Raw genomic sequence first — 55,289 nt, 5'->3', positions numbered from 1 at the left:
AGCTGAACGAGGATAAAATTGGCATTTGACAAGTGCACGCTGTTGAGTTCTCAAGGATCGGATGCTCCCACGACCCAGCCATCACAACCAGGCCCGCAGGGCAACTTCTCTATCTTACCCACCCGATCTCGCTTGTCAAATCGGCGCGCCGTGCAGATCAGTGATCCGCAGCGCAGCTGTTGACAGCCGCAGAAGGGTGGATTCCCCATCCTAGACGCAAGCGTCAGTTCTCTCAAGAGTGAGTGGAGGGGATTCGTTCTCCGCTTGAGGGGGGTGAAGCTCTCGGCTCCTCCGCGTCCCTGTGGGGCGAACAAGTAATAAGTTACGTGGGTTCCCGGCTTCTGGCAAATCGAGGGCCACCGCCCGGGCGTGTCGGTTGCTCCCGTGTCGATGTTACGCCGGATCAGGGGCGGTTTCGGCTGTGTGAGGGGCCGCGGAGTAGCATCGCGCCATGCCCACACCTCCGGATGAGCCGCTCCTCGCTGCGGCACACGCACATGCGGACGGCGACGATCGTCCGGACTCGGGCGACTGTGGTGAACTGCTGGGGCGTGTGCTCCGTGACCTCGGGATCGCCGGGTCGTCCCGGTCGTCCCCCGCGCGCTCCGAGGTTCCGCTCCCCTCGCGGCTCGACACGGCCGCTCTCGCCTGGACCAGCGTCAGCACCGTGATGGTCGCCGCCGGTCTCTCGCCCGCTGCCCTCGACCCTGCTCGGATCGCAGTCGCGTACGGAAGCGACCGGGTGCTCACCATCGACGGCGCCGCTCCGTCGGTGTGGTCGCCGTACTCCGGATTCTGGAGAACCTCCGACGGATGGATCCGCACCCACGGGAACTACCCTCATCACGCCGCCCGTCTGCGCATCGGTCTCGGCGTGCGGGAAGAGTCCGGCGCCGACGCCGTTCGCGACGTGCTCGCGACGCAGGAGAGCGCCGCGGCCGTGACCGCCATCACGACCGCGGGAGGGTTGGCCGTTCCGGTGATGGCGGAAGTGCCTGCGGCCGACCGGATCCTCCGCGACCGCCCGCTGCTCGAGATCACGCGCGTGGAGGCGACACCTCCCTCCCGCTCGCCGCGCTCGGTGGCACGCGACTCCCGGGCATTGCACCGCCCTCTCCAGGGAATGCGCGTGCTCGACCTGACGAGGGTCATCGCCGGGCCTGTGTGCACTCGGACCCTCGCCCTGCTCGGTGCCGATGTGCTGCGGATCGACCCGCCGCAACTGCGCGAGCCGGAATGGCAACATCTCGACACGGGACACGGCAAGCGCTCGGCACGGCTGGATGCCCGCACCCCGCAGTTGCAGGAGCTGCTCGATCGCGCCGACGCCGTCGTTCTCGGATACCGGCCAGCCGCTCTCGATCGTCTGGGGTTGAATCCGGAGGCGCTCGCCCGTCGCCACCCCGGGCTGGTGGTCGCGCAGCTCAGCGCCTGGGGCACGGAGTATCCGGACCGGGCCGGATTCGACAGCCTCGTTCAAGCTGAATCCGGCATCGCGCTCATCGAATCGCCCGACGGTGAGCGTCCAGGTGCACTCCCGGTGCAGGCCCTCGATCACAGTGCCGGCTACCTCCTCGCCGCAGCGGTGACGGCGTTGCTCCGAAGGCGCCCCCGCCGTCGGGCCGACTCCTGGGTCGTTCGGACGTCGCTACGTCGAGTCGCCGCGGAACTCCTCCTGATGCCTCGACGTCAGGAGCCGCACGCGGAGCCCGACTTCGCCACGGATCCTCATGTCGCCCGCTTCGAGGTCGGCCGTAGCACCCTCACGACAGCGCGCCCGGCCTTGGCCGGATTCGAGTTCGATGCGCCCCACCTCTGGGGATCGGATCAGCCCCGCTGGTGACGACGCCCGCGGACCGCGAGCACGATGCAGAGCGCGAGGGTGATCACACCCCAGAGCGCGCACGCCGGAGGAAGGACGCGGTATGCGAGGTGCTGAACCGTGAACTCCGCATCGAGCGGACCGAAGACGGCGAGCCCCACGCCCCAGGCTCCGACCAGGATGACCGGCAGCGACACCCACCACGACAGCCGCACCCAGGACGGGATCGATTGTGCGGCGTCCGCCCGGGGCGCACGGCGACGGAGCCAGAGCAGTGCCCAGATCCCGATGATCGTGAGGCCGATCAGGCTCGATCCGTGCTGGAGCCACTTGAACCCGGGAAGTGGACCCCACATCTCGTCGAGAACAGGGAACTGCTGCACACCCCATCGGCTCTCATGCGTGAACAGATCCCACACGATGTGCGAGAGCACACCCATCAGGAGCGACACTGCGAGAAGGACAGGATACGAGCGCTTCTCCCCCACTCCGATCGCTCGCCCGGCCGCTGCGACGCCGCCGTCACTCCACGCCTGCGGAAGCCGGCGGGCCACCCAGAGCGGAGCGAGCTCGGGAACCGCAGGGCGCAGCAGCACCCGCCACGCCAGGAAGAGGACGAACGCGAGCAACGACGTCCACACCACATTCGCGAACGTGTGGGTGAAGGTGTAGTTCAGTCCGACGCCCCGGAGAAACAGCGGAAGATCCGGAGTCATCGCACCGATCGCGATCGCCGCGGGCACCAGCGGTGTCCGCACGAACGGGAGTGCGACGACCGCGTGGCTGGGAGTGAACGGCATCCGTCTGGATCAGCCCATGAAGACGCCGGCGAGGGTCTTCTTGCCGCGCCGGAGCACCGACACGCCTCCGGGAAGCGTTCCCCGGACCGTGGCTGCGTCGTCTTCCACGCGTTCGCCGTCCAGTGTCACACCACCCTGGCCGATCGCGCGCCTCGCCTCGGAGAGGCTCGCCACGAGTCCGGTTGACACCAGCGCCTCGACCACCGAGGTATCGGCGGTGACCGTGGCATTCGGGAGTTCCTCGAGCGCAGTGCGGAGAGTGTCCGCGTCGAGCGCGGTCAGGTCGCCCTGCCCGAACAACGCCTCGGAGGCCGCGATCACGGCCGCCGTCGCGTCGATGCCGTGCACGGTCGCGACCACCTCGAGCGCGAGACGCTTCTGGGCGGCGCGACGGAACGGCTCCGTCTCGACGAGCGCGGCGTACTCCTCGATCTCAGCCTTGCCGAGGAACGTGAAGACCTTGAGCCTGTCGATGACGTCGGCATCGGCCGTGCTCAGCCAGAACTGGTACATGCGGTACGGGCTGCACATCGTGGCATCGAGCCAGATCGCGTTCCCCTCGCTCTTGCCGAACTTGGTCCCATCGCTGTTCGTGATCAACGGGGTGCCGATCGCGTGCACCGCGACGCCTTCGGCGCGACGGATCAGGTCGGTGCCGCTGGTGAGGTTGCCCCACTGGTCGGATCCGCCCGTCTGCAGAACGCAGTCGTACTGGCGGTACAGCTCGAGGAAGTCCATCCCCTGGAGGATCTGGTAACTGAACTCGGTGTAGCTGATGCCTTCGTCGGAATTGAGGCGCGCGGCCACCGCATCCTTCTTCAACATCGTGCCGACCCGGAAGTACTTGCCGATCTCACGCAGGAAGTCGATCGCGCTCAGCGGAGCGGTCCAGTCGAGGTTGTTGACGATACGGGCCGCGTTGTCGCCCTCGAAGCTGAGGTAGCGCTCGACCTGGGTCCGCAGGCGCCCGACCCACTCCTCGACGGTCTCCCTCGTGTTCAGGGTGCGCTCGGCCGTGGGCCGGGGATCGCCGATGAGTCCGGTCGATCCGCCGACGAGCCCGAGCGGCTTGTGTCCGGCGAGCTGAATGCGACGCAGGGTGAGCAACTGCACCAGATTGCCCAGGTGCAGGCTGGGTGCCGTCGGGTCGAACCCGCAGTAATACGTGATCGGGTCCCCGGCGAGAAGGGCGCGCAAGGCCTCCTGGTCGGTGGACACATGGACCAGGCCACGCCACACGAGCTCGTCCCACACGTTCTCGAACGCGGGGTCGATCGCCTGGGGTGCGGTCGTCAGATCAGCAGTTGACACGCGCTCCAGGCTATCAGCGCGGGCAGGGGCGAATCGCGCCACGAGAGAGGCCGGACGGGTACCGGTCGCCGGGCTGACCCACCGTCAGCTGTGCGCTGCCCACCAGACCAGGAAGGCCGCGCCGAGGGCGATCACCCAGCTGACGAGGCTGCCGACGAGGAAGTACTCCGCCCGCGCGCCGGTCTCCCCGTCTCGGGAGATCTCCGGGAACCTGACGATGCCCTTCGCCGCCAGCATCGCCGCGAGGATCGGATACGCCGCAGCGAGGGTGAGGATCAGGACGAGGACGCGCTCCAGTGGCCCGATCAGTCGTCCGCCCTTGAATCCGCTGCGAGGGTCGCGGGGCGCTGACGCCACCTCCGCGTCCGTCTCGGTCTCCGCTTCTTTGACGGCGCGGTCGCCCGTCGTGTCCGGCCTTGCAGCCGGGTCGCCCGGGAGCCAGGTGTGCTCGCCGTCGAGCGCCGCCCGAACCACGAGATTCGCAGACTCGAGGAGGAACACCCCGGCTCCGAGCGCGAGCAGGGCGAGGTCGAACGGAACCTCCCCGAACGGTGATCGGAGGCGCCAGACCTCGCCGATCAGGCCGGCATCTGCCCTGGCGTCGAGCCAGACGACCGCGCCCACGCTCACGACCGCGAGCAGTACGGCCGGCCAGAACCCCAGAGGGGCGGGGCGGTCGGTGGGCATGCTCCACACCCAGAGCGCTCCGACGACCAACGCGAGCGCCATGGGAAGAAGCGCGTCGCTGACGCTGCCGAGCAGAAGGAGGACGACCGTGACGGCGAGGTAGCCGACCCAGCGGCGCGGGGCGAACTGACGCACCAGGTCTGCGGCGCCGACTGCCAGCAGGATGAATCCGGCGACGATCATGCGCGCTCCCCTCGGAGCGCGGCGACTCCCTCGATGAGCGCCGCCGTACCCGCGGTGCGCAGCGACTTCGAGACGCTGGGCTGCGTGATTCCTTCTTCGTCCGCGAGTTCCTGCTGCGATCGTCCGAGCAGACGTCCGTAGGCGAGTCGCCGTTCCCGCTCGCTCATCGCACCGACCAGCTCGTCGCGGACGAGGAGATAGGCGTTCGATGCGGCGATCGTGCTCTCCATGACCTCATCCTGCCCCGGGGCTCCGACAATCCAGGACCGTGTACGCGGCACGGCGCGACCCTCGCGTGCGTGCACGGTCTCGATCGCCGCACGTGCCGCATACCAGCCGGGCCCGTCGGCGAGCTCGCGATGGACGGACTCGACCTGACGCACCTCCCCCACACCGATCCCGAATCGGAAGGCGATGCCATCGGGCAGCCGCAGCTGGATCATCAAGAGCGACACCATCGCGTCACTCAGATCGAGGTAGACACCCTGTTGCTCGTCTCCTACGGTGGGCGTGAGCGGCTGCGCCGCGAGCGGGAAGTCGATCTCGACCCCGGCGATCGTGTCGTCGAGGACGCGTTGCGCGGCGGTGCGATCGTCGAGCCGGCGAGAGCCCACGATGTCGGCGAGTACCGCGATGACCATGACATAACCATAACATGAATAACTCTCGACTTATGCGCCTAGTGGTTATATTCTGCGAACATGCCTGAATCGCACATCATCCCCTGGTCCGACGGAACATGGACGAATACCCCCGTCTCCCCCACCGGTCTTCCCGACGGCTCGGCGCCCCTCGACATCACCGCCGCGGAGGGCAGTGACGCCTGGCGGCACACCGCCTACGGTTTCGTGCACGACACCGAGCACGCCCTGCTCGCACCCCTCGCGGTCGGCGAAGCGATGGAGGTGTCCTTCCGAGCGCCGTGGGACGGACAGTTCGACCAGGCAGGCGTCCTGGTGCGGATCGACGACGAGCACTGGATCAAGACCGGACTGGAATACGCCGACGGTCACCTCGGACTCGGTGCCGTGGTGACCGCCGGGGACTCCGACTGGTCGGTCGGTCACGTCGACGACTGGCACGAGAGCGAAATCTCGGTACGTGTGAGCCGGTGGGCCGACTCCGTGATCGTGCGTGCCCGCGCCGATGAGGGAGCGTGGCGTCTGGTGCGGGTCGCCCCGTTCGACGGCACGGCAGCGGCCTCCGCAGGACCGTTCCTCGCCGCCCCGACGCGCAGCGGTCTCACAGTCCGGTTCACCCGGTGGGAGAGGTCGACGGCCGACGCCGACCTCCACTGATCCGCTGCGGGCCGGCGGCTGGTCAGTCTGACGATCAGCGGAGGTGGCGACATTCCACGGACGATTCACCTCGAAACCACGGCGGACTGTCCGGTCATCCGCAAATCGTCGCTGCAACCGGGCACACCGACTCTCCCTGCACCGATCGACGATGACTCTATCCGCCCCGATGCCCTGAGGAGAGGGAGCGGCGCCAGGTGATGACAGGGGCATGGTAGGCCGATGCTCTCGGCCGCAGAAACACTCAGACACCTCGGCGGGATCGCCCGCGGAAAGCGACTCCAGTCGCTCGGATTCTCCAGACAGACGCTCGCCAGACTGGTCGAGCGCGGGGAGATTGAGCGCCTGCGCGACGGCGTCTTCGCGATCGGCCCGTTGAGTGCGCCACTGCGAGCAGCCATTGCACACGGCGGCGCCCTCACCTGTGCGAGTGCGCTCCGCGCCCGTGGCGTCTGGGTTCTTCCCACCGAGGATGGCCCACACGTCTGGCTCGGGCCGAACCAGCACGCTCTGCGGCATCCGCACTGCATGTGCGTCTCGCACTACTCGCGCGGTGCTCCCCCATTGGGGTCGGCTCCCGTGGAGACCGCGCTCCTCCATCTCCGCAGGTGCGCCGGGGACGAGGCGTTCTTCGCCGCGTATGAGTCGGCTTGGCGGTTGGGCTTGCTGTCCCGCACGGCCAGATCACGGATCCGCGCGGCGTTGCCCCGCACAGCACGATGGCTGGTCGACCTCGCGAGGTCCGACGCCGAAAGCGGCTTGGAGTCACTCCTTCGACTGCGACTCCACCTCCTGGGCCTGAGTCTGGATTGCCAGATCGTGATCGAGGGTGTGGGCAGAGTCGACTTCGTCATCGCGGGCAGGCTGATCCTGGAAGCCGACGGTGAGGGCAATCACGGTTCTTTCGCACACCGGCATCGCGACCGGGTCCGGGATGCGGCGGCATCCGCACGTGGCTATGAGACGCTCCGCTTCGACTACGCCCAGATCGTTCACGACTGGCCGGCGGTACAGACCGCCGTCCTCGCCGCGATTCGTCGCATACCGGTACACCCCTGACGGCATGTCGGACATCGACCGGGCGATGACGATTCGCCGAGCGAGCGACGATCTGCGGAAAGAACGGTGCAGATGTGTCGGCGGATCGCCCGTTGCTCGGCGGATCGTCACTAGCCTGCCGGGTCGGCTGCGGGCCGGGGGGGGGGGCGCGCCGTCGGCTAGAGGCCGAGAGCGTGGGCCGCGGCCTGCGCACGAGCGACGAGCTCGGCACGCTGCTCGGCGACCCGCACCGGAGCAGTACCGCCGGCGCCGGTCCGCGATGCGACCGACCCCTCGATCGTGAGGACCTCACGCACCTCGGGCACGAGATGCGTGGACACCGAGAGCAGAAGCTCGTCGGAGGCATCCTCCAGCCCGATCCCCTGTTCCTCGCAGGCACGCACGAGCGCACCGGAGATCTCATGGGCATCGCGGAAGGGCACGCGGCGCTTCACGAGCCACTCGGCGACATCGGTCGCGAGCGAGAAGCCCTGCGGTGCGAGCTCCGCCATCCGCTCGGTGTCGAAACGCAGCGTCGCGATCATGCCGGCGAAAGCCGGGAGCACGACCTCAAGGGTCTGCACCGAGTCGAAGACCGGCTCCTTGTCCTCCTGGAGATCCCGGTTGTAGGCGAGCGGGAGGCCCTTCAACGTGGCCAGCAATCCCGACAGGTTGCCGATGAGACGGCCCGACTTGCCACGGGCGAGCTCGGCGATGTCGGGGTTCTTCTTCTGCGGCATGATGCTGGAACCGGTCGAGTACCCGTCGTCGAGGGTGACGAAGCCGAACTCGCGGGTGTTCCAGAGGATGATCTCCTCCGAGAGGCGCGAGAGATCGACACCGGTCATCGCCGTGATGAAGGCGAACTCCGCGACGACATCGCGCGCGGCGGTACCGTCGAGCGAGTTCTCCGCCGGACGGTCGAGGCCGAGCTCGGTCGCCACGAGCACGGGATCGAGGCCGAGTGTGGACCCCGCCAGCGCTCCCCCGCCGTAAGGCGAGACACCGGCGCGGCGGCGCCAGTCCACGAGCCGTTCCAGCTCCCGCACCAGCGGCCAACCGTGCGCCTGCAGGTGATGTGCCAGCAGGACGGGCTGTGCGTGCTGCAGGTGGGTGCGCCCGGGGAGGATCGCCGTCGGGTGCGCCTCCGCCTGTGCGACCAGGGCGTCGACAACGCGCAGGAGGTCTCGCGCGATGACCCGGGCGTGATCGATCAGATACATGCGCACGAGCGTGGCGATCTGGTCGTTGCGGCTGCGACCGGCACGCAGGCGCCCGCCCAGCTCCGGTCCCAGCTCGGCGATCAGCGCCTGTTCGAGTGCACCGTGCACATCCTCATCGGTCGGCACCGGGCGGAGGGAACCGTCTGCGACACGGCCGGCCACGGCATCCAGTCCCTCGTGCATCCGGCTGGCTTCATCCGGTTCGAGATATCCGGCCGCCTCGAGGGCGGTCGCGTGGGCATGCGAGCCGGCGATGTCGTACGGGGCGAGGATCCAGTCGAAATGCGTGGAACGGCTCAGCTCGACCAGCTCTGGCGAGGGCCCGGTCGCGAAACGTGCACCCCAGAGCGCGCCCTCGTTCGTGCCTTCATGCGTCGAGTCGGTCATCACGCGGCCTTCTTCTTGCCGAGCAGCCACACCAGGAGAGCCTTCTGCGCATGCAGCCGGTTCTCGGCCTCATCCCAGACCACGCTCTGCGGACCGTCGATGACCGAGGAATCGACCTCGTAGCCCCGGTCCGCGGGGAGACAGTGGATGAAGATCGCCTCCGGATCGGCGAGCGTCATCGTCTCGGCGGTGACCTTGTAGCCACCGAGGTCACGGATGCGCGCGATCTTCTCCTCCTCCTTGCCCATGGAGACCCACGTGTCGGTCACGACCACATCGGCCCCGGCTGCGGCCTCGACCGCATCGGTGTAGAGCGTGATCGATCCGCCGGTCTCGGCTGCGCGGCGGTCGGCCGCCTCGATGACGTCGGCGCGCGGCGCATAGTCCTCGGGCGACGCGATGCGCACGTGCATCCCTGCCGTCACGCCGGCGAGGGCGTAGGAGTGCGCCATGTTGCTCTGCCCGTCCCCGAAGAACGTGAGAGTGAGGCCCTTCAACTCGCCCTTGTGCTCGCGAATCGTCAGCAGATCAGCGAGCAGCTGACAGGGGTGGAAGTCGTCGGAGAGCGCGTTGATGACCGGAACCCGAGTGCCTGCGGCCATCTCCTCGAGTCCGGACTGCGCGTAGGTGCGCCAGACGATCGCGGCGACCTGGCGCTCCAGCACCCGTGCAGTGTCGGACGGCGTCTCCTTGCCACCGAGCTGGCTGCTCGCGGTGGAGATGATCAGCGGCGAGCCCCCGAGATCGGCGATGCCCACCGCGAACGACACACGAGTGCGCGTCGAGGACTTGTCGAAGATCACCGCGACCGTCTGCGGCCCGGCGAGGCTCTTGTCCGCCCAGCGGTCCTTCTTGAGTTCCAGGGCGAGGTCGAGGATCTCGGCCTGCTCGGCGGGCGTCAGATCATCGTCACGCAGCAGGTGGCGGGTCATGCGGGTACCTTTCCGGAGAGGGACGCCTGTACGTCGGCGAGGGCGGCGGTGAACAACTCGCGGAACTCGGCGAGTTCCGCAGCACCGATCGTGAGGGCGGGCGCGATGCGGACCGTCTCCGGGTTGGCGGCGTTCACGATGAGACCGCGCTCTTGAGCCGCGGCGACCACGGCTCCGGCCACCGGCTCGGTCAGTGCCACGCCGATGAGCAGGCCCCGTCCTCGCACGCCGTCGACGAGCGGGGAATCCATACCGAGGAGGATTTCGCGCAACTCCGCTCCTCGGCGTGCGGCGTTCTCGACCAGACCCGCCTCCTCGATCTCGGCGAGCACCGCGTCGGCGACCGCGGTCGCGAGGGGATTGCCACCGAAAGTGGAACCGTGTGAACCCGGGGTGAAGAGCGCGCTGGCGGACCCGTAGGTGACCAGGGCGCCGATCGGGAAACCGCCGCCGATGCCCTTCGCGAGGGTGATCGCGTCGGGCGTGATCCCCTCATGGCTGAACCCGAACCACGCGCCCGTGCGCCCGGCACCGGTCTGGATCTCATCGACGATCAGCAGCGCACCGTGTGCGAGGGTCAGCGAGCGTGCGGCGGCGAGGTAACCGTCGGGCAGCTCCACCACACCGGCTTCGCCCTGGATCGGCTCGACGATGACGGCGGCCACCCGATCGTCCATCGCCGACTGCAGCGCCTCGATCGTGGCCGGGATGTGCTCGACACCACCCGGCATCGGCTCGAAGGGTGCGCGCATGGAGGGCTTCGCGGTCAGCGCGAGGGAACCCATGGTGCGTCCGTGGAAGCCGTTCTCGAGCGCGAGGATGCGCGGGCGCTCGAGAACGCCGTGCAGACGGGCGAGCTTGAACGCGGCCTCGTTGGCCTCGGCACCGGAGTTCGAGAAGAACACGCGCCCGTCGATACCGGCACCTGCGAGACGCTTGAGACGCGCGGCGAGGGCGAGCTGGGGCGGAGTGGCGAAGTAGTTCGACACGTGGGCGAGCGTCGCGGCCTGGGCCGACACCGCGTCCACGAAGACCGGGTGCGCATGCCCGAGGGAGGTCACCGCGATCCCTGCGAGGAAGTCGAGGTGGCGTCGTCCGTCGGCGTCCCACAGGTACGAGCCCTCGCCACGGACCAGCAGCGCGAGCCGCTCCCCTGCGTTGAGCACGAGATCGCGCGCCGCATCGTCCTGCCAGACGGTCATGCCGTCACCTCATTCCTTCCCAGGACCACTTCGGTCCCGATTCCCTTGCTGGTGAAGAGTTCGACGAGCACCGAATGAGGCACCCGTCCGTCGATGATCGCCGCGGCATCGACACCGCCCTCGACCGCGTCGAGACACGCGCGCATCTTCGGGATCATCCCCGACTCGAGTCTCGGCAGCATCTCGACGAGAGCCTCCGAGGTGAGGTGCGAGACGAGCGAGTCGCGGTTCGGCCAATCGGCGTAGAGCCCGGGCACGTCGGTGAGGATCACCAGCTTGCGGGCGTTCAGAGCCACCGCCAGCGCCGCCGCCGCCGCATCCGCGTTGACGTTCAGCGACTGACCGGGGTGGTCGAGGTCGGGCGCGATGCTCGAGACGACGGGGATGCGTCCGGCCAGGAGGTGGTCGTGCACCGGGGTCGGGTCCACTTCGACGACATCGCCGACGCGTCCGAGGTCGACTTCCTCTCCATCGATCACGACGCCGCGGCGACGTCCGCCGAAGAGACCGGCGTCCTCACCGCTGAGCCCCGTGGCGATCGGCCCGTGGGAGTTGATCTTGGACACGAGCTGGGGGTTCACCTGACCGGTGAGCACCATGCGCACGACGCTGATCGCCTCGGTGTTCGTGACACGGTAGCCGCCCTTGAACTCACTCGGGATCTCGAGTCGCTGCAGCATGTTCGAGATCTGCGGACCACCGCCGTGGACGACGACCGGAAGCACGCCGACATACCGGAGGTACGCGATGTCCTGCGCGAACGCGTCCTGCAGCTCTTCCGAGACCATCGCGTTGCCGCCGTACTTGACGACGACGATCTGATCGCGGAACTTCTTCAGCCACGGGAGCGACTCGATGAGGGTCGTGGCCTTCTGCGCGGCGACCTCGGCCGGAGTGTCCTGGATGTCGGTCATGAGGCGTACGCGCTGTTCTCGTGCACGTAGTCGTGCGTGAGGTCGTTGGTGAGCACTGTGGCTGCGGCCTCGCCCGACTTCAGATCGATCACGATGTGCGTCGCGCGCGGGGTGAGGTCGACCTCTTCCCGCGGACGGTCGGGGCCGCCCTCGGTGCACACGCGGACGCCGTTCATCCAGACGTCGACGTCGTACGGGTCGAACTGCGCGTTCGTGGTGCCGATCGCGGCCAGCACGCGCCCCCAGTTCGGGTCGTTGCCGAAGATCGCCGCCTTGAAGAGGTTGTTGCGCGCCACCGAACGGCCGACCTCGACCGCATCCTGCTCGGACGCCGCCTGCCGCACTTCGATCGTGATGTCGTGGCTCGCGCCCTCCGCGTCGCCCTGCAGCTTGACCGCGAGGTCCTGACACAGTTCGACGAGGGCGGCGGCGAAGTCGTCGAGTTCCGGCGCGACCTCCGAGGCGCCGTTGGCGAGGAGGGTGACCTGATCGTTGGTCGACATGCACCCGTCGGAGTCGAGCCGGTCGAACGTCTTCCCGGTCGCGCGGCGCAGGGCCTCGTCGGCCTGCAGAGGTTCGAGGACGGCATCGGTCGTGATCACCACGAGCATCGTGGCGAGTCCGGGCGCGAGCATCCCCGCGCCCTTGGCCATACCACCGATCGTCCAGCCGTCGCGGCTGATCACCGCCGTCTTCGCGACCGTGTCCGTGGTCATGATCGCGTGAGCGGCGTGGTCCCCGCCGTCTGCGCTGAGTTCGGCGATCGCCTGTGCGGTGCCGGCGAGCACCCTCTCCCGGAACGCCTCGTCTCCGGTGCCGATGAGACCCGTTGAGCAGATCAGCACGTCACCGGCGCTGACGCCGAGGAGCTCGGCCGCCTTCTCCGCAGTCTGGTGCGTCGTCTGGAAGCCGAACGAGCCCGTGAAGCAGTTCGCCCCGCCGGAGTTGAGCACGACAGCTTCGACGACGCGGTCAGCGACGGCCTGCTGCGACCAGATGATCGGATTCGCCTTGGCACGGTTGCTGGTGAAGACGGCGGCGCCGACCTTGCGCGGCCCCCGATTGACGACGACGGCGACGTCGGGCTTCCCGGTCGACTTGAGTCCTGCGGCGACACCGGCCGCTTCGAATCCTGCGGGGGCGGTGACGCTCACGGCGCAACTCCGTTCAGTGAGAGAGCGCGGGCCTCGGGCAGCCCCAGCGCGATGTTCATGGATTGGATGGCAGCTCCGGCGGTGCCTTTGACGAGGTTGTCCACGGCGGTGACCACCGTGACACGGTTGGCGGAACGGTCGATCGCAAGACCGATCAGCGCGGTGTTCGCGCCGATCACGTCGGCGGTCCGCGGGAATCGTCCTTCCGGGAGCACCTGCACGAAGGTCTCATCGCCGTACGCGCTCTGCCAGGCGTCCCGGATCTGCGCATCGGTGGCGCCGGACGCGATCGGTGCCGTCGATGTCGCGAGGATGCCGCGCGACATCGGGACCAGCACCGGGGTGAAGGAGATCCGGATGCCGTCGGGGTCCGTGCCGGAGGCCGCGGCGAGCGCCTGACGGATCTCGGGAATGTGCCGATGCGTTCCGCCGACCGCATAGGGGTTCGCGGACCCGAGGATCTCGCTCGCCAGGAGATTCGTCTTGAGGCTCTTCCCCGCACCGGACGGTCCGACCGCGAGCACGGACACGATGTCGGAGGCGTCTATGACCCCGGCGGCCACTCCGGGCGCGAGGCTGAGGCTCACGGTGGAGGCGTTGCAGCCGGGAGCCGCGATGCGCGTCGCCCCCCGGAGATGCTCGCGCTGCTTCACGCCGTCGACCAGGAGCTCGGGCACACCGTACGCCCACGCCTCATGGAACGCACCGCCGTAGAAGGCCTCCCAGGCCGAGGCCGACGTGAGCCGATGGTCGGCTCCCGCGTCGATCACGAGCGGGGCATCGCCCAACGCGTCGGTGTACTGGCCGGACTGCCCGTGCGGCAGCGCCAGGAAGACGATGTCGTGGCCGGACAGGATCTCCGGCGTGGTCTCCTGCAGCGTGAGGTGCGCCAGGGAGCGCAGGTGCGGCTGGTGATCGACGAGAAGTTGCCCGGCGTTCGAATGCGCCGTGACGGTACGGATCTCCATATCGGGATGGTCTGCCAGGAGGCGTAGGATCTCGCCGCCTGCGTAGCCGGATGCGCCGGAGACGGCGACGGAATACGTCATGCTTCTACCTTAACGGTCGGGTCCTTCCGTGAACGGAGGACCGAGGGGCGGGGCCGGAGGCGGCGACACCGGCACTCACCGCCGCATGTGGGCAGGCAGGAGGGCGGGGTCGCCTACAGTCGGCGGCCGCGGCGTCGGCGCACAGCGATGACGCTCGGAGCGAGCGTCGGAGATGCGGTGGCGGCCGAAGGCATGTCGCGACAGTAGCGCGGCCTCGGCGGCCACCGCAAATCCGGACCGTCATCCGACGGGCGAGAACTCCATCGGCGCGGCGAAGAAGGCCAGCTCATGCGCGCTCGAGACCTCGAAGGCACGCCGCATTCGTGCTCTGGTCGCGTCATCCGCGTTCGCGGCTGCCTCGGTGGCGTAGGCGATCGCCGTGCGCGTGGCCTCCTCGAACGCGGGATCCGCGTAGGTGGAGAGCCACGAGGCGTAGGGATGCTGCGGATCGTGCGCGTACTCCCCGAACTCCCCTGCGTGCAGCCGGCGTCCGAGGTCGGTGTAGAGCCAGAAGCAGGGAAGGACCGCAGCGAGGATCTCCGCGTAGTCGCCGCCGAACGCCACCGCGCGCAGGTGGTCGAGGTAGGCGACGGTGGCCGGCCCGGGGTCGGCGGCGAACGTCGCCGCGCTCACCCCCTGCGCCGGCGTCAGCCAGGAGGCGTGCAGCTCGAGTTCTCCGACGATCGAGCCGCGGGCGGACTCCGCCCAGAATGCCTGTTCGTCGGATGTCGGCGCACGTCGAGCCGCCTCAGCGAGGACGCGGGCGTACTCGCGCAGGTACAACGCGTCCTGCGCGAGATAAGACAGGAACGGTCCGCGCTCCAGTGTCCCGTCGGCGAGCGCGCGGATGAACGGCAGCTCGTCGATCCCGGAGCGGATCTCGGCGATGCCCTGCCACCACTCCGCCGCGACGTCGGTCGGCTCCGGTCCGGTAGCGGTTCCCGCGCGATCCCAGAGCCCGGCGAAGTGGTTGATCGGCCCGTGACCGCGCCCCACCCGGAGCCCGGCTCCCTCGCGGATCGATGCGCGCAACCAGCTTCGGGCATCGCGCACCGCCTCGCCCGGCTCTTCGCCGCGGGCGAGGAGAGTGGCGAGTGCGGACGACAGCGAGCAGCCGGTGCCGTGGGTGTTCTCCGTCGCGATGCGCGGTCCGCTGAACTCGTGGCGGAGCCCGCGACGCGCGTCGACCAAGGCGTCCGGTGCCTGGTCACCCGGGAGGTGTCCCCCCTTGACGAGGACTGCGGCGCCGACGTCGGCGGAGAGCTCTTCGGCCGCGGACAGCGCGTCGGCCCACTCGGCGATCTCACGGCCGCACAGCACCGCGAGCTCGGCCAGGTTCGGGGTGATCACGGTTGCACGTCCGAGCAGGCCCCGCAGCGCCCGCTCGGCATCGGGGTCCAGGAGCCGGTCGCCCGAGGTCGCCACCATGACCGGGTCCAGCACCACGATCGGAGGGCGTATTGCGTCGAGCCATTCCCCCACCGCGGTGATGACCTCGGCGTCGGCGAGCATCCCGATTTTCACGGCATCCACGACGATGTCGTCCGACACCGCCTCGAGCTGCGCGCGCAGGAAGTCCGCGGGCGGCACGTGCACCGCCCGGACGCCCCGCGTGTTCTGCGCGGTCAGGGCCGTCAGGGCGGCCATCCCGTAGCCGCCGTTCGCCGCGATCGCTTTGAGATCGGCCTGGATGCCTGCACCTCCGGACGGGTCGCTCCCCGCGATGCTGAGCACCCGCGGCACGGCGGCTGCGCGCCACCGGCGTCGGAAGGACTCCGCGGCCACGGCCGGCTCGTCGGCGGCGCACAGTGCCGAGACCACGGCCAGTCCGGCGGCTCCCGCTCTGTGCAGGACTTCGGTGTCGTCGAGGCGCACGCCGCCGATGGCCACGCACGGGACGGGGCTGCTCGCCACGAAAGCGGCGAAGCCGTCCTCGCCGAGCGGCGCCGGATGGTCCGGCTTGGTGGCGGTGGGCCGGATCACCCCGACACCCAGGTAGTCGACCGTGCCGCCGGGAAGTGCGCGGACCGCGTCGAGGTGCGCAGGGGTGTTCGCGGTGAGCCCGATCAGCGCATCCGGCCCGAGCGCCTCCCTGGCACGGAGCACGGACTCGTCGCCCTGGCCCAGATGCACCCCGTCGACGCGCGCACCGCGCTCGCGGGCGGCGACCGCGGCGTCCACCCGATCGTTCACGACGAGCAGCGCGCGGCCATCGATCGCCGCCGACAGCGCGATCAACTGATCCACCGTCTCCGCGTCGGTCGCGGCCTTGTCGCGCAGCTGCACGATGCGCACCCCGCCGTCCACGGCCTGGCGGACGGTCTCCACGACGCCACGATCTCCGCAGAGTTCGGCATCCGTGACCAGGTAGAGCGAGAGATCGGCGATCACAGCGTGCCCTCCTCGACGCGGGCTCCGGCGACCACGTCGTCGGGGGTCACCGCGGCGAGCGCGTCGAGCAGGGCGACCGCGAAGCTTCCCGGTCCGGCAGAATCCTCTGCGGCCCGCTCGGCCGCGATCGTGTAGACGAGGCTCGCGGCAGCGACGGCGGCGAGCGCGTCCTGGTCGGTCGCCCTGGCAGCCCCGAGGAAGGCAGCCATCACGGCTCCGAGGGCACAACCGCCGCCCGTGACGCGGGTGAGCATCTCATGGCCGTTCGCGAGCCGCAGCACCCGCTCGCCGTCGGTGAGGAGGTCGATCGGTCCGGACACGGCGACCACGCTGCCCGTCCGGCGTGCGAGCCCGGCTGCGGCATCGGCCGCGGCATCCGTGCTGTCGGTGGCATCCACCCCGCGACCGCCGGCGCTGAGACCGGCGAGGGCGAGGATCTCTGAGGCGTTGCCACGGATCGCCGTCGGGCGCAGCTCGGCCAGCTCGTGGGCGAGCGCCGTGCGCACAGGGAGCGCGCCGATCGCGACCGGGTCGAGCACCCAGGGCGTTGCGGAGGCCGTCGCGCCGGCCACCGCCTCCAGGATCGCCGCACGCTGCTCGGGCGTGGGGGTGCCCAGGTTCACCAGGACCCCGGAGGCGACTCCGGCGAACATCTCCGCCTCGCCGACGATGTCGACCATGGCGGGGGCGGCGCCGACCGCCAGCAGAACGTTGGCCGTGAAGCCGGTCACGACGGTGTTCGTGATGCAGTGCGTCAGCGGTGGCGCCTGACGCAACACCTCCAACAGCGTGGCCGCGGACACGGCGGGGTCGATGGTGGACTCAGGACGCAGAAGATCGCTCATCGCGACATCCCTTCGCTAGTACGAACTAGATCAGGTTCGACGGGTGTGTTCTCAGCCGCGGATGCGGCACCCCGTGTCACTGCTCGCAGTCTACCGATCGGCCAGGAGCGTCCTCTCCTCCGCGCGGGTGAGGCCAGCGCGCCGCGGTCGGTCCACACCGCGGGTGCGCTCATCCGTGACGACGCGCGCGACGGTGTCGATGAAGGGACGAAGTCGCCCGCCGCTGCCCAGGAACGCCGCGTTCGACCGAGTCATGAACCCCGTCATCTCGGGCGGGAGCCACAGGGGCAGTGAGCGCGGGCCCGCCCAGTACTCGACGCCGTGGGCAAGGAGCCACTCCTCCTCCGCGACGACCGTGTCGCCCGTGTGGTCGGAGGCATCGCGGACCGTCTCCAGGACCTCAGCGAGCGGCTGCCGTTCCCCGATCGCGTTGACCGCGCCGCTGCGCGTGGCCTGCACGACGTAGGCCACGAGGTCGTCGACGTCGATCACCTGCGCGCTCCTCCCCTCGAGCGGCGGCAGGAGCACGGGAGCGCCGCCCGCCCGCGAGAAGGCCGCGGCCCAATAGCCGAAGCGGTCGCTGGGGTCGCCGTCGCCCACGATGAGCCCGGGCCGTACGACGAAGGCACGATCGCCCAGGGCGGCCACGGCATCCTCCGCGGCGACTTTCTCGGCCCCGTACTCGTACGCGTCTCCGGGACGCGAGGCCGGAAGCCGGGGCGCGGACTCGTCTGCACCGATCGTCGCGTCATCCGCGTAGACCGACATGGACGACACATACGTCCACCGCACGGCGCGATCGCCGAGCGCATCGACGGCGGCGGCCACATGCGTCGCCTGCGAGGAGACGTCGACCACCTGGTCCCAGTCCCGGCGGGTGAGCTCGTCGTAGGCGTCAGGATCCTCTCGATCGCCGACGACGAGCACCGCCCCGTCCGGCACGGGTCGCGCTCCGCGAGCGAGACAGGTCACGGTCGCGCCCGCCTCCAGCCACCGCCGGGCGATGCGCCCGGAGAGCCAGCCCGTACCACCGAGGATCAGCGCATCCGTCATGACTCCATGTCAGCAGGCGCCTGGGCACCCACGGAAGGGCTTCCGCTCAGAGCGGATCGCGGATCGCCCGCTCAGTCGCGCAACGCCGCCCCGAACCGCTCGGCCGCCACCGCGACACCCGCGAGCTTGGCCTCGGTGGCCTCCGCAGCGGTGAGGGTGCGGTCGTCGGCGCGGAACCGCAGGGCGAACGTCAGGCTCTTGGAACCTTCCGGCACCCCCTCCCCGCGGTAGTCATCGACGAGACGCACGGACTCGAGCATCGCACCGGCGCCCTCGGCGAGTGCCGCACGGACCTCCGCCGCGGGAACCTCGGTCGGCAGTGTCAGGGAGACATCCTGCGTGGCCGCGGGGAATGTCGACAGCGACGCGGCCACGACACGGCCGCCCGCGAGCGACAGGACACGATCGAGGTCCACCTCGAACACGGTCGCACGGCCGGGAAGATCGGCGCCCTCCGCCACGGCGGGGTGCAGCTCACCGACGTAGCCGACCTCTTCACCGGCGACCCGGAGCGACCCGGAGCGACCGGGGTGGAGTGCGGCGCGCTCAGCCTGCACGACATCGATCTCGACCCCGGCAGCGGCGGCGATCACGCGGACGGCGTCCAGTGCCTCGACCAGACCGGCCGGCTCGGCCGGTCGACCGGGCTGGCGCGGTGACACGTGGCCGGTGAGCAGAGCCGAGATGAATCGGTGCTGCGGCGGGATCGAGGCGTTCAGCGCGGCGAGCGTCTCATCCGACGGGCGCTCCCCCAGCGGCGGCACGTCCTCCGTGCCGTACTCCACACCGGCCTCGGGCAGGAAGACGACCCCGGTCTCGAAGATCGCGAGGTCGGTGAGACCGCGCGAGATGTTGCGGTGCGCGGTCTGCAGCAGCCCGGGGATGAGCGATCGACGCAGGTAGGGCGCCTGACCGTCGAGGGGATTGGCCAGGCGGATGCTCGGCAGATGCTCGCCCGACGCGGAGCCGTGCAGGTCGTTCTGCACGTCGGTGGTGAACGGGAACGACGGCGTCTCGACGAGCCCCGCGGCGGCCAGTGCATCGGCCACGCGACGGCGACCCTGCTGATGCGCGGTGAGCCCACGACCGGACGGGGGCGTCGGCAGCACCGAGGGAATGCGGTCGAGTCCGTGGATGCGGGCGACCTCCTCGGCGAGCGTCCACTTGTCGGTCAGGTCGGGGCGCCAGGTCGGCGGGATCACGATCCAGCCGGAGCCCGTCTCGGACGAGGTCACGTCGGCGCCGATGGTGGTCACCGCGCCGGTGATCTCGTCGTCGGTGTAGTCGACGCCGATCAGCCCCTGCACGAAGCCGGCCGGGAGCTCGATCTCGCCGACGAAGACCTCGGCGAACAGTGCGCCACCCTCCTCGGTGAGTGTGCCACCGGCGAGCTCGACCATGAGGTCGGCCGCCCGACGCGCAGCGACGAAAGGAATCAGCGGGTCGACGCCGCGCTCGAAGCGCTTGGACGCCTCGCTGGGGAGCTTGTGACGGCGTGCCGAGCGGGCGATGGTCGTCGGGTCGAAGTTCGCGGCCTCGATGAGCACGTTCCTGGTGGTGTCGCTCATCTCGGTCGTGCCGCCGCCCATGACACCGGCGAGGCCGATCGGACCCGACTCGTCGGTGATGAGCAGGTCTTCCACGTGCAGCGAGCGCTCGACGCCGTCGAGCGTGGTCATCTTCTCGCCCTGGGTCGCTCGACGCACCGTGATGCCGCCGGTGAGCCTGTCGAGGTCGTAGCCGTGCAGCGGCTGACCGAGTTCGAGCATCACGTAGTTGGTGATGTCGATCAGCACGCCCAGCGAGCGCATGCCCGCGAGGCTGAGGCGCGCGACCATCCACGGCGGAGTCGGACGCGTGGGGTCGACCCCACGGACGACGCGCGTCACGAACTCACTCGCACCGACGCGGCCACGGACGGGGGCGGTGTCATCGACCACGGTCGTGTGTCCGGTGCCCGGCTGCAGCTCGGCGAAGTCACGCTCGGCGGGGTCGCGGAAGTCCGCTCCGGTCGCGTGCGCGTACTCACGAGCCACACCGCGCAGGGAGAAGGCGTACCCGCGGTCGGGCGTGACGTTGATCTCCACTGCCACGTCATCGAGCCCGAGCAGCGCGATGGCGTCTGTACCGACGGGGGCATCGATGCCGAGATCGGACAGCACGACGATGCCGTCGTGCTCGTCGCCGAGGCCGAGCTCACGGGCCGAGGCGATCATGCCGTCGGAGACGTGACCGTAGGTCTTGCGCGCGGCGATCGGGAACGGACCGGGCAGCACGGCGCCGGGCAGCGTCACGACGACCTTGTCTCCGGCGACGAAGTTGTGCGCACCGCAGACGATCCCGCGGATGCCGCCGTTCGCCTCGCCCACATCCACCTGGCACCAGTTGATGGTCTTGCCGTTGGACTGCGGCTCGGCCTCGAGCGAGACCACCTGTCCGACGACCACGGGGCCCGTGATGTCGAAGCGGTGCACGTCCTCCTCTTCGAAGCCGACGGTCACCAGCGCGCCGAGGACATCCTCGGGCGTGGCATCCGCTGCCAGATCGACGTACTCACGCAGCCACGAAAGCGGGACGCGCATCACACCACCATCCCGTACTGCTCGCTGAATCGGACATCGCCTTCGGCCATGTCGCGCATGTCCTGGACATCGCTGCGGAACATCAGGCCCCGCTCGATGCCCATGCCGAACGCGAAGCCGCTGTACTCCTCCGGATCGATCCCGGCCGCGCGCAGCACGTTCGGGTTGACCATGCCGCAGCCGCCCCACTCGATCCAGCGCGCGCCACCCTTGAAAGTCGGGTGCCACAGGTCGAGCTCGGCGGAGGGTTCGGTGAAGGGGAAGTAGTTGGTGCGGAAGCGCGTCTTGGCCTCGGGGCCGAAGAGCTGCTTCGCGAAGTGATCGAGCGTGCCCTTGAGGTGCGCCATCGTGATGCCCTTGTCGATCACGAGGCCCTCGAACTGGGTGAACACCGGCAGGTGCGTGGCGTCGAACTCATCGGTCCGGTACACCCGCCCCGGGCACAGCACGTAGATCGGCACGTCGCGGTCGAGCATCGAGCGCACCTGCACGGGACTCGTGTGGGTGCGCATCACGAGGTGGCGCGACGTCGGGTCCACGTAGAACGTGTCCTGCTCCTGGCGGGCGGGGTGGTCGACGTCGAAATTCAGGGCGTCGAAGTTGAACCACTCATGCTCGAGCTCCGGTCCCTCCGCGATCTCCCAGCCCATGCCGACGAAGATGTCGCAGACCTGGTCCTGGAGGAGCGTGAGCGGGTGCCGAGCACCGACGCGGGTGCGAGACGGCACAGCCGTGATGTCGATGCGCTCGGCTTCGAGTCGCGCGGCGACCTCCGCTTCGGCGAGCTCGGCCTCCTTGGCGGCGAGCGCCTTCGACACCTGCCCGCGTCCCTGCCCCACGAGCTTGCCGAACGCGGCCTTGTTCTCGGGGGCGACCTGTCGCATCGACGCGTTCAGGACGGCAAGCGGTGATCCGTCGGCGACATGTGCGGCGCGGGCCGCCTTCAGCTCGGCGGTATCGGCGGCTGCGGCGATCGCCGCGAGGGCATCGGCGACAGCGGCTTCGACCGCTTCCGGGGTGATTTCAGGAGACTCTGACACGAGAATCGAGTCTACCGGCGCGCCGTCGTGTCGACCGACGGCGCGACCGGATCAGACGCCCTGTGGCGGTGGTCCGCCGAAGCCGCCCCCACCGCGCTGCAGCGTGATCAACTCGGTGTCGGTGCCATCCTGGTGCGGACGCGGATCCACTCCCGCACCCGGAACGCCGTCGTGTCCACGCGGCGAACGCCGCGTGCGGATCTCGAGCCACTTGGCGATCCCCGAGAGGATCAGGCACATGATGATGTAGATGCCGCCGATGACGAACGCCGACTGCAGCACGGGGCGTCCCTGCTGGGAGGTGAGCTGCTTCGCGAAGTAGAGGAGTTCGGGGTACGTGATGATGAAGCCGAGCGCGGTGTCCTTCATCGTCACGACCAGCTGGGCCACGATCACGGGGAGCATCGCCCGGATCGCCTGCGGGAGCAGGATCAGACGCATCACGCCGCTCTTGCGAAGACCGATCGCATAGCCTGCCTCCTTCTGCCCTCGGGGCAGGGACTCGACGCCGGCACGGAGCACCTCGGCGAGAACCGAGCCGTTGTACGCCATGAGCGCGAGGACGACGGCCCAGTAGGGGTCCATCTTGACGCCGACGACGGGCAGACCGTAATACAGCAGCATCATGAAGACGAGCACGGGCACGGCTCGGAAGACCTCGGTGATCGCGGTCACCGGGACGCGCACCCAGGCATGCTCGGACATCCGGCCGATGGCGAGCACGAAGCCGAGCGCGATGGCGAGGATCGCCGCCAGGCCGAACGCGGCGAGAGTGCGGCCCAGCGCGCCGAAGATCTGCTCCCAGACGGCGCTGAAGGTGAAGACGTACCACCGCGAGGCGTCGAACTGTCCGCTCACCCAGAAGCGGTAGCCGACGAAACCGAGCAGGGCGAGCACCACGACGACGGTGCCGACACCGATCAGACGGTTGCGCAGGACCGCCTTGGGGCCCGGGACGTCGTACAGGACGGAAGTCATCGCGCGATCCTCCACTTGTTCTCGAGATACCGTTGGAGCCAGCTGAGGAGCAGGACGAGGATGACGAAGATGACCGCCACCCAGAGCAGCACGGCGAGCGCGTTCTCTCCGCGTTCGCTGAGGTAGGAGCGGACCGCTCCGAGCTCGAGGATCGAGAAGCCCGCTGCGACGGTGGTGTTCTTGAGAAGCGCGATGAAGACGCTCATCATCGGCGGCACGACCGAGCGGAACGCCTGCGGGAGGACGACCAGCGTCATCACCTGTCCGAACGGGAGACCGATGGCTCTGGCTGCCTCCGCCTGCCCGACGGGGACCGTGTTGATGCCGGCGCGCAGCACCTCCGCCACATAGGTGGCCGTGTAGATGCCGATGGCCAGGATGCCCAGCACCGTGGTGCTGAGTTTCGGCAGCCCGAGCTGCGGGTAGCCGAAGATGAAGAAGAAGAAGACGAGGGTCAGCGGGGTGTTGCGGATCAGGTTCACGTACACCGTGCCGACCCCGCGCGCTATGGGCACGGGCGAGACACGGGCCGCCCCGACGATGATCCCGAGGATGAGCGCGAGCAGTCCACCGCCGAAGAAGATGATCAGCGTGTTCCCCAGCGCTTCGCCCCACAGGTCGAGGTTTCCGAAGATGACGTCCACGCCACCCTCCCCTTCAAGATTCGGAGAGGGGGCGGCCCTGGAGCCGCCCCCTCTGTTCGATCAGTCGACGGCCGGCTGGCTGACTTCGATGCCGGACGAGCCGAGGTTCTTGTCGAAGATCGCCTGCCAGATGTCGCCGCCATCGGTGAACATCGTGTTGATGAACTCCTGCAGCGCGGCGTCGTCCTTCGCCAGGCCGACACCGTAGCGCTCCTCGGTGAAGGGCTCACCGACGACCTTCAGGTTGTCGGGGTCCTGGGCCGCGTAGCCGATGAGGATGGCCTGGTCGGTCGTGACCGCCTGGACCTCGCCGGAGAGCAGCGCCTCGACACAGGCCGAGTACAGGTCGAACTCCTTGGTGGGGACATCCGGGTAGTTCTCTCGGATGTTCTGGATGGGCGTGGAGCCGGTCGCCGAGCACACGGTGGTGTCGGCGTTGAGGTCGTCCTCGCTCTTGATCGTGTCGTCGTCGGCCGCGACGAGAAGGCCCTGCCCCGTGATGAAGTAGGGTCCGGCGAAAGCGATCTGCTCCTTGCGCTTGTCGGTGATCGAGTACGTGCCGACGTAGTAGTCGATGTCGCCGTTGACGATGGCCTGCTCGCGGTTGGCGGAGGCGATCGGCTTGAACTCGATCTTGTCCTCGTCGTAGCCGAGCGAGGCGGCGATCCAGCGTGCGATGTCGACGTCGAACCCGGTGCGCTCCCCCGTGGTCACGTCGAGGTAGCCGAGACCGGGCTGGTCTTCCTTGACCCCGATGACGACCTGGTCGCGGTCCTGGATGGCGTCGAACGTCGGGCTGCCCTCGAGCTGGACGTCGGTCGCGACCTCGAACCAGGTGCTGTCCTCTCCGGCGTCACCGCCGTCGGTGCCACCGGGGGTCGACGGGCTGCCGCTGTTGCAGGCCGTCAGCGCGAGCAGGGCTGTCGCCGCGATTCCGATGCCCGCCAGTGTCCGTGTGCGTCGCATGTGCGTCTCCTTCGTGTGCTGTGTGTGCAGGGTCTGTGTGGTCGGTGGGTCGGCGTCAGTGCGTGAGGAGCTTCGAGAGGAAGTCCTTGGCGCGGTCGCTCTTCGGGTTCGTGAAGAACTCCTCGGGCTTGGCCTCCTCCACGATCCGCCCGTCGGCCATGAAGACGACGCGGTCGGCGGCCTTGCGAGCGAAGCCCATCTCGTGGGTGACGACGATCATCGTCATGCCGTCCTGCGCCAGCTCGACCATGACGTCGAGGACCTCGTTGATCATCTCGGGGTCGAGGGCGCTGGTCGGCTCGTCGAACAGCATGACCTTGGGCTGCATCGCCAGAGCGCGGGCGATCGCCACGCGCTGCTGCTGACCGCCCGAGAGCTGGGCCGGGAGCTTCGACGCCTGCTGCTCGACGCCGACGCGCTTGAGCAAGAGCATGGCCTCGGCCTCGGCATCCGCCTTCTTGAGTCCGCGGACCTTGATCGGACCGAGAGTCACGTTCTCGAGGATCGTGAGGTGGGCGAAGAGGTTGAAGGACTGGAACACCATGCCGACATCGGCACGCAGGTGGGCGAGGCCCTTGCCCTCGGCAGGCAGCTCCTTGCCGTCGATGCGGATGCTGCCGCTGGTGATCGTCTCCAGGCGGTTGATCGTGCGGCACAGCGTGGACTTGCCGGAACCGGACGGGCCGATCACGACGACGACCTCTCCCGGGTTCACGCTCAGATCGATATCGGTGAGCGCCTGGAACTCGCCATAGTGCTTCTGGACGTTCTCGACCACGACGAGCGGGGTATCAGAGGTCATCATTTCTCCAAGCTAGCCACGTCGTACCCCGGGTTCCAGGGTCATCGGTGAGATTTACACGTTCGTAATCACCTGATCGCGGCACCAATGCAGCTCTGCATGGGGACCCCACGGCCCGCCCCCACGGGCCGCGGGATGGTCCTGCCGCCTCGCCCCCCAACGACAGCTGAGCAGCAGGATCCGATCGTGTGCGATCGACCTCACCCTGGCAGAGCGTCGGGCCCGGTGTCAGACTTCTTGAGGATTTCTTGAGCCGTCAGCCGCGGAAGTCCCGGTAGTAGTCGATCGCGCCCGGATGCAACGGCACCGGGGCGGTGAAGATCGCGGAGCGCCGGTCCAGCAGCGCGGCCGTCGGCACCTCCGCAGCGAGACGCAGACGCGCTTCGAACAGCCCGGCGAGGATGTCCCTCGCGACGGGGCCCGGGGTGGCGGACGCGGTGACGAGATAGTTCGGCACCGCCATCGTCGGCGCTGAGGCGACGAGTCCATAGGTCCCCGCCGGGACCTCCGCCGGCCGGTACGCGTGCGAATACCGGTCGTTCACCTCGTTCACCCACTCCTGCTCGATCGGGAGCAACCGGACGGGCGATGTCTCGGCGAGTTCCGCCACACCGGGTGTGGGCAGTCCACCGACCCAGAAGAAGCCGTCGATCTCTCCCCGCTGCACCGCGTCGATGGACTCGCTGAGATCGAGTTGCGGGTTCCGGATCGCGGCGGTGTCGACGCCGGCCGCGTCCAGCACCCGCCCTGCGATCACCGTCACCCCGGAGTTCTCAGCCCCGAGCGAGATCGTCCGCCCCGCCAGGTCGCCGATGGAGTCGATCTCCGAGTCCGCGCGCACGACGATCTGCACGTACTCGTCGTACAGACGCGCGAGGGCCTGCACCGGCAGCGGGTCATCGAACGCGCCCGTTCCCGCCACGGCATCCGCGGCTGCGTCGCCCTGGGCGAAGCCGATCAGGGCTTCTCCGGAGCTCACGCGCAACAGGTTGTCGACGGATCCGGCCGTCTCCCGGGCCGACATCGCGATGTCCAGAGATCCCGACAACTCCTCGGCGAGATGGCTGCCGTACTCGTAGTACACGCCGGTGGACCCGCCCGCGGCGATCGCGTACTCCCCGTCCGTCCATTCGGCGGCGCGCTGACTGCACGCGGCCAGCGTTCCCACCAGGACGAGCGAGAGGAGGACCGCGCCGAGCCGCCGGGACATCGTCGTGGTCATGGCGTCGTCCTGTCATGGAGAAGCAGCGAGACGACGAGACCGCCGCCCTCGGCCGACGAGACCGTCAGCTCTCCGCCGACGGTCTCGAGCAGGTCGCTGGCGATCGCGAGCCCCAGACCGGAGCCGGGAGTGTCCTGCGTGTCGGCGTTCCGCCAGAACCTGTCCGTGGCCGTAGCCGCCTGTTCCGGAGTCAGCCCGGGCCCGTCATCGCGGACCGTGACCCGGCAGACGTCACCCGAGCGCTCCGCACCGACCTCGATCCGAGAGCCGTCCGGGGAGAACTTCACGGCATTGTCGATGACGGCGTCCAGCGCGCTCTCCACGATCGTCCGGTCCGTCACGCTCATGACCGGCGACTCCCCCGACGCCTGCACGGAGATCCCCCGTTGCTCAGCCACCTCGCGCCAGGCGTCCAGGCGACGAGCGGCCAGGGTCGTCAGGTCGACCGCAGAGATGGTCGAGTCGGTGCGTCCGCCGCGGGCGAGACCGAGCAACGTCTCCAGGATCCGCGTCATCCGGCGCCCCTCCTCCCGCGTCTCCTCGACGTCGTCATCCCATTCGCGTCCGAGCCCGGTCGCGAGGTGCTCGACGCGCAGCAGCAGGGCGTTGAGGGGATTTCGCAACTCGTGCGAGGCGTTGAGCGCGAACTCCTGCTGCCGCGTCATCACCCGCTCGATCTGGTCGGCCATCCCGTTGAACACCCTGGCCATGCGACGCAGCTCCGGAGGACCGGCGTCCTCCGCGACACGCGCATCCATCTCGCCGCGCTCGATCGCCACCATCGCTTCGTCGAGCCGCCCGACCGGCGAGAGGACCCACCGGGCGAGGCGGAACACCAGCAGCAGTCCGAGGGCGATCAACGCGAGAGCGATGGCGGAGATGAGCAGAAGCTGTTGCAGGATCGCCGCGCGCGGCGCGTCGGCGTCACCGGCGACCAGCACCGCACCGATCACGTCCCCGTCGTCGAAGACCGGCTCGGCGAGGGCCGAATCGGCGACCGTCCACGGGTACACCGCAGCGGGTTGCTCCGCGCGCCGGCCGGACAACGCCAGTCTGACTCGTTCGGCGTCCTCCTCCGCGAGCACCCCCGTGTCGTCGTCACTCGCCGCCCAGATACTCCCGCCCAGGTCGAACACCGTGACCTCGATCCCGTAGACCTCCCGGAATCTCGCCGCCTCCGCCTCGATCACCGCAGCGCTGCCGGAGCGGAGCGCCTGTCGAGCGCTCGTGACGAAGTAGCCGAGATCGCCGAGCTGTTGCGTGTAGAAGGCCTGCTGCACACTGCGCGCGGCGCTCCAGCCCGCGGCACCCCCCAGCGCGACCAGGATCGCCACCAGCGGCACGAGGAAGACGATGACCAGACGCCTGCGCACGGCTCAGGACCCCGCAAGCCGGTAACCGACTCCACGCACGGTCTCGATGAGGCCCCGGGCGCCGCTCTTCTTCCGGATCGCCCCGACGTGCACTTCGAGGGAATGTCCGAAGCCCCGCCAATCGGTGTTCCACACCTCGCGGATCAGGCGTTCCTTCGGCACGGCGACGCCAGGATAGCGCGCGAGCACAGCGATGATGTCAAACTCCTTGCGCGTCAGCTCGATAGGCACACCGTCGACAGACAGCTGACGTGCCACGAGATCGATCTGCAGCTCACCGCCGTGCAGGAGCACTCGCGCGTCGGACTCCGGACGTATCGGACGCGAACGTCGCGTCACGGCTTCGATCCTCGCGAGCAGCTCGTGGACGTCGTAGGGCTTCACGACGAAGTCATCGGCTCCTGCGCGCAGCCCCTTGATACGCTCGGCGACCTGATTGCGTGCCGTCACGATCACGATCGGCACCTCGGACCGTCCGCGGATGCGGCGACACAGATCGATGCCGTCGACGTCGGGAAGCCCCAGGTCGAGGAGGACGACCTCGGTGTCCGCCCCGAGGAGCTCGAGCGCCACCGCTCCGTTCGCCGCACGAACCGTGGCATAGCCCGAGCGCGCGAGGAACGCTTCGAGCGCGCCGGCGACACGGTCGTCGTCTTCGACGATCAGAATCCTCATCGACTCGGCTTCCTGCTTCCTTCGCGTGCCGGCGGGTCAGCCGGCAGCCTCAGCCCGCTGCGCGAAGGCGCTCTCATACAGGCACACGCTGGCGGCGGTCGCCAGGTTGAGAGACTCGGCACGACCGAAGATCGGCAGCTTCAGCACGCGATCGGCGAGCGCGAGCGCGTCGTCCTCAAGACCCCGGGCCTCGTTGCCGAAGAGCCAGCCGGTCGGCTCAGCGAGAGCACCTTCCGCTCGGGCGTCGAGCAGATCGTCGCCCTTCACATCCGCCGCGAGAATGCGCAGGCCCGCCGCGTGAGCGCGGGTGACGACATCGGCGAGGTCACCACCGACGGAGACCGGGAGGTGGAACAGCGACCCGGTCGTGGCGCGCACGACCTTCGGGTTGTACGGGTCGACGGTTCGGCCCGTCAACACGACCGCGTCGGCACCCGCGGCATCGGCCGCGCGGATGATCGTGCCCAGGTTGCCGGGATCACGCACCTCCTCACAGATCGCCACGAGTCGCGGCGACGCATCGAAGATGTCACGCACCGACGTCGGAGTCTGGTGGACGACCGCGACCAATCCCTGCGGCGTCACTGTGTCGGCCATCGCGTTGAGCACGTACTCGGTCACGTACTCGACGTCGATGTCAGCTTCGGCGGCTTTCATCCGGATGTCGGGGTGCTTCTCCCAGCCGCTCGGCGTCGCGAACAGCTCGACGATCGCCTCCGGTCGGTAGGTGAGCGCCTCGCGGACGGACTGCGGCCCCTCGAGGAGGAACAAGCCGGTCTCGGTGCGCGCGCTGCGCTTGGTCAGCTTGGCGACGGCACGGACTCGGGGCGAACGCGGGTTCTCCAGCACGATCACAGTCTAGGCAACGCACAGCGCGTTGCCGCACCATCGGGAGACATGGTTCCCGCCTCATCGCCGGACAACGCAACAGGGCGCCCTCCCGAAGGAGAGCGCCCTGTGTGAAGAGGTGCTTACGCAGCCGACTTCGGCGCGTTGACGTCGGAGGGCAGAGCCTTCTTCGCCGTCTCGACCAGCGTGGTGAACGTCGCTGCGTCGTTGATCGCGAGATCGGCGAGCATACGACGGTCGACCGTGACACCCGCGAGGCCGAGGCCCTGGATGAAGCGGTTGTACGTCATGCCGTTCTGGCGAGCCGCAGCGTTGATGCGCTGGATCCACAGACGACGGAAGTCGCCCTTGCGCTTACGACGGTCCCGGTACGAGTAGACCAGGGAGTGGATGACCTGCTCCTTGGCCTTCCGGTAGAGGCGCGAACGCTGACCGCGGTAACCGGAGGCGCGCTCGAGGATGACCCGGCGCTTCTTGTGGGCGTTTACTGCCCGCTTGACTCTTGCCATTTTCCTGTGTTCCTATTCGTGCGTTCGGGCGCGTCAGCGGCCGAGAAGCTTGTTCGCGACCTTGGTGTCAGCCTTCGACAGCACCTGGTCCTGGTTCAGACGACGGGTGCGACGGCTCGACTTGTGCTCGAGGTTGTGGCGCATCCCGGCCTGCTGCTTCTTCAGCTTTCCGCTGCCGGTGATCTTGAAGCGCTTCTTAGCACCCGAGTGGGTCTTCTGCTTCGGCATCTTCTCTTCCTTCGTATGGCGCCTTCTCAGGCGACGGTGTCAACCCGCGGTGCGGGAGTTCTGGGGGCGGGAGCTACTCCGCCGGAGTTGCGGCCGGGGCGTCGGCCTTCGCGTCGCGAGCAGCCTGCTTCTTGTCGGCGCGCTGCGCATCGCGGACGGCGTTCTGCTCCTGCTTGGCCTCGGACTTGCTCTTGAGCGGCGCGACGACCATGACCATGTTGCGACCATCGATGGTCGGGTTCGACTCGACGGTGCCGAACTCGGCCACGTCTTCGGCGAACTTGCGCAGCAGACGCACACCCTGCTCGGGACGAGACTGCTCGCGCCCACGGAACAGGATCATGGCCTTGACCTTGTCGCCCGCCTTGAGGAAGCCCTCGGCACGCTTGAGCTTGGTCGTGTAGTCGTGAGCCTCGATCTTCAGACGGAAGCGGACTTCCTTGAGGATCGTGTTCGCCTGGTTGCGGCGAGCTTCCTTTTCCTTCTGGGCGGCCTCGTACTTGAACTTGCCGTAGTCCATGATCTTGACGACGGGCGGCTTCGAGTTCGGGGCGACCTCGACGAGGTCGAGATCGGCTTCCTGCGCGAGGCGCAGCGCGGCCTCGATGCGGACGACGCCGATCTGCTCACCCGCGGGGCCGACGAGGCGGACCTCGGGGACGCGGATGCGCTCATTGGTACGGGGATCGCTGATGCGGAGCTCCTTAGACGATGTGATTCGGCCACCGTGACACTCTCTGCATCACGGGCGAAATCGGAATCGTCCCCGCCCACCGGCATTCAGACGCCGGCTCCGCACCCTGTCTACCGGGTCCGTCCTTGCGAACGGAGCCGGCGGAGTGCAAGACCCGGTAGCCTTGAACGGCAAGCGCGGGTGGGAAGTGAATCCTCTTTCGATCCGGGGCATGACGCTCCGGAGCCCGCCAAAGTCTAACAGAAAGCAAGGCGAAGTGACGAACCAGGCATCGGACGAGGCTGCACGCGAGCGCGAAGAGCGCTGGGCACGTCAGGAGGAGGCCGCGTCGTCGGCCACCCGAGACATCGCCGATGTGCCCGCGGTCGAGGTGATCACGACCGCAGCCGTGCACCTGATGAGCGCGGCGGCCGTCAAACTCGGCCTCGCCGACGATCCAGATGCGGCAGCCCAGATCGACCTGGATGAGGCACGCAAGCTCATCAACGCCCTCGCCGGTCTCATCACGGCGGGCGCACCCGAGATCAGCGACATGCATGCGCGTTCGCTGCGTGACGGCCTCCGCTCGCTGCAGCTCGCCTTCCGCGAGGCCTCCTCCATTCCCGACCCGATCGGCAAGGGGCCCGGCGAGAAGTGGACCGGTCCGGTCACCTAAGGCTCGAGCTTCACCGACTCCGCCGTGGAGGGGCCTGGGCACTGACCGCCCGAATGCGTCCAGGAGATCTCCTGATCCGACTCGTGGATGAGTGCTCCTTCGGCATCGAAGAGACGAACCTCGATGATCTGCGGTGTGTACATGTCGAGCGCGAGGCTCCAGGTGCCGTCGTCCTGAGGAACGGCCTCGAAGGCGTTGCTCCGCGAGCTCGGCTCGTCGCCCGGCGCGGGTGAGCACTCGTCCTCGACGCAGAACTGCAGCGCGACGGCCTCAGGAACGGCGCTGACGTCGACGAGCACCGTGCTGATGTATCCGACCGTCGTGCACGCGACAGCACATCCGGTCGCTGCCGTCATCGCTCCTGCCACGAGCGCGAGGGCGGCGAGTGAGCGCGACACAGGACGGGGCATGTCCCGAGCGTAGCGAATGCGCTCAGACGCTGCGGCGGAGCTTCACCGTGAGGGAATCGGCCAGCACCGCGATCCGATCGTCGGCAGCCCAGCGCTGAGCGAGACGGGCGAGAACCGCATCGAGAACCTCGCGCTCGAGCCCGTCGACGAGTTCGAGCACGACGATCAGCTCCGGGCCGCGCAGACGCGCATCCGGGTCACCGGGCGCGACGGACGCATCGATCACGGCCAGCTCGTGCGCCACGCTCTCCTGCAGCGCCGTGAAGACCTCGGCGGAGAGGAAGCTCGGTTCCCATCGCTGCTCCTGCGCGATCGCCCAGACCGCGGGACGCCGGATGACGAACTCGGTTTCGGAGGTCGGGTCGAGGACGATGAGGTCGGTGTCGTCCGCGGATGCCGCCAACGCGGCGCGAAGAGCCTCGACGGGGATGGGACGAGCCGACGGATCCCATGCCTGCATGGCCGTCACCGAGGAGAACACGGGCTGCACCCGGCGCCCATCGGGGGCGGCCACCGTGACGATCGAGAGCTCCTGCGTCTTGTCGACGGCGAGACCGTTCGGCGCGACGCCCTCCTCACCCTTCTCTGCGATGAGCGGGATCAGCACGCGCGCGGAACGGAAGGCATCGACGACCTCGACCTGGCTTCCCTCCCCCGCACGGAAGCGGAGCAGCGCGGCCAGCAGGGCGGGGTCGGCCGAGCCGTCGTCCGTCGCGTGCGGGTTCGACTCGAAGCTGCGCCCCTCCCAGGGCACACCAGCCGAGTCACCGTGGTTGTGCGACTCGGGCCCGCACGCGTGCGCGTCAGTCTCCTGCGACATCCAGCGCCTCAGCCAGTGTGAAGGCGCCGGCGTAGAGTGCCTTGCCGACGATCGCGCCCTCGACACCCAGCGGCACGAGAGCACGGAGTGCGGCGATGTCGTCGAGGTTCGAGATACCACCGGATGCGACGACGGGCTTCGGCGTGCGAGCGGTGACCTCGCGCAGCAGCTCGAGGTTGGGACCGCGAAGCGTGCCGTCCTTGGTCACGTCCGTGACGACGTAACGGCTGCAGCCAGCGTCTTCCAGACGGCCGAGTACCTCCCAGAGATCCCCGCCTTCCTTGGTCCATCCGCGGGCGGCGAGCGTCGTACCGCGCACGTCCAGGCCGACCGCGATCGCCTCGCCGTACCGTCCGATCACGTCGGCGGCCCACTCGGGGTTCTCGAGCGCGGCGGTGCCCAGATTGATCCTGGTCGCACCGCTCTCGAGAGCCGCCTCCAGCGTCGCGTCATCGCGGATGCCGCCGGACAGCTCGATGTCGACGCCCTTGAACTGCTTGATGACCTTGCGAAGGATCGGCGCGTTGCTCCCCCGACCGAACGCCGCATCGAGGTCGACGAGATGGATCCACTTCGCGCCCTGCGCCGCCCACTCACCGGCCGCGTCCAACGGGTCGCCGTAACTGGTCTCGGTCCCGGCCTCGCCCTGGGTCAGCCGGACGGCCTTGCCCCCGGCGACATCGACCGCGGGAAGGAGCGTGAGCGAGGGAGACTGCGCGAAGTCGTTCATGGATTCCTTGGTTCGGGAAGCTCGGCGGCCCGGAGCGGGCACGAGAACCGAGGGTAGTCCGCCCGGGGGCGGGTGACAAAACGGATGACGTCCGCGACCGGGGTCAGAGGCTGCCGATCCAGTTGCGCAAGAGCTGGATACCCGCTTCGCCGGACTTCTCCGGGTGGAACTGGGTGGCAGAGAGTGGACCGTTCTCGACGGCGGCCAGGAACGGATCACCGTACGTCGTCCAGGTGAGGACCGGCTGCGGGAACGGCGGGATCACGTCGAGCTCCCACGCCTGAGCAGCATAGGAATGCACGAAGTAGAACCGTTCCTTCTCGAGCCCGCGGAACAGGATGCTGTCCGCGCCGGGCTCGACCGTGTTCCACCCCATATGCGGCAGCACGGGGGCGTTCAGTTCGGTGACCGCTCCCGGCCACTCCCCGAGCCCCTCCGTGTCGTGTCCGCGCTCGACGCCATGCTCGAACAGCACCTGCATGCCGACGCAGATCCCGAGCACCGGTCGCCCACCGGCCAACCGACGCCCGATGATCTCGTCTCCACCGTGGGTGCGCAGTGCCTCACGGACGGCCTGGAACGCCCCGACTCCCGGAACGAGAAGTCCGTCGGCCTCGAGCGCCGTCTGGCGGTCTCGTGTCAGCACCGCTTCCGCGCCCGCCTCGGCCAGCGCCTTCACTGCCGAATGGACGTTGCCGGAGTCGTAGTCGAAGACGGCGACGCGCGGTGCGCTGCTCACAGTGCGCCCTTGGTCGACGGGATTCCGTCGACCAGCGGGTCCAGAGCCTTCGCCTGGCGGAAGGCGCGTGCGAAAGCCTTGTACTCGGCCTCGGCGATGTGGTGGGGGTCGCGGCCTCCGAGGACGCGCACGTGCACCGTCAGTCCCGCGTTGAAAGCGATGGCCTCGAACGAGTGGCGTACGAGGGAGCCCGTGAAGTGTCCGCCGATGAGGTGGTGCTCGAACCCGGCCGGCTCCCCCGTGTGCACGAGATACGGCCGCCCGGAGATGTCGACGACCGCCTGCGCGAGTGCTTCATCGAGGGGCACGAGCGCGTCGCCGTAGCGGGAGATGCCCGACTTGTCACCGAGCGCTTCGAGGATGGCCTGCCCGAGCACGATCGACACGTCTTCGACCGTGTGGTGCGCGTCGATGTCGGTGTCGCCCGAGGCCCGCACCGTCAAGTCGGTGAGCGAGTGCTTCGCGAAGGCGGTGAGCATGTGGTCGAAGAACGGCACCGACGTGTCGATGCGGCTCGCACCGGTCCCATCGAGGTTCAGCTCGAGCTCGACGGTGGACTCCGACGTGCTGCGCACACGGTTGGCGGTGCGCGGGGTCAGTGCGAGGCTGCTCATGATGCCGATCCTATCGAGGCCAGGGCGTCCAGGAAGGCGGTGGTCTCGGACTCCGTTCCCGCGCTCACCCGAAGGTGTCCGGGTATGCCGACGTCGCGCACCAGGACACCACGGTCATACAGCTGTTGCCACGTCGCACGCGGATCGACCACCCCTCCGAAGAGGACGAAGTTCGACCACGTCTCATGCGGCGTGTAGCCGAGCGCCTCCAGGGTCGCCGTGATCCGGTCGCGCTGCTCGACGATCTCCTCGACCATGCCGAGCATCACGTCGGCGTTGCGCAGCGCGGCGACGGCCGCCGCCTGGGTGAGGGCACTGAGGTGATACGGCAATCGCACCAGGCGCAGGGCGTCGATGAAAGCGGGATCGGCGGCGAGATAACCCACCCGCGCGCCCGCGAACGCGAACGCCTTGCTCATGGTGCGCGAGACCGCGAGCCGCGGCCGTCCGTCGAGCAGAGTCAACGCCGAGAGGGCGTCACGCGGAGCGAACTCCTGATACGCCTCGTCGACGACGACGACACCGCGCGCGGCCTCGTAGACGGCTTCGACCACTTCGAGGCCGAGCGGCGTGCCGGTCGGGTTGTTCGGCGAGCAGAGGATGACCACATCGGGATCTGCGGCGCGCACCTGCTCCGCTGCGTCCTCCGGTGTGATGGTGTAGTCGGGTTCGCGGGTACCGGCCACCCACCGGGCACCCGTTCCTTGCGCGATGAGCGGGTACATCGAGTACGTGGGCGCGAATCCGAAGGCGGTCCGCCCCGGGCCGCCGAAGGCCTGCAGGATGTGCTGCAAGACCTCGTTGGACCCGTTGCCTGCCCAGATCTGGTCGGCAGTGAGCCCATGGCCGAGGTACTCCGCGAACGCCTCACGAAGCGTCGTGAACTCCCGATCCGGGTACCGATTCACATCACGGATCGCCACCGCGATGTCGTCGAGGATGTCGCTCGCGACGGCGTCCGGAATCGGGTGGGTGTTCTCATTGACATTGAGAGCGACCGGGAGAGGAGCCTGCGGGGCGCCGTACGGCTTCAATTCGCGAAGATCGTCACGGAGCGGCAGATCGTGGAGGGAGAGCGTCACCCTTCCCATGCTAGGCCGCCGGTCGAGCGGATGACGCACATTTCGAGGGGGCTCAGTCCACGTACTGGGCCGGGATCGCGAGCTCCTGACCGATCTGGAGCTCACCTCCGCGGAGCAGGTTCATCCGACTGATCTCTCCGATGACGACGCGCGGGTCTGCGTTCGGTGCGACCTCGGTCGCGATCGACCACAGTGTGTCCCCCGGGAGAACCGTCATCCTCTCGACACTCGCGGCGGGCGCATCCACGCCGGAAGCGATGGCGCTGCCACCGCTGAGCGCCGCGAAAGCGATTCCGACGGCCAGCGGCACGGCGGCGAGAGCGAGCAGCACACCGCGACCACGCGCCGTCAGCCGCAGTCTCGTGGCGGGACGTGCGGGTGCCGTGATGACCGTTGCGGTGCTGACGCTGATGCTGCTCATGTCGTGCTCCTTAGCCTGTCTCGGGGCTGCTGACCCTGAGGAAGTTGGCGTAGCGTTCGCATTCCCGCCTCGGCCGGGAGCCGTGAATGCGAAGCTACGTTCCGAAGGTATCTTCGAGTTCGAACATCTGTCAAGTGTTCTTCGAAACCGGAAACGCGATTCGGCCGACACGCTCGAACAGATCTTCCAGATCGGCCCGTTTCTCGGATACGGTTTCGATGAGAACACCACATCACGGGCCTCCGACATTCGAAGAGCGAACGTCGGATCACGCACTGAAGGAGCACGATGAGCGAGAACTCAGCCCCCGAGTCGGAGGCACCGCGAACGCGCCGTCGCAAGAGCCTGAGCCCGAAGCAGATGGCGATCCTCGAGGTCATCCAGAACTCGATCGCCCACCACGGCTACCCGCCGAGCATGCGGGAGATCGGTGATGCCGTCGGCCTCAAATCCCTCTCGAGCGTGACGCACCAGCTCGGCCAGCTCGAACTCAGCGGCTACCTGCGGCGCGATCCCGGCAAGACGCGCGCGATGGAGGTCCTGATCGATCTCCCCGGCGCGGGCGCTGAGAATCCTGCCGACGTCGCGACGCCCGTCGGCGACGCCGCCCTCGTCCCCCTGGTCGGACGCATCGCCGCGGGTGTGCCCATCACGGCGGACCAGCAGGTGGAGGAGATCTTCCCCCTGCCTCGCCAACTGGTCGGCAAGGGCGACCTGTTCATGCTCAAGGTCTCCGGCGAATCGATGATCGACGCCGCGATCTGCGACGGCGACTGGGTCGTCGTCCGCTCCCAGAACAACGCGGAGAACGGCGAGATCGTGGCAGCGATGCTCGACGGCGAGGCCACCGTCAAGGTGCTGCGCCGTCGCGACGGTCACACCTGGCTCCTCCCCCGCAACTCGTCGTTCGAGCCGATTCTCGGCGACGAGGCCGTGGTGCTCGGCAAGGTCGTGGCCGTACTCCGGGCGGTCTGAGGCCCCCATACAGCGTCGAGGCCCCCTCTCAGATACGTTCCTGAGAGGGGGCCTCGACGCTGTGTGGGGGTGCCGACGCGGTCCGAGTTACGCGCGGACGCTCACGTCCTCGCGCACCCGACGCGTCGCCTCGACGATGTTGCGCAGCGACGCCGTCGTCTCGTCGTATCCGCGGGTCTTCAGGCCGCAGTCGGGATTCACCCAGAGCTGACGCGTCGGAATCTCCTCCACAGCTCGACGCAGCAGCGACTCGACCTCCTCGACCGTCGGCACGCGCGGCGAGTGGATGTCGTAGACGCCCGGTCCGATGCCGTGGTCGAACCCGACCTCGGCGATGTCGGCGACGACCTCCATGCGACTGCGCGCCGCCTCGATCGAGGTCACGTCGGCATCGAGCGCCCGGATCGCATCGATCACGACGCCGAACTCCGAGTAGCAAAGGTGCGTGTGCACCTGCGTACCCGCGGCTGCACCGCCCGTCGCGAGTCGGAACGAGTCCACGGACCAGCGGAGGTACGCGGGCTGGTCCGCCGTCTTCAGCGGCAGGAGCTCGCGCAGGGCGGGCTCGTCGACCTGGATGATCGCGATGCCGGCCTTCTCCAGATCGGCGATCTCGTCGCGCAGGGCCAACGCGACCTGATTCGCGGTCTCACCCAGCGGCTGGTCATCGCGTACGAACGACCAGGCGAGGATCGTCACGGGTCCCGTGAGCATGCCCTTCAGGTGCTTGCTCGTCAACGACTGCGCGTACGCGGACCAGCCCACCGTGATCGGCGCCGGGCGCGACACGTCGCCCCAGAGGATCGACGGACGAGTGGCCCTGGAGCCGTACGACTGCACCCAGCCGTTCTCCGTCACCGCGAAGCCGTCGAGGTTCTCCGCGAAGTACTGAACCATGTCGTTGCGCTCGGGCTCGCCGTGAACCAGCACGTCGAGGCCGAGGTCCTCCTGCAGGGCGACGACGCTCGCCACCTCACGGCGCAGGAAGTCGTCGTAGTCCTCGGCCGGGATCTCGCCGCGCGTGAACCGAGCGCGAGCCCGACGGATGTCTCCCGTCTGAGGAAAAGAGCCGATGGTCGTCAACGGCAGCACGGGCAGGCCGAGCGCTTCCTGCGCCGCCTCCCGCTCCTCGTAACCCACGCGGGAGAAGTCGGCCGCACCGAGCACGCGATCGCGAACGGCACCGTCTCGGACGCCCGGTGCTGCGAGCCGATCAGCCAACGCGGCGGACGACGCGTCGAGCTCGGCGGCGATCGCGTCGCGGCCGGCCGTGAGCCCGCGGGCGAGCACGCCGACCTGCTGGACCTTCTGGTCGGCGAAGGCCAGCCAGGAGACCAGACGCTCGTCGAGCCGGGACTCATCGGTCACATCGTGGGGCACGTGCAGCAGCGACGTCGAGGTCGATGCCGAGACGGCGGCACCCAGCGCACGGAGGGTCTCGAGCCGGTCGAACGCCTGCGCCAGGTCACCGCGCCAGATGTTGTGCCCGTCGACCACGCCACCGACGAGGGTCTTGCCCTCGAGGCCAGCTGCCGGAGCGGGGACGCCACCGCGCACCAGGTCGACGGCGATCGCTTCGATCGGCGCTGCCGCGAGCACCGGGAAGACAGCGCCCAGAGCCGCGTACGGAGCGGCGACGAGGATCGCGGGTCGTTCCGTCGCACCACCGAGCACCTCCAGCGCTCGAGCCGCGGCATCCGACAGCTGAGCCACGGACACGGGGAGCGACTCGCTCACGAGCGCCGGCTCATCGAGCTGCACCCACTCGGCTCCCGCCGCACGGAGTCGCGCCAGCAGCTCCGCGTAGACCGGAAGCACGTCGTCGAGCCGCGACAGCGGGTCGAAGCCCTGCGGCGCGTCGTCGGAGGCTTTCGCCAGCGCGAGGAGCGTGACCGGGCCCACGATGACCGGTCGAGTGATCAGTCCCCCCTCGGCGGCCTCGGCGACCTCCCGGACGAGGCGGTCACTGGACAGCGAGAACACGGTCTCCGGGCCGATCTCCGGAACGAGGTAGTGGTAGTTGGAGTCGAACCACTTGGTCATCTCGAGCGGCGCCCGGTCGCCCTCTCCTCGGGCGATCGTGAAGTACGCGGGGAGCCCCACGGTGCCGTCGACGCTGCGGAGGTCTTCAAAACGCGTCGGGATGGCCCCGACGGTCACCGCGGCATCGAGCACCTGGTCGTAGTACGAGAAGGACTCCGGAATCGCGGAGTCCTTCCGCCCCAGACCCAACTCGGCGAGACGTTCGCGCGTCGACGCGCGCAACTCCCGGGAGGTCCGTTCGAGCTCCACCTCGTCGATGCGGCCCGCCCAGAACGCCTCGACGGCTTTCTTGAGCTCGCGGCGGCGGCCGATGCGGGGGTAGCCGAGGATGGTGCCCTCGGGGAATGCGGTCATGGTCTTTCCTTTCGGCGGGGTCTAGCGGCGCAGGGCCGGGAGGATCCCGGCTTCTGCGAGGACGGTGAGGACGGTCTCGTGCTGGTTGAAGGCGTAGAGGTGCACGCCGGGCGCTCCCCCGGCCACGACGTCGCGGGCCAGTCGCGCCGCCCATTCGATGCCGATCTCGCGCCGACCTTCCGCAGTCGGCTCGACGTCGAGCGCGATGGCGAGCTCGCTCGGCAGGTCCTCTCCCGTGAGCTCGAGCACACGCGTGAGCCGCGCCGGTGAGGTGATCGGCATGATGCCGGGGAGGATCGGGATCGTCACCCCGGCGCTGCGGGCCCGTTCGACGAACGCGAGGTAGTCATCGGGGTGGAAGAAGAGCTGCGTGATCGCGAAGGTCGCCCCGGCCGCCTGCTTCGCGAGCAGCGCTTCCACATCCTGCGTGCGGTGCGTGGCGCGGGGATGCCCCTTCGGGAACGCGGCGACCGCGATGTTCACCTTGCGGCGCGGATCGACCCTGGCGGCACCGGGGAGTCCGGGAACGGGCGCCTCCTCGTACGGCGCACGCTCCGCCTGCACACGGTCGATCAACTGCACGAGCTGGGCCGCGCTCTCCAAGTCGCCGAGGTAGTCCTCGGTCTTCCCCGCGGGCGGGTCGCCGCGCAGGGCGAGAAAGCTCAGGATGCCGGCATCGAGGAACTCACGGATCAGCGTCGCCGCGCCCGCATAGCTGTTGCCGACGCAGGTCAGGTGCGCGAGCGGCTCGACGTCGGTCTGCGTGCGGATGAACCGGAGCACGTCGAGCGAGCGCCCGCCGGTGGAACCGCCCGCGCCGTACGTGACCGAGAGGAAGTCCGGACCTGCTGCGGCGAGGCGCCGGACGGTGTCGTGCAGCGCCTCCTCGCTCGACGCCGAACGCGGCGGATAGAGCTCGAAGGAGAACGGCACGCGAGGAGCGCCTGAGGTCTCGGTCTCGAAAGACATCTTCTCTCCTGGGGACAAGTCGGGCCGGGGACCGCGCACGACACAGAGAGCGTCGTTCGCGGGCGGGTGCCGGGCTCGGCTGTCGCTCCACGCTCCGGACGAACCGGGGCGTTTCCAGAAACCTAGATCACCCCGTCCGGTCGCCGCACGTGTGTGACGCCATGTGTCACCGGCCCATAGGCTCGAAGCATGTCGTCCCCCTACGGTTCCTGGCCGTCGCCCTTCTCCGCCGCTTCCGTCGCGGTGTCATCCCCGCGCATCGACGGTGCGCGTTTCGTGGGATCCGAGATCTGGTGGGGGGAGTCCGTCCCGGCCGAGAAGGGGCGCGTGACAGTGCGGAGTTCCTCCGGCGGCGAGGTCCTTCCCGCCCCCTGGAGCGCGCGCTCGCGGGTGCACGAGTACGGCGGGGGCGCGTGGACGGCCGATGCCAGGGGGACGCTCTACTTCGTCGATGCTGGGGATCAACGCGTGCACCGGCTGATCCCGGGCGCCGAGCCGGTCCCGCTCACTCCGCAGGGAGCATCGCATGGAGGACTGCGGGTCCAGGCCGGACGTCTCCTGGCCGTGCGCGAGGACCTGTCGTCGACCCCGCACACGCGGTCGATCGTCGAGATCCCCGTCGACGGTTCCGCGGCGGACGACGAGAGCGCGATCCGGGTGATCAGACAGAGTGAGGGCTTCGTCGCCCACCCCGCGCTCTCCCCCGACGGGACGCGGATCGCGTGGGTCGAGTGGGACAGCGGCCGCATGCCGTGGGAGGAGGCGCGCGTCCGGATCGTCGCCCTGAGCGGCGGCGACGTGCACACCGTGCCCTCGCGGGCGGCACTGCAGCCGGAATGGATCAGCGACGCGGAGCTGGTGTTCGCCGATGACTCCGCCGGACGCTGGGGGTTGCACCGCGTCACTCTCGACGACGACGTGCCGCTCGGCGAACCCCGCCCGCTCGCGCCCGCGGACGCCGACACGGGCTACGGACTCTGGGTGCTCGGCAACCGTTGGTATCAGCCGCTCGATGACGGACGGCTCGTCGCGGTGCGCACGAACGGCCGTGACCTGGTGGTCGTGATCGATGCGGACGGAGCCGCGCGCCCGATCGATGTCCCCGGCGACGGGCATGTGAGCGTGGACGATGCCGAGGGCAGCCGGGTACTGCTGTCGGGCAACGGTTCGCACGTGACGCCGGGACTGTGGGTCGTCGATGTCGACTCCGGGGAGATCGTCACGGTACGAGGCGGGGAGCCCGTGGACGCACGATGGATGCCTCGCGCGGCGCCGATCGACGTCGATGGCGCCCATGGCGAGGTGCATGCCTTCGCCTATCCCCCCGCGAACCCGGATGCCACGGCACCCGACGACGAGCTCCCGCCGTACATCGTTCTCGTGCACGGAGGCCCGACGGCACACGTCTCCGGCGCCTCCTCCTCGGCGATCGCGTACTACACGAGCCGAGGCATCGGCGTGCTCGATGTGAACTACGGCGGATCCACGGGCTACGGCCGGGCATATCGCGAGCGTCTGGACGGCCGTTGGGGGGTCGTGGACGTCGACGATGTGATCTCCGCCGCCCGCGGTCTCGCCGACGCCGGGCTCGCGGACCCCGCCCGCATCGCCATCCGCGGGGGCTCAGCCGGCGGCTGGACGGTACTGTCGGCGCTGGTGCGCGGCGGCGCGTTCGCCGCGGGGATAAGCCGCTACGGCGTCGCCGATCTGCGGATGCTCGCCGCGGAGACTCACGACTTCGAAGCGTCGTACCTCGACGGACTCGTCGGGCCGCTGCCCGAGTGCGAGCACGTGTACGTCGAGCGTTCACCGCTGACGCACACCGATCGCATCGACGTCCCGGTGCTGCTCCTCCAGGGCGGGGAGGACCGCGTGGTCCCGCCGTCGCAGTCGGAGGCGATCCGCGATGCCCTGGCCGCGCGCGGCGTCGATCACGAGTACGTGCTGTACCCGGGCGAGGGCCACGGTTTCCGCAGCGCCGAAACGATCGTCGACGCCCTCGAGCGCGAACTGGCGTTCCTCGGTCGCGTGTTCGGGTTCGAACCGCGAGGGTGACGTCTGAGCGCTACTCCCCCACGCGGTTGCGCAGGCGCATCGCGCGCTCGGCCTCACGCGTGTCCTGGCGCTCTCGCAGTGTCTGACGCTTGTCGTACTCGCGCTTACCCTTCGCGAGGGCGATCTCGACCTTCGCGCGGCCATCCGAGAAGTAGAGCTTGAGCGGGATGAGCGTATAGCCACCCGCCGAGACCGCGTGGGCGATCTTCGCGATCTCCTCGCGGTGCAGAAGCAGTTTGCGGATGCGCTTGGCGGAGTGATTCGTCCAGTTCCCCTGCGAGTACTCCGGAATGTGCACGGAATCGAGGAAGACCTCGTTCTCCTTGACGAACGCGTACCCGTCGCTGAGGTTCGCACGTCCCTGTCGCAGTGACTTGACCTCGGTGCCGGTGAGCACCATCCCCGCTTCGTACGACTTCTCGATCGTGTAGTCGTGACGTGCGCGACGATTGGTCGCGATGACCTTCTCTCCGCGTTCCCTGGGCATGTTGCTCTCCTGTTGCCGTGATGAGCTCGATCGATCGTTCCGGCCGAGCAGCCTTTCAGGCTATCAGGTACGGAGCCAGCGGCGGATCGCGAAACCGGCGGACAGGGCGGCCAGCACCACGCCGATGCCGATCAGCACGGGCACCACGAACACCGCATCCTGCATCGTCACCCAGGTCGTGATGAAGGGAACCCGACCCCGCAGATAGCCCTCGACACCGAAGTGCATGCCCGCGACGACCGCGGTGCTCGCCAGCGCCGAGCCGAGGAAGGCCGCGAACACGCCCTCCAAGACGAACGGCGTCTGGATGAAACGGTTCGAGGCGCCGACCAGGCGCATGATGCCGATCTCCTTCCGTCGGGCATACGCCGACAGCCGGATGGTCGTGCCGATCAACAGCGTCGCCGCGATGAGCATCAGCACGGCGATGCCGACCGCGATGTAGGTGGCGACGGTGAGCGCCGAGAACAGCGGGTCGAGGTACTGCAGCTGATCCGTGACCTGCTCGACCCCCGCCTGACCGCTGAAGGCCTCGGTGAGGACCTGCGACTGTCCCGGATCCTTCATCGTGACGAAGAACACCTCGAACGCCTGGTCCGGGGTGAGCACGCTCGCCTGCTCCGCACCGAGCTGGTCGACGAGCTTCGCGTAGGTCTCCTCCTTCGTGTCGAAGGTTATGGAGCTGATCAGGGGCGCGAGGGCCTCGCCCTCGAGTTGCGCACGGACCGCGGCGACCTGCTCCTCGCTGGCCGCACCGTCGATGCACGTCTCCGACTCGGAGACCTCCGAGCACATGTAGACCGCAACCTGGGCGCGCTCTGCCCAATAGCCGCGCATGACGCCGATCTGCCCTTGCATCAGGATCGCTGCACCGACGAAGGTCAACGACACGAAGGTCACGAGGACGACGGAGATCACCATCGAGATGTTGCGCCGGAGGCCGCCCAGGGCTTCGGCGAGGATGAGTCCGATTCTCATGAGGTCGGGCCCACTTCCTCGTCGTCCTCGTCGGAGAGGCCGAGGCGATCGGCGACTCCGAGCTCCGCGACATCCACGTTCGGCAGGGTGATCGGATGCGTGCGGGGCCGGTTGACTGCGGGCGGCTCGACCGCGGCAGGCGGCACGACCGCGGCAGGCGGCTCGACGATCCGCGCGGCCCCGTCTGCTTCGGGCGTGAAGACCTGCTCCGGCGGCTCCACGGTCCGAGGAGGCTCGACCATGCCCGCAGACGGCTCAGCTTCGGCGCCTCGGTCCGCGGCCGCGGACCGCTGCGCGGCGAGTTCCTCGGCGAGGGCGGCGCGCACCACCGAGAGATCGGCCGTCTGGCGCTGCACCTCCTGTACCGCGGTGAGGGCGGCTGCGGCTGCGGCGCCGCGCACCTCCTCCGGCACGAGGCGCGGGATGTTCGAGGTGTCCCCGTAGCCACCGTGCACCTCGTCGCGCACCATCTCCCCGTCGCGCAACTCGATCACCCGACGCTGCATCTGGTCGACGAAGGCCGCCTCGTGGGTGGCCATCAGCACGGTCGTCCCTCCCGCGTTGATGCGAGCGAGGAGCTGCATGATGTCGACGGAGGTCGCGGGGTCGAGGTTGCCGGTCGGCTCGTCCGCCAGCAGCACCTGGGGGCGATTCACGAGCGCGCGGGCGATCGCGACACGCTGCTGCTCTCCGCCGGACAGCTCGTGCGGCATGCGCTTCTGCTTGCCGTCGAGACCGACGAGCGCGAGCGCTTCCGGCACGGCCTGCTGGATGAATCCGCGAGAGGATCCGGTGACCTGCAGCGTGAAGGCGACGTTCTGGTACACGGTCTTCGAAGGGAGCAGGCGGAAGTCCTGGAACACCGAGCCGATGTGGCGCCGGAAGTACGGCACCTTGCGGTTGGCAAGCGAGCGGAGATCTCGCCCGAGGACCGCGACACGGCCCGAGGTGGGCACGTCTTCGCGCAGGATGAGGCGCAGACAGGAGGACTTCCCGGACCCCGAGGCGCCCACGAGGAAGACGAACTCCCCGCGCTGCACTTCGAAGTCGACACCGGAGAGGGCGGGCTTCGTCGTGCCTCTGTAGCGTTTGGTGACGTTCTCGAACCGAATCATGGCGATTCGAGCCTAAGCGCGCCCCTCGGACTGGCCGCGAGCGACACCCCGGACGCCGTGTCCCGGTGCGGAAGGGGTGGGGACTTCTCCCCACCTCCGAGCCTCACCTCGGGCACCGCCCACTGCTATACATGAAGGGGTCGCCGCACCAGAGAGCGATCGCACTTCATCGAGGGGGAATCATGAGCACGACACCAGCGGGATGGTACGACGACGGCTCCGGACGCCAGCGCTGGTGGGACGGCCAGCAGTGGACAGAGCACTTCGCTCCCGAGGCCGCCACTCCGTCGGAGCCCGAGGCGTCTGCGACCGAGGCTCCCGCCGTCGCGGGTCAGGAGTACGGCGCCCCGGCTCAGCCGGCCGCCGGTTACCCGGGTTCGGCCCCGTCCTCCCCCGGTGACTACGCGACGACGACCTCGGCGTACCCTGCCGCTTCACCGTATGCTCAGCCCGGCCAGGACGCTCCCCGGAAGATCTCGGTCCTCGGACTCGTCGGTCTCGGCCTGTCTGCCATCGGAACGATCCTCGCCTTCTTCCCCCTGATCGGGTTCGTCGGCTTCATCCTGCTCGGCGCCGGCTTCATCGTCTCGCTCATCTCGTTGTTCCTGAAGGGCAAGAAGTGGCCAGGCATCGCCGGCCTGATCCTCGCCGTCGTCGGCACGATCATCGCCGTCGTGATGTTCTTCGTGTTCGTCTTCGCCGTCGCGCAGACAGCGAGCCAAGAGCTCGACAACCTCCCCAGCGCGTTCCCCTCGAGCGAGGCGACCGACCCGGGCGAGAGCGACGGCGTTGACGACGGCACCCGCCCGACGGTTCAGGAGCTCGAGGCCGGCATCGGCGCGATCATCGAGTCGTCGGGTGCCGAGGGCTACACGCCCGAGCAGGTCACCTGCTTCGCGACGGAGTTCGAGGCATCCGACCTCGACAATGAAACGTTGCGCATCATCGCCTCTGGCGACGACGCCACGTTCAGCGACGCCGACGCGGCCCTCGCCTTCACCGAGACGTTCACCGACGCGCTGCCGGTGTGCCTGCTCCCGTGACCCGGATGCCGAACGAGAACTCCCGATGACAACACCTGCCGGCTGGTACGACGACGGTTCGGGGAACCAGCGATGGTGGGACGGACAGCAATGGACCGAGCATGTCGTGGCAGCTCCGCCGCGACCCCCCGAAACCGCGGCGGAGACGTCGGCGGCCGACGCGACGGAGCCTGCTCCGTTTGCTCCGCCCTACATGATGGCGTCCGCGGAACCGACCCCCGCTTCCGTTCCGCCCGCGAACGCATATCCGGGCGCCACCGGCGTCACCGGCGATCCGTGGCCCGGCGCATCCACCCCGCCGGCCGCGACGGGGACGCCGGTCCTCGGGATCATCGGTCTGGTGACGGTGGTCGTCGGCATCATCGGCGCCTGCATCCCCGTCATCGCGCTTGCCGGTTGGAGTCTCCTCACCATCGGCTTCGTCCTGTCGCTCGTGTCGCTGTTCCTGCGGGGCCGGAAGTGGCCGGGCATCACCGGGATGGTGGTCGCGGCGATCGGCGCGATCCTCGCGGTCGCCGTGTCGCTCGTCCTGCTGGGAGTCGCAGCCGCAGGGGCCGGTGCTCCGGACGGTCGCCCCGCGACGGACGACGGCTCTGGCGCGGTCGAGGGTGCCGAGATGGTGAGCTTCGACGATCTCCAGGTGGGCGACTGCCTGCCGTTCGTCGACTACACCGGCGAGGAGGGGAACATCTACGAGCTCCCCGTGGTGCCCTGCGTCGACCCCCACACGGACGAGGTGTTCTTCATCTACGACGTCGATGGCGAGCAGTTCCCCGGTGACGGCGCACTGCAGGACCAGGCATGGGACGGCTGTCTGTCGGAGTTCGAGGCCTACGTGGGCACGTCCTACATGGATTCGGTGCTCGACTATTACACGTACCAGCCGACGGAGTCGTCCTGGGTGCGTGGCGGCGACCGGACCGTGCACTGCATCCTCTACAGCTATGAGGACGTGACCGGCTCCCTGAAGGGCGCCGCGTACTGACACCGCAGACTGTCGCTGAGAGGGGAAGAAGGGCCCCGGATCACTCCGGGGCCCTTCTTCCCATCTCAGTCCTCGATCTTGCGCTTGCGCCAGCGGATGCCCGCCGAGATGAAGTCATCGAGATCGCCGTCGAACACGGCGGCCGGGTTTCCGGACTCCTGACCGGTGCGGAGGTCCTTCACCAGCTGCTGTCCGTAGAGGAAGTAGGAGCGCATCTGGTCGCCCCAGCTCGCGGTGATGTTGCCGGCGAGTTCCTTCTTCTTCGCGGCTTCCTGTTCCTTCTGGAGCAGCAGGAGCCGGGTCTGCAGCACGCGCATGGCGGCTGCTCTGTTCTGGATCTGCGACTTCTCGTTCTGCATCGACACGACGATGCCGGTCGGAAGGTGGGTGAGGCGCACGGCGGAGTCGGTCGTGTTGACGGACTGCCCGCCGGGGCCGGACGAGCGGAAGACGTCGACGCGGATATCGCTCTCGGGGATGTCGACCTCGGTCGCCTCCTCCATGAGCGGGATGACCTCGACCGCGGCGAACGACGTCTGGCGCTTGTCGGCGGATCCGAAGGGGCTGATGCGCGCGAGACGGTGCGTGCCGGCCTCGACCGAGATGGTTCCGAAGGCGTAGGGCGCATCGATCTCGAAGGTGGCGGACTTGATGCCCGCGCCTTCCGCGTAGGAGGTGTCCATCACCTTGACGGGATACTTGTGCCGTTCCGCCCAGCGCAGATACATACGCATCAGCATCTCGGCGAAATCGGTGGCGTCGTCGCCACCCGCGCCGGAGCGGATCGTGATGATCGCTGCCCGGTCGTCGTACTCTCCGTCGAGGAGCGTCTGCACCTCGAGCTGGTTGACCAGGTCGGTGAGGGCCGCGAGCTCGGCGCGCGCCTCCTGCGCCGAATCCTCATCGCCCATCTCGTTGGCGAGGTCGACGAGCACCTCGAGGTCGTCGAGGCGCTGGGCGATGCCGGTGATGCGGGCGAGCTCGGACTGACGGTGGCTGAGGGCGCTGGTCACCTTCTGCGCGTTGTCGGTGTCGTCCCAGAGGTCGGGGGCACCGGCCTCTTCGCTGAGACGCGCGATGTCGTCGCGGAGACGGGAGACATCGACGACCTCGCTGATGTCGCCGAAGGTGTGCCTGAGCGCCTGGATTTCGGCGGAGAGATCTAGTTCGAGCATGACACCTCAGCCTAACGTGCCGCCTGACCGCGCGGGGACCGTCGCGAGAAGCACCGTCCCGCGGGGAGTAGCGTGAGGGCGTGAGCAGTGCATCAACGGTCCTTCGGCAGTTCGGACCGATGGTGTATCTGCCGACGGTCCTCTTCGCGCTCGGCGAGGGTGCCGTGATCCCGCTCATCCCGGTGCTGGCGGCCGCGATGGGTGCCGATGTGGCCATCGCGGCCCTCGTGGCCTCCGCGCTCGTCATCGGTCAGCTCTGCGGAAATCTCCCCGCAGGCTGGGCGGTCGGTCGGATCGGCGAGCGATTCACGATGGTGATCGCCGGCGTGATCGCGATCCTGGCGGCTGTCGGCATGGTCTTCGCCCCGACGCTCGGCATCCTGACAGCCTCGGTCTTCGTGCTGGGCCTGTGCGCCGCGGCCTTCGGGCTCGCCCGTCACGCCTTCATGACCACCAGGGTGCCGGTCGCCTTCCGTGCGCGCTCCCTCTCTCTGCTCGGTGGCAGCTTCCGCCTCGGCATCTTCATCGGCCCGTTCGTGGCGGCGGGGCTTCTGCAGCTCTTCGGCACCGAGAGCGCCGCGATCTGGTTCTTCCTGGGCTGCCTGGTGGTGATGGTGGTTCTCGTGCTCTTCGGCCCCGACCCGGAGAAGACGATTCCGCCCGCGCCGCTCACCCCCGCCGAGCGCTACCTGGAGGACTCCGGCGAGGCGGTGAGCGGATCCATCCCCACCGTCGAGCGCACGGGGATCTTCCAGACCATGTGGCGGCAGCGGGCGGTACTCGGCCGTCTGGGACTCGCCGCGGCCTCGCTGTCGGCCGTTCGCTCCGCGCGACAGGTCGTCCTCCCGCTGTGGGGGCTCTCCCTGGGGTTGGATGCGTCGACGATCGCGCTCGTGGTCGGCGTGTCCGGGGCCATCGACTTCGCGCTCTTCTACGCCAGCGGCCAGGTGATGGACCGATTCGGACGACTGTGGGCTGCGATGCCCGCCATGGTGCTCATGGGCGCCGGCTTCCTCGCGCTGTCGTTCACCCACGATCTCGATGCGGCGGTGCTGTGGTTCGGGATGTTCGCCGCGGTGCTCGGCGTCGGAAACGGCCTTTCGAGCGGGATCCTGCTCACGCTCGGCGCCGATGTCGCCCCGAAACGCGAACCCGCAGCCTTCCTCGGATCCTGGCGCACACTCACCGATGCCGGGGGCGCGATCGCGCCACTGCTGGTATCGGCGATCACCGCTGTCTCGGCGCTCCCCTTCGCCGCGGCGGCGATGGGCGTCGTCGGCCTCGTCGGGGCAGCCGGATTCCTGCGCTGGATCCCGAAGTTCATACCGAGACCGCGGGCGGAGACCGACGCGGAGCCGGACGAAGGGTGAGTCCGGGAGATCGCTCATGGTCATGGGCGTCACCACAGGGCCGTCCGACTCGTGGCCGTGGACTCCAGACGCACGCCATCCGGAACGAAGGGCGACAACAACGGTGGACGCCAGTCGACGCCGACCGTCACCCGCGCCGACACCCCGTCGGGTGTTCCCGCCGCGACGAGGGTCGTCTCCCCTGACAGAGACCCGACCATGGCCGCAGCCTGCTCCTCTACCCCGACGTCGGTCAGCTCGGCGCGGACGCCGCCTGCCGTCACCGCCAGGGTGAAACCGTCGGCCCCGGCGAGCGCTGCCGAATCGGCGAGGGCGTCCAGCCGTTTCTGCGTGATGTAGAGGTCCGTCGCGCAGACGCAGACGTAGATCACCACGAGTGCGAGGAGCACGTAGCCGAGCGCCATCAGGAGGACGCTGCCCTCGTCCTGACCGGGAGCCGCGGCGATGGCTGACCGGTCGGCTCGCGTCATCCCGCACCCCACAGCCGGGACACCTTCTGCACCGACGCGGCCTGTACAGGGACGGCGGTGGAGCGGTCGAGGCCGAAGAGCTCCGGCGCCAGGGGCAACGGCACCCTCGTGCTGACGGTGACCGAGACAGTCGCACCCGACGACGGGCAGTCGACGCCCGACGGAATGCACGTCAACGCCACGTCCACCGCGTCGGCATCGAGCCCGTACTCGTCGATCACTCCGCGGAGGACGGCATCGCCGCGTTCGGCGGCGGTTGCGGCGTCCGGAGCCCGTGCGATGACGCGCGCCATGTGTCGTGCCGCCGCTTCCGCACCGAGGGACTGCTCCTGGATGCCGCCGAGCGCGATCACGAGGTAGATCATCGGCACCAGGAGGATGACGCCGACCGCGATGAACTCGAGCGCCGCCGATCCGTCGTCATCGATCGCCGAACGTTTCCACGGGCGCATGGGCCTCCACCTCCATCGCGAACGGGATTCCGATCAGGCCGAGCAGCGGGAAGGTCGACCGCACACGCACGTCGACGGTTTCCTCGTCCCGGAGCCCCGAGGTGCCGATCCGGATGTCCTCCGCATACCCGGCGCCGATGGCACGGGTGATGACCTCGCGCGTGCGCTCGACTCCCTCGGCCGGAGTCGTGTCGGCGAGAGCCGCGTGATACGCGCCTTCGACCGCTGCATCGTGGACGACGTTTCGCACATAGACGGCGAGCGCGAGTTGGAGGACGGCGAGCGTCAGCGCCGTGAGCAGCGTTCCCACCAGGAGGAACTCCACCGCGCTCGACCCGCGCTCATCCGCGAACCGCGGCCCCTCCGCCATGTCAGAGTCCCGACACTCGTTGGATCGCCTGTTCGAACAGCGAGGTCAGCGCAGGACCCGCGACCGCCCAGATCAGCACCACCAGCCCGGCGGTCATCAACGTCACGAGCACCCAGCCCGGGACGTCACCGGATTCATCGGCCGACAGAGCGCGGAAGAACGCGCGCAGGTGTGTGATCATACGGTCAGTCTGCCCGGGGAGAGATCTCGCGCGCGGAAGTTATCCACAGCCCGCCTCATGCACGCCTTCTGCGCCTCCCGGCCCGCTTCGCGTCAGCCGTTCTGCTCCTGCCAGCGGTGCAGCAGAGCGGGGATCTCACCCCGCAGGAAGTCGTAGAACGCGTGCATCTGCGCGAGACGCTGATGCGCCGGATCCTCGTCCCCCGTGACGGCGACGCCCTCCGACGCGACCTGGAGCATGGCGTCGATGATCGTGTTCTGGCCCGTGAAGAGCGTCGCCCACGCATCGTCACGAAGCCGGAAGTGCTCACGACGGCTCCCGGGAGCGGGCAGACGTTCGATGAGCCCCACCGAGAGAAGCGACTTGATCGCGCTGGAGACCGCACCCGCGCTGGCATCCAGCCGCTCGACGATCTCACCTGCCGTGACCGTCTCCTGGTCGGTGAACAGGAAGACGGCGAGCGTGCGCGCCGCCATCCGCTGCATCCCACCCTCGGTCAACGTCAGCGCCAGCCGTTCGGCGGTCTGCCACTGCGCGTGCCTGTCGGTCATCTCGCCCTCCGCGCAAACCATATCAAACATCATGACTGTTCACTAATTACTGAAACTCCGATAGTGTCGGAATCTGTCGCTACGACCCGCACACCGAGAAAGGACCTCCTCAATGCGCGCACTCATCATCGGAGCCGGCATCGCCGGCCTCGCTGCCGCCCTCCGCCTGCACCAGGCCGGGTGGGAGACTCTCATCGTCGAACGCGCTCCCGCACGACGAGGCGGTGGCTACGCCGTGACGTTCGGCGGCATCGGGTATGACGCCGCCGAGCGGATCGGCATCCTGGCAGACCTCCAGGCCCGCTCGTTCGACACCACCGAGCTGAGCTATCACAGAGGCGATGGGTCTCGCCTGTTCGCTCTCGATCGCGCCACGATCGCTGCCACCACCGGCGCACGCTCACTGACGATCCTCCGAGGCGACCTGGAATCGGTCCTGTATGAAAGGGTCCGGGATCACACGACGATCCGCTTCGGCACGACGCTCACCTCGGTCGAGCAGGACGGCCGGGAGGTCCGCATTGCGCTGACCGACGGCACGGTGGAGACGGCGGATCTGCTGGTCGGCGCCGACGGCCTGCACTCGTCCACCCGCTCCCTGCTGTTCGGACCGGAAGACGAGTTCCTCGTGGACCTCGAACACAAGATCGCCGTGTCCATGCTCGAGCGGCGGCCCGCGTCAATCGCGCCCGGCGCCACCGGCACGCACTCGTCGCGTGGTCGTACCGCCGCCGTCATCAGTGCCGGCGACGGTCGCAACGTCGCCTTCTTCGGCTACCGCGCCGATCACGCGCGCCCGGGCGCCGAGGTGAAGGCCGAGCTGAAGCGCATCTACGGCGATCTCGGTTGGGTCATCCCGGAGGTACTCACCGGCCTCCAGGAAGCCGACTCCGTCTACTTCGACACCGTCAGTCAGGTGGTGGTGCCGTCCTGGAGCAAGGGCCGCGTGGTGCTTCTCGGCGACTCCGCCTGGTGCGTCACACTGTTCGCCGGCTACGGCTCCTCTCTCGCCGTGGGCGGCGCAGACCGGCTCGTCACAGAACTCTCGGCCAGACCGGACGACATCCCGGCCGCGCTGCAGGCGTGGGAAGCGGCCATCCGCCCCGAGGCCGAACGCAAGCAGAGGCTCGGGCGACGCGTCAAGGGGATCTACGCCCCCGCCCACCCCGTGACCCTCTGGCTGAGCATGCTGCCCCTCCGTCTCGCGTCCTTCCCTCTGGTCCGCCGCTACATGTCCCGCCGCTACATCAAAGGGTGAGCCCCCCGCGGCGAGGCCATCAGCCGATGCCGAGCCGCAGGATGAACAAGCCCGGATACACGGCGAACAACACCGACAACGGAAGGATGAGGAAGACGAGCGGGAAGAGCATCAGGATCTCCTTGCGCCCCGCCTGCTCGATGAGCGTGCGCTTCGCGTCCTCGCGCGCATCGCCGGCCTGCGCGTGCAGCACCGCCGCCAGCGGCGCTCCGTGCTCGAGACCCGCGATCACCTGGTCGACGGCACGCGAGAGCCCGGGCAGCTGCAGACGTCCCGCCATCTCGCTCAGAGCATCGGCCAGCGGCGACCCCGTTCCGACCGCGAGGACGATCTGGCGGAGTTCGGCGGTCAGCTCTCCGGTGCCGACTGCTGCGACACGACGGAGGGCGTCGAGGAACCCTTCGCCGGCGGCAAGACACAGCGCCAGAAACTCCAGCGTCGTCGGGAGCTCATCGGCGAGGCGCACCCGCCGCGCCCTGGCCCGCGCGGAGAGCTGTAGGTCGTAGACGACGGCGGAGATCGCGCCGAACAGCACCGGCAGCACACTCGTGGGCACCGACATCCGCCCTGTCAGTGCGAGGAGGATGACGACGACGGCACCTGCCCCGATCCCTGCGAGCGTCCAGCCCAATTGTTTGCCACGGAACACGGACGACTCGACCGCCATCCCGGCCTGGGAGAGGCGCTGCCGAAGCGCGGCTCCCCCTCCCAGCAGACGTTCGAAACCGTTTCGGACGACATCCCAGAGCGTTCGCGAACTGGCCGGGAGCATTCCCGTCGAAGGCAGTACATCTCGAGGCAGTCGCTCATCGGTCACGACGTCGCGGACATACGGCGCGATACGGACGATCAGAGACGCCGCCCGCCACCGCGGAAGCACGAACAGGATGCTCAGCACCCCGCCAGAGAAGGTGCCACCGACCAGCACCGCGACCGCGATGACCGAGACCTCCCTCACCCGAACCACCGCCGCGGTTCGGGAAGCCGGCCGATGCGGACCATGATCCGGAAGGCGGCGAACGAGATCGCGGCGCCGACGCAGATGACCAGAACCCCTTCGGGGGTGCCGTAGGCGGAAGCCCCCTCGGGTCGCATGACGAGCAACCCGAGGATGATCCACGGCGCCACGGCCCCGAGAATCGCGGCTCCACGGATCCACGACTGCCGCGCCTCGACTTCACCGCGAAGCGCGGCATCTGCACGGACCGACGCCGACAACGCGCGGAGCACGCTGATCAACTCGGTACCGCCGACCTGACGAGCCATACGCAGAGTCTCGGCGATCCGGTCGCCGATGGGATCGGCGAGAGACGACTTCAGCCGGTCGAGGCTCGTCTCGAACCTGCCGCTCGCCTGCAGATCTCGGGCGAACACGACGAAGGCGGGGCGGAGCATCGACGGCGCGGACTCGGCCAGGCTCGCCACCGCATCGGGGAGCGAGAGTCCGACACGGATCGAGGCGATCAGGAGGTCGCAGATGTCCGGCCAGAGCTGTCGACGCACTCGAAGCAGTCGAAGCCGACGGCCGCGCAGGAACAGGATCGGCGCAGCGGCCCCCGCGGCTCCGGCCAGCAGAGCGAGCACGGGAAGCCCGCTCAGGAGCCAGGCCGAGGACGCGGCCAGCATCCCCGCGGCCACGGTCACCGCGATGAGCACGCGCGGCACGAGTGCCACGAGACCGGCCTCCTCGATCAAGCGTGCGAGTCGCCCGTCGCGCCCGGTCGGCCGCGCACTCGCACGTTGCGGCCACATCCACGGCGAGACGCACAGGAGCGTACCGGCGGCGAGCACGGCCCCGAGGAACAACGTCACGAGTGCCGCCCGATCCGGTGCACGTGCCGGCTGCCGCCGTCGGCGCTGCCCTCGGTCATCGCGCGGTCGAGATAAACACCGACCGTGCAGATGCGGCCCTCGACGATCTCTCCGGTGGGCGCGACGACCTCCTGCACGAAGCGTCGGCCCGAGCGATCGCGCACGCAATGGACGACGAGATCCACCGACGTCGCGATCGCCGGAGCGATGAATCCGCGATCGATGTTGCGACCTGCCAGGAGCGGCAGCATGCTGAGCTTCTCGAGTGCCTCCGCCGCGGAGTTCGCATGGACGGTGCATGCTCCCGGCACGCCGGTGTTGAGA

Annotated in this window: 57 protein-coding genes and 1 riboswitch (1 of these 58 only partly in view); of the genes, 10 read left to right on the top strand and 47 right to left on the bottom strand. The window is 68.8% G+C overall.

Features of this window, described 5'->3' with window-relative positions; all coding sequences use genetic code 11:
• Window positions 1-451 precede the first annotated feature (451 nt).
• Entirely contained in the window at window positions 452-1,843 is a 1,392-nt protein-coding gene (locus LC041_RS04710) for a CoA transferase (protein ID WP_226531781.1), read from the top strand.
• Here LC041_RS04710 and LC041_RS04705 read toward each other — a convergent pair.
• From LC041_RS04705 to LC041_RS04690, 4 genes are all read right to left on the bottom strand, one after another.
• Entirely contained in the window at window positions 1,828-2,622 is a 795-nt protein-coding gene (locus LC041_RS04705; protein ID WP_226531780.1) for a DUF4184 family protein, read from the bottom strand. The two genes, LC041_RS04710 and LC041_RS04705, sit on opposite strands and share 16 nt — an antisense overlap.
• A gap of 9 nt (window positions 2,623-2,631) precedes the next feature.
• Window positions 2,632-3,933 (bottom strand): tyrosine--tRNA ligase, encoded by a 1,302-nt coding sequence (tyrS, locus tag LC041_RS04700; protein WP_226531779.1) that lies wholly within the window; start codon window positions 3,931-3,933, stop codon window positions 2,632-2,634.
• Window positions 3,934-4,017: 84 nt separating this feature from the next.
• Window positions 4,018-4,803 carry a hypothetical protein gene (locus LC041_RS04695; protein ID WP_226531778.1) on the bottom strand — a complete coding sequence of 262 codons (786 nt, stop codon included), beginning with the start codon at window positions 4,801-4,803 and terminating at the stop codon, window positions 4,018-4,020.
• A complete protein-coding gene (locus LC041_RS04690) occupies window positions 4,800-5,444 on the bottom strand; it encodes a SatD family protein (protein ID WP_226531777.1) in 645 nt (214 codons plus the stop codon). Before LC041_RS04690 ends, LC041_RS04695 begins: the two co-directional genes overlap by 4 nt.
• A 60-nt stretch (window positions 5,445-5,504) precedes the next feature.
• On the opposite strand from LC041_RS04690, the gene LC041_RS04685 reads away from it, so the two are divergent.
• Both LC041_RS04685 and LC041_RS04680 read left to right on the top strand, forming a co-directional pair.
• A complete protein-coding gene (locus LC041_RS04685; RefSeq protein ID WP_226531776.1) occupies window positions 5,505-6,101 on the top strand; it encodes a DUF1349 domain-containing protein in 597 nt (198 codons plus the stop codon).
• Between the two features lie 222 nt (window positions 6,102-6,323).
• Window positions 6,324-7,160, top strand: a complete 837-nt coding sequence (locus LC041_RS04680; protein ID WP_226531775.1) for a type IV toxin-antitoxin system AbiEi family antitoxin domain-containing protein — start codon at window positions 6,324-6,326, stop codon at window positions 7,158-7,160.
• A 158-nt stretch (window positions 7,161-7,318) separates the two neighbouring features.
• On the opposite strand, the gene argH is transcribed toward LC041_RS04680, so the two are convergent.
• The 22 genes from argH to infC form a co-directional block, all read right to left on the bottom strand.
• Window positions 7,319-8,749 carry an argininosuccinate lyase gene (argH, locus tag LC041_RS04675; protein ID WP_226531774.1) on the bottom strand — a complete coding sequence of 477 codons (1,431 nt, stop codon included), beginning with the start codon at window positions 8,747-8,749 and terminating at the stop codon, window positions 7,319-7,321.
• Entirely contained in the window at window positions 8,749-9,681 is a 933-nt protein-coding gene (argF, locus tag LC041_RS04670) for an ornithine carbamoyltransferase (RefSeq protein WP_226531773.1), read from the bottom strand. Before argF ends, argH begins: the two co-directional genes overlap by 1 nt.
• Window positions 9,678-10,883: an acetylornithine transaminase gene (locus LC041_RS04665; protein ID WP_226531772.1), complete on the bottom strand. Its 1,206-nt coding sequence runs from the start codon at window positions 10,881-10,883 to the stop codon at window positions 9,678-9,680. Before LC041_RS04665 ends, argF begins: the two co-directional genes overlap by 4 nt.
• Entirely contained in the window at window positions 10,880-11,797 is a 918-nt protein-coding gene (gene argB, locus LC041_RS04660) for an acetylglutamate kinase (RefSeq protein WP_226531771.1), read from the bottom strand. The genes LC041_RS04665 and argB overlap by 4 nt, the downstream gene beginning before the upstream one ends.
• Window positions 11,794-12,951, bottom strand: coding sequence for a bifunctional glutamate N-acetyltransferase/amino-acid acetyltransferase ArgJ (argJ, locus tag LC041_RS04655; protein ID WP_226531770.1), 1,158 nt, complete (start codon window positions 12,949-12,951; stop codon window positions 11,794-11,796). The genes argB and argJ overlap by 4 nt, the downstream gene beginning before the upstream one ends.
• Entirely contained in the window at window positions 12,948-14,000 is a 1,053-nt protein-coding gene (gene argC, locus LC041_RS04650) for an N-acetyl-gamma-glutamyl-phosphate reductase (protein ID WP_226531769.1), read from the bottom strand. Before argC ends, argJ begins: the two co-directional genes overlap by 4 nt.
• A gap of 240 nt (window positions 14,001-14,240) precedes the next feature.
• Entirely contained in the window at window positions 14,241-16,391 is a 2,151-nt protein-coding gene (locus tag LC041_RS04645; protein WP_226531768.1) for a bifunctional hydroxymethylpyrimidine kinase/phosphomethylpyrimidine kinase, read from the bottom strand.
• Complete coding sequence (gene thiM / locus LC041_RS04640; protein ID WP_226531767.1) at window positions 16,388-17,236, bottom strand: hydroxyethylthiazole kinase; 849 nt, start codon at window positions 17,234-17,236, stop codon at window positions 16,388-16,390. The genes LC041_RS04645 and thiM overlap by 4 nt, the downstream gene beginning before the upstream one ends.
• A riboswitch (TPP riboswitch) is annotated at window positions 17,227-17,320 on the bottom strand. Its footprint overlaps the gene before it by 10 nt.
• Window positions 17,321-17,326: 6 nt before the next feature.
• The gene (locus LC041_RS04635) at window positions 17,327-18,289 is read right to left on the bottom strand and encodes an NAD-dependent epimerase/dehydratase family protein (RefSeq protein WP_226531766.1); all 963 of its coding nucleotides are present in this window, start codon (window positions 18,287-18,289) and stop codon (window positions 17,327-17,329) included.
• A gap of 71 nt (window positions 18,290-18,360) precedes the next feature.
• Entirely contained in the window at window positions 18,361-20,871 is a 2,511-nt protein-coding gene (gene pheT / locus LC041_RS04630; protein ID WP_226531765.1) for a phenylalanine--tRNA ligase subunit beta, read from the bottom strand.
• A complete protein-coding gene (gene pheS / locus LC041_RS04625) occupies window positions 20,871-21,911 on the bottom strand; it encodes a phenylalanine--tRNA ligase subunit alpha (RefSeq protein WP_226531764.1) in 1,041 nt (346 codons plus the stop codon). The genes pheT and pheS overlap by 1 nt, the downstream gene beginning before the upstream one ends.
• 51 nt (window positions 21,912-21,962) lie before the next feature.
• The gene (locus tag LC041_RS04620) at window positions 21,963-22,889 is read right to left on the bottom strand and encodes an amino acid ABC transporter permease (protein ID WP_226531763.1); all 927 of its coding nucleotides are present in this window, start codon (window positions 22,887-22,889) and stop codon (window positions 21,963-21,965) included.
• A complete protein-coding gene (locus LC041_RS04615) occupies window positions 22,886-23,533 on the bottom strand; it encodes an amino acid ABC transporter permease (RefSeq protein ID WP_226531762.1) in 648 nt (215 codons plus the stop codon). The genes LC041_RS04620 and LC041_RS04615 overlap by 4 nt, the downstream gene beginning before the upstream one ends.
• 60 nt (window positions 23,534-23,593) lie before the next feature.
• Window positions 23,594-24,499: a glutamate ABC transporter substrate-binding protein gene (locus LC041_RS04610; RefSeq protein WP_226531761.1), complete on the bottom strand. Its 906-nt coding sequence runs from the start codon at window positions 24,497-24,499 to the stop codon at window positions 23,594-23,596.
• A gap of 55 nt (window positions 24,500-24,554) precedes the next feature.
• A complete protein-coding gene (locus LC041_RS04605; RefSeq protein ID WP_194239376.1) occupies window positions 24,555-25,301 on the bottom strand; it encodes an amino acid ABC transporter ATP-binding protein in 747 nt (248 codons plus the stop codon).
• 256 nt (window positions 25,302-25,557) lie between these two features.
• On the bottom strand, window positions 25,558-26,523 hold the full coding sequence (locus LC041_RS04600; protein ID WP_226531760.1) for a TAXI family TRAP transporter solute-binding subunit: 966 nt from the start codon (window positions 26,521-26,523) through the stop codon (window positions 25,558-25,560).
• Window positions 26,520-27,896, bottom strand: a complete 1,377-nt coding sequence (locus LC041_RS04595) for a sensor histidine kinase (RefSeq protein WP_226531759.1) — start codon at window positions 27,894-27,896, stop codon at window positions 26,520-26,522. The genes LC041_RS04600 and LC041_RS04595 overlap by 4 nt, the downstream gene beginning before the upstream one ends.
• A 3-nt stretch (window positions 27,897-27,899) precedes the next feature.
• Window positions 27,900-28,571 (bottom strand): response regulator transcription factor, encoded by a 672-nt coding sequence (locus tag LC041_RS04590; protein WP_226531758.1) that lies wholly within the window; start codon window positions 28,569-28,571, stop codon window positions 27,900-27,902.
• 36 nt (window positions 28,572-28,607) lie between these two features.
• Window positions 28,608-29,420: a TrmH family RNA methyltransferase gene (locus LC041_RS04585; RefSeq protein WP_226531757.1), complete on the bottom strand. Its 813-nt coding sequence runs from the start codon at window positions 29,418-29,420 to the stop codon at window positions 28,608-28,610.
• A 122-nt stretch (window positions 29,421-29,542) separates the two neighbouring features.
• On the bottom strand, window positions 29,543-29,929 hold the full coding sequence (gene rplT, locus LC041_RS04580; RefSeq protein ID WP_047524330.1) for a 50S ribosomal protein L20: 387 nt from the start codon (window positions 29,927-29,929) through the stop codon (window positions 29,543-29,545).
• 33 nt (window positions 29,930-29,962) lie between these two features.
• A complete protein-coding gene (gene rpmI / locus LC041_RS04575) occupies window positions 29,963-30,157 on the bottom strand; it encodes a 50S ribosomal protein L35 (protein ID WP_116243323.1) in 195 nt (64 codons plus the stop codon).
• Window positions 30,158-30,230: 73 nt separating this feature from the next.
• Entirely contained in the window at window positions 30,231-30,875 is a 645-nt protein-coding gene (infC, locus tag LC041_RS04570; protein ID WP_308012745.1) for a translation initiation factor IF-3, read from the bottom strand.
• Window positions 30,876-31,107: 232 nt separating this feature from the next.
• Here infC and LC041_RS04565 point away from each other — a divergent pair, with 232 nt between their 5' ends.
• A complete protein-coding gene (locus LC041_RS04565) occupies window positions 31,108-31,506 on the top strand; it encodes a DUF1844 domain-containing protein (protein ID WP_226531756.1) in 399 nt (132 codons plus the stop codon).
• Here the strand turns inward: LC041_RS04565 and LC041_RS04560 are convergent.
• From LC041_RS04560 to LC041_RS04530, 7 genes are all read right to left on the bottom strand, one after another.
• Window positions 31,503-31,916, bottom strand: a complete 414-nt coding sequence (locus LC041_RS04560) for a hypothetical protein (RefSeq protein ID WP_226531755.1) — start codon at window positions 31,914-31,916, stop codon at window positions 31,503-31,505. The two genes, LC041_RS04565 and LC041_RS04560, sit on opposite strands and share 4 nt — an antisense overlap.
• Window positions 31,917-31,938: 22 nt before the next feature.
• Window positions 31,939-32,736 (bottom strand): SseB family protein, encoded by a 798-nt coding sequence (locus LC041_RS04555; RefSeq protein ID WP_226531754.1) that lies wholly within the window; start codon window positions 32,734-32,736, stop codon window positions 31,939-31,941.
• Window positions 32,720-33,466 carry a bifunctional 1-(5-phosphoribosyl)-5-((5-phosphoribosylamino)methylideneamino)imidazole-4-carboxamide isomerase/phosphoribosylanthranilate isomerase PriA gene (gene priA, locus LC041_RS04550; protein ID WP_226531753.1) on the bottom strand — a complete coding sequence of 249 codons (747 nt, stop codon included), beginning with the start codon at window positions 33,464-33,466 and terminating at the stop codon, window positions 32,720-32,722. The genes LC041_RS04555 and priA overlap by 17 nt, the downstream gene beginning before the upstream one ends.
• 103 nt (window positions 33,467-33,569) lie before the next feature.
• Window positions 33,570-34,205: an imidazole glycerol phosphate synthase subunit HisH gene (gene hisH / locus LC041_RS04545; RefSeq protein WP_226531752.1), complete on the bottom strand. Its 636-nt coding sequence runs from the start codon at window positions 34,203-34,205 to the stop codon at window positions 33,570-33,572.
• On the bottom strand, window positions 34,202-34,819 hold the full coding sequence (gene hisB / locus LC041_RS04540) for an imidazoleglycerol-phosphate dehydratase HisB (RefSeq protein ID WP_226531751.1): 618 nt from the start codon (window positions 34,817-34,819) through the stop codon (window positions 34,202-34,204). Before hisB ends, hisH begins: the two co-directional genes overlap by 4 nt.
• On the bottom strand, window positions 34,816-35,901 hold the full coding sequence (locus LC041_RS04535) for a histidinol-phosphate transaminase (protein ID WP_226531750.1): 1,086 nt from the start codon (window positions 35,899-35,901) through the stop codon (window positions 34,816-34,818). The genes hisB and LC041_RS04535 overlap by 4 nt, the downstream gene beginning before the upstream one ends.
• 52 nt (window positions 35,902-35,953) lie before the next feature.
• On the bottom strand, window positions 35,954-36,322 hold the full coding sequence (locus LC041_RS04530) for a LysM peptidoglycan-binding domain-containing protein (RefSeq protein WP_226531749.1): 369 nt from the start codon (window positions 36,320-36,322) through the stop codon (window positions 35,954-35,956).
• Between the two features lie 288 nt (window positions 36,323-36,610).
• Between LC041_RS04530 and lexA the strand changes: the two genes are divergently transcribed.
• On the top strand, window positions 36,611-37,297 hold the full coding sequence (lexA, locus tag LC041_RS04525; RefSeq protein ID WP_226531748.1) for a transcriptional repressor LexA: 687 nt from the start codon (window positions 36,611-36,613) through the stop codon (window positions 37,295-37,297).
• 87 nt (window positions 37,298-37,384) lie between these two features.
• On the opposite strand, the gene metE is transcribed toward lexA, so the two are convergent.
• Together metE and LC041_RS04515 are read right to left on the bottom strand one after the other, a co-directional pair.
• Window positions 37,385-39,694 carry a 5-methyltetrahydropteroyltriglutamate--homocysteine S-methyltransferase gene (gene metE, locus LC041_RS04520; RefSeq protein ID WP_226531747.1) on the bottom strand — a complete coding sequence of 770 codons (2,310 nt, stop codon included), beginning with the start codon at window positions 39,692-39,694 and terminating at the stop codon, window positions 37,385-37,387.
• 21 nt (window positions 39,695-39,715) lie between these two features.
• Complete coding sequence (locus LC041_RS04515) at window positions 39,716-40,663, bottom strand: methylenetetrahydrofolate reductase (protein ID WP_226531746.1); 948 nt, start codon at window positions 40,661-40,663, stop codon at window positions 39,716-39,718.
• Window positions 40,664-40,852: 189 nt separating this feature from the next.
• On the opposite strand from LC041_RS04515, the gene LC041_RS04510 reads away from it, so the two are divergent.
• Complete coding sequence (locus tag LC041_RS04510) at window positions 40,853-42,718, top strand: S9 family peptidase (protein WP_226531745.1); 1,866 nt, start codon at window positions 40,853-40,855, stop codon at window positions 42,716-42,718.
• A gap of 10 nt (window positions 42,719-42,728) precedes the next feature.
• On the opposite strand, the gene smpB is transcribed toward LC041_RS04510, so the two are convergent.
• The 3 genes from smpB to ftsE all read right to left on the bottom strand — a co-directional run bounded on the left by smpB (window position 42,729) and on the right by ftsE (window position 45,298).
• Complete coding sequence (gene smpB / locus LC041_RS04505) at window positions 42,729-43,205, bottom strand: SsrA-binding protein SmpB (protein WP_226531744.1); 477 nt, start codon at window positions 43,203-43,205, stop codon at window positions 42,729-42,731.
• A gap of 63 nt (window positions 43,206-43,268) precedes the next feature.
• Window positions 43,269-44,183: a permease-like cell division protein FtsX gene (gene ftsX, locus LC041_RS04500; protein WP_226531743.1), complete on the bottom strand. Its 915-nt coding sequence runs from the start codon at window positions 44,181-44,183 to the stop codon at window positions 43,269-43,271.
• Entirely contained in the window at window positions 44,180-45,298 is a 1,119-nt protein-coding gene (gene ftsE, locus LC041_RS04495; protein ID WP_226531742.1) for a cell division ATP-binding protein FtsE, read from the bottom strand. Before ftsE ends, ftsX begins: the two co-directional genes overlap by 4 nt.
• A gap of 182 nt (window positions 45,299-45,480) precedes the next feature.
• On the opposite strand from ftsE, the gene LC041_RS04490 reads away from it, so the two are divergent.
• Complete coding sequence (locus tag LC041_RS04490; protein WP_226531741.1) at window positions 45,481-46,341, top strand: DUF2510 domain-containing protein; 861 nt, start codon at window positions 45,481-45,483, stop codon at window positions 46,339-46,341.
• A gap of 25 nt (window positions 46,342-46,366) precedes the next feature.
• Window positions 46,367-47,326 (top strand): DUF2510 domain-containing protein, encoded by a 960-nt coding sequence (locus LC041_RS04485; protein WP_226531740.1) that lies wholly within the window; start codon window positions 46,367-46,369, stop codon window positions 47,324-47,326.
• Window positions 47,327-47,391: 65 nt separating this feature from the next.
• On the opposite strand, the gene prfB is transcribed toward LC041_RS04485, so the two are convergent.
• On the bottom strand, window positions 47,392-48,501 hold the full coding sequence (prfB, locus tag LC041_RS04480; RefSeq protein ID WP_226531739.1) for a peptide chain release factor 2: 1,110 nt from the start codon (window positions 48,499-48,501) through the stop codon (window positions 47,392-47,394).
• 119 nt (window positions 48,502-48,620) lie between these two features.
• On the opposite strand from prfB, the gene LC041_RS04475 reads away from it, so the two are divergent.
• On the top strand, window positions 48,621-49,871 hold the full coding sequence (locus LC041_RS04475) for an MFS transporter (RefSeq protein WP_226531802.1): 1,251 nt from the start codon (window positions 48,621-48,623) through the stop codon (window positions 49,869-49,871).
• 29 nt (window positions 49,872-49,900) lie between these two features.
• Here LC041_RS04475 and LC041_RS04470 read toward each other — a convergent pair whose 3' ends face one another.
• The 5 genes from LC041_RS04470 to LC041_RS04450 all read right to left on the bottom strand — a co-directional run bounded on the left by LC041_RS04470 (window position 49,901) and on the right by LC041_RS04450 (window position 51,895).
• Window positions 49,901-50,341 (bottom strand): pilus assembly protein TadG-related protein, encoded by a 441-nt coding sequence (locus LC041_RS04470; RefSeq protein ID WP_226531738.1) that lies wholly within the window; start codon window positions 50,339-50,341, stop codon window positions 49,901-49,903.
• Complete coding sequence (locus LC041_RS04465; RefSeq protein ID WP_226531737.1) at window positions 50,338-50,793, bottom strand: TadE family protein; 456 nt, start codon at window positions 50,791-50,793, stop codon at window positions 50,338-50,340. The genes LC041_RS04470 and LC041_RS04465 overlap by 4 nt, the downstream gene beginning before the upstream one ends.
• Window positions 50,762-51,163: a TadE/TadG family type IV pilus assembly protein gene (locus LC041_RS04460; RefSeq protein ID WP_226531736.1), complete on the bottom strand. Its 402-nt coding sequence runs from the start codon at window positions 51,161-51,163 to the stop codon at window positions 50,762-50,764. The genes LC041_RS04465 and LC041_RS04460 overlap by 32 nt, the downstream gene beginning before the upstream one ends.
• Window position 51,164: 1 nt before the next feature.
• Window positions 51,165-51,344 (bottom strand): hypothetical protein, encoded by a 180-nt coding sequence (locus LC041_RS04455; protein WP_226531735.1) that lies wholly within the window; start codon window positions 51,342-51,344, stop codon window positions 51,165-51,167.
• A 92-nt stretch (window positions 51,345-51,436) separates the two neighbouring features.
• Entirely contained in the window at window positions 51,437-51,895 is a 459-nt protein-coding gene (locus LC041_RS04450) for a GbsR/MarR family transcriptional regulator (RefSeq protein ID WP_226531734.1), read from the bottom strand.
• A gap of 112 nt (window positions 51,896-52,007) precedes the next feature.
• Here LC041_RS04450 and LC041_RS04445 point away from each other — a divergent pair, with 112 nt between their 5' ends.
• Entirely contained in the window at window positions 52,008-53,153 is a 1,146-nt protein-coding gene (locus LC041_RS04445; protein WP_226531733.1) for an FAD-dependent monooxygenase, read from the top strand.
• A gap of 19 nt (window positions 53,154-53,172) precedes the next feature.
• Here the strand turns inward: LC041_RS04445 and LC041_RS04440 are convergent, their stop codons facing one another.
• The 3 genes in view from LC041_RS04440 to LC041_RS04430 are tightly spaced (each overlapping or abutting the next) and all read right to left on the bottom strand, a layout consistent with a single transcriptional unit that may run on beyond the window.
• Window positions 53,173-54,111 carry a type II secretion system F family protein gene (locus tag LC041_RS04440; RefSeq protein WP_226531732.1) on the bottom strand — a complete coding sequence of 313 codons (939 nt, stop codon included), beginning with the start codon at window positions 54,109-54,111 and terminating at the stop codon, window positions 53,173-53,175.
• Window positions 54,108-54,965, bottom strand: a complete 858-nt coding sequence (locus LC041_RS04435) for a type II secretion system F family protein (protein ID WP_226531731.1) — start codon at window positions 54,963-54,965, stop codon at window positions 54,108-54,110. The genes LC041_RS04440 and LC041_RS04435 overlap by 4 nt, the downstream gene beginning before the upstream one ends.
• A protein-coding gene (locus tag LC041_RS04430; protein ID WP_226531730.1) for a CpaF family protein crosses the window boundary here: on the bottom strand, window positions 54,962-55,289 show its final stretch. It continues 869 nt past the right edge of the window; the window shows 328 of its 1,197 coding nt (coding positions 870-1,197); its start codon lies beyond the right edge, outside the window; the stop codon is at window positions 54,962-54,964. Before LC041_RS04430 ends, LC041_RS04435 begins: the two co-directional genes overlap by 4 nt.

The sequence above is a fragment of the Microbacterium paraoxydans genome (assembly GCF_020524545.1).
Classification (GTDB): Bacteria; Actinomycetota; Actinomycetes; order Actinomycetales; family Microbacteriaceae; genus Microbacterium; species Microbacterium paraoxydans_C.
Note: the sequence above shows the minus strand (reverse complement) of the source record. Positions and strands in the feature narration are given on the sequence as shown.

Excerpts from the sequence above, each read along its gene's own strand:
- LC041_RS04710 (WP_226531781.1), top strand. The coding sequence starts at position 452 with ATGCCCACACCTCCGGATGAGCCGCTCCTCGCTGCGGCACACGCACAT.
- LC041_RS04705 (WP_226531780.1), bottom strand. The coding sequence starts at position 2,622 with ATGCCGTTCACTCCCAGCCACGCGGTCGTCGCACTCCCGTTCGTGCGG.
- LC041_RS04695 (WP_226531778.1), bottom strand. The coding sequence starts at position 4,803 with ATGATCGTCGCCGGATTCATCCTGCTGGCAGTCGGCGCCGCAGACCTG.
- LC041_RS04690 (WP_226531777.1), bottom strand. The coding sequence starts at position 5,444 with ATGGTCATCGCGGTACTCGCCGACATCGTGGGCTCTCGCCGGCTCGAC.
- LC041_RS04685 (WP_226531776.1), top strand. The coding sequence starts at position 5,505 with ATGCCTGAATCGCACATCATCCCCTGGTCCGACGGAACATGGACGAAT.
- LC041_RS04680 (WP_226531775.1), top strand. The coding sequence starts at position 6,324 with ATGCTCTCGGCCGCAGAAACACTCAGACACCTCGGCGGGATCGCCCGC.
- argH (WP_226531774.1), bottom strand. The coding sequence starts at position 8,749 with ATGACCGACTCGACGCATGAAGGCACGAACGAGGGCGCGCTCTGGGGT.
- argF (WP_226531773.1), bottom strand. The coding sequence starts at position 9,681 with ATGACCCGCCACCTGCTGCGTGACGATGATCTGACGCCCGCCGAGCAG.
- LC041_RS04665 (WP_226531772.1), bottom strand. The coding sequence starts at position 10,883 with ATGACCGTCTGGCAGGACGATGCGGCGCGCGATCTCGTGCTCAACGCA.
- argB (WP_226531771.1), bottom strand. The coding sequence starts at position 11,797 with ATGACCGACATCCAGGACACTCCGGCCGAGGTCGCCGCGCAGAAGGCC.
- argC (WP_226531769.1), bottom strand. The coding sequence starts at position 14,000 with ATGACGTATTCCGTCGCCGTCTCCGGCGCATCCGGCTACGCAGGCGGC.
- thiM (WP_226531767.1), bottom strand. The coding sequence starts at position 17,236 with ATGAGCGATCTTCTGCGTCCTGAGTCCACCATCGACCCCGCCGTGTCC.
- LC041_RS04635 (WP_226531766.1), bottom strand. The coding sequence starts at position 18,289 with ATGACGGATGCGCTGATCCTCGGTGGTACGGGCTGGCTCTCCGGGCGC.
- pheT (WP_226531765.1), bottom strand. The coding sequence starts at position 20,871 with ATGCGCGTCCCGCTTTCGTGGCTGCGTGAGTACGTCGATCTGGCAGCG.
- LC041_RS04620 (WP_226531763.1), bottom strand. The coding sequence starts at position 22,889 with ATGACTTCCGTCCTGTACGACGTCCCGGGCCCCAAGGCGGTCCTGCGC.
- LC041_RS04610 (WP_226531761.1), bottom strand. The coding sequence starts at position 24,499 with ATGCGACGCACACGGACACTGGCGGGCATCGGAATCGCGGCGACAGCC.
- LC041_RS04605 (WP_194239376.1), bottom strand. The coding sequence starts at position 25,301 with ATGACCTCTGATACCCCGCTCGTCGTGGTCGAGAACGTCCAGAAGCAC.
- LC041_RS04600 (WP_226531760.1), bottom strand. The coding sequence starts at position 26,523 with ATGACCACGACGATGTCCCGGCGGCTCGGCGCGGTCCTCCTCTCGCTC.
- LC041_RS04590 (WP_226531758.1), bottom strand. The coding sequence starts at position 28,571 with ATGAGGATTCTGATCGTCGAAGACGACGACCGTGTCGCCGGCGCGCTC.
- rplT (WP_047524330.1), bottom strand. The coding sequence starts at position 29,929 with ATGGCAAGAGTCAAGCGGGCAGTAAACGCCCACAAGAAGCGCCGGGTC.
- rpmI (WP_116243323.1), bottom strand. The coding sequence starts at position 30,157 with ATGCCGAAGCAGAAGACCCACTCGGGTGCTAAGAAGCGCTTCAAGATC.
- LC041_RS04560 (WP_226531755.1), bottom strand. The coding sequence starts at position 31,916 with ATGCCCCGTCCTGTGTCGCGCTCACTCGCCGCCCTCGCGCTCGTGGCA.
- LC041_RS04555 (WP_226531754.1), bottom strand. The coding sequence starts at position 32,736 with ATGTCGCAGGAGACTGACGCGCACGCGTGCGGGCCCGAGTCGCACAAC.
- priA (WP_226531753.1), bottom strand. The coding sequence starts at position 33,466 with ATGAACGACTTCGCGCAGTCTCCCTCGCTCACGCTCCTTCCCGCGGTC.
- hisB (WP_226531751.1), bottom strand. The coding sequence starts at position 34,819 with ATGAGCAGCCTCGCACTGACCCCGCGCACCGCCAACCGTGTGCGCAGC.
- LC041_RS04530 (WP_226531749.1), bottom strand. The coding sequence starts at position 36,322 with ATGAGCAGCATCAGCGTCAGCACCGCAACGGTCATCACGGCACCCGCA.
- lexA (WP_226531748.1), top strand. The coding sequence starts at position 36,611 with ATGAGCGAGAACTCAGCCCCCGAGTCGGAGGCACCGCGAACGCGCCGT.
- metE (WP_226531747.1), bottom strand. The coding sequence starts at position 39,694 with ATGACCGCATTCCCCGAGGGCACCATCCTCGGCTACCCCCGCATCGGC.
- LC041_RS04515 (WP_226531746.1), bottom strand. The coding sequence starts at position 40,663 with ATGTCTTTCGAGACCGAGACCTCAGGCGCTCCTCGCGTGCCGTTCTCC.
- LC041_RS04510 (WP_226531745.1), top strand. The coding sequence starts at position 40,853 with ATGTCGTCCCCCTACGGTTCCTGGCCGTCGCCCTTCTCCGCCGCTTCC.
- smpB (WP_226531744.1), bottom strand. The coding sequence starts at position 43,205 with ATGCCCAGGGAACGCGGAGAGAAGGTCATCGCGACCAATCGTCGCGCA.
- ftsX (WP_226531743.1), bottom strand. The coding sequence starts at position 44,183 with ATGAGAATCGGACTCATCCTCGCCGAAGCCCTGGGCGGCCTCCGGCGC.
- ftsE (WP_226531742.1), bottom strand. The coding sequence starts at position 45,298 with ATGATTCGGTTCGAGAACGTCACCAAACGCTACAGAGGCACGACGAAG.
- LC041_RS04490 (WP_226531741.1), top strand. The coding sequence starts at position 45,481 with ATGAGCACGACACCAGCGGGATGGTACGACGACGGCTCCGGACGCCAG.
- LC041_RS04485 (WP_226531740.1), top strand. The coding sequence starts at position 46,367 with ATGACAACACCTGCCGGCTGGTACGACGACGGTTCGGGGAACCAGCGA.
- prfB (WP_226531739.1), bottom strand. The coding sequence starts at position 48,501 with ATGCTCGAACTAGATCTCTCCGCCGAAATCCAGGCGCTCAGGCACACC.
- LC041_RS04475 (WP_226531802.1), top strand. The coding sequence starts at position 48,621 with ATGGTGTATCTGCCGACGGTCCTCTTCGCGCTCGGCGAGGGTGCCGTG.
- LC041_RS04470 (WP_226531738.1), bottom strand. The coding sequence starts at position 50,341 with ATGACGCGAGCCGACCGGTCAGCCATCGCCGCGGCTCCCGGTCAGGAC.
- LC041_RS04465 (WP_226531737.1), bottom strand. The coding sequence starts at position 50,793 with ATGCGCCCGTGGAAACGTTCGGCGATCGATGACGACGGATCGGCGGCG.
- LC041_RS04460 (WP_226531736.1), bottom strand. The coding sequence starts at position 51,163 with ATGGCGGAGGGGCCGCGGTTCGCGGATGAGCGCGGGTCGAGCGCGGTG.
- LC041_RS04455 (WP_226531735.1), bottom strand. The coding sequence starts at position 51,344 with ATGATCACACACCTGCGCGCGTTCTTCCGCGCTCTGTCGGCCGATGAA.
- LC041_RS04450 (WP_226531734.1), bottom strand. The coding sequence starts at position 51,895 with ATGACCGACAGGCACGCGCAGTGGCAGACCGCCGAACGGCTGGCGCTG.
- LC041_RS04445 (WP_226531733.1), top strand. The coding sequence starts at position 52,008 with ATGCGCGCACTCATCATCGGAGCCGGCATCGCCGGCCTCGCTGCCGCC.